The 56,225-nt window shown below is 73.9% G+C and carries 53 protein-coding genes and 1 pseudogene (1 of these 54 only partly in view); 31 read left to right on the top strand and 23 right to left on the bottom strand.

The window, feature by feature from the left end:
* The first annotated feature begins 176 nt into the window (after positions 1–176).
* From ACIQGZ_RS12520 to ACIQGZ_RS12570, 11 genes are all read left to right on the top strand, one after another.
* Positions 177–1,205 (top strand): ABC transporter ATP-binding protein, encoded by a 1,029-nt coding sequence (locus ACIQGZ_RS12520; protein ID WP_402601289.1) that lies wholly within the window; start codon positions 177–179, stop codon positions 1,203–1,205.
* A complete protein-coding gene (locus ACIQGZ_RS12525; protein WP_402601290.1) occupies positions 1,202–2,584 on the top strand; it encodes a glycoside hydrolase family 36 protein in 1,383 nt (460 codons plus the stop codon). The genes ACIQGZ_RS12520 and ACIQGZ_RS12525 overlap by 4 nt, the downstream gene beginning before the upstream one ends.
* A 157-nt stretch (positions 2,585–2,741) precedes the next feature.
* Positions 2,742–4,052 carry an ATP-binding protein gene (locus tag ACIQGZ_RS12530; RefSeq protein WP_402601291.1) on the top strand — a complete coding sequence of 437 codons (1,311 nt, stop codon included), beginning with the start codon at positions 2,742–2,744 and terminating at the stop codon, positions 4,050–4,052.
* On the top strand, positions 4,053–4,817 hold the full coding sequence (locus tag ACIQGZ_RS12535; RefSeq protein WP_402601292.1) for a hypothetical protein: 765 nt from the start codon (positions 4,053–4,055) through the stop codon (positions 4,815–4,817).
* Positions 4,818–4,969: 152 nt separating this feature from the next.
* On the top strand, positions 4,970–5,647 hold the full coding sequence (locus ACIQGZ_RS12540; protein ID WP_402601293.1) for a hypothetical protein: 678 nt from the start codon (positions 4,970–4,972) through the stop codon (positions 5,645–5,647).
* Positions 5,648–5,943: 296 nt separating this feature from the next.
* A complete protein-coding gene (locus ACIQGZ_RS12545; protein WP_402601295.1) occupies positions 5,944–6,969 on the top strand; it encodes a LacI family DNA-binding transcriptional regulator in 1,026 nt (341 codons plus the stop codon).
* 116 nt (positions 6,970–7,085) lie between these two features.
* Positions 7,086–8,390 (top strand): ABC transporter substrate-binding protein, encoded by a 1,305-nt coding sequence (locus ACIQGZ_RS12550; protein WP_402601297.1) that lies wholly within the window; start codon positions 7,086–7,088, stop codon positions 8,388–8,390.
* Positions 8,387–9,370, top strand: a complete 984-nt coding sequence (locus ACIQGZ_RS12555) for a carbohydrate ABC transporter permease (RefSeq protein ID WP_402601299.1) — start codon at positions 8,387–8,389, stop codon at positions 9,368–9,370. Before ACIQGZ_RS12550 ends, ACIQGZ_RS12555 begins: the two co-directional genes overlap by 4 nt.
* Positions 9,367–10,206 (top strand): carbohydrate ABC transporter permease, encoded by an 840-nt coding sequence (locus ACIQGZ_RS12560; protein WP_402601300.1) that lies wholly within the window; start codon positions 9,367–9,369, stop codon positions 10,204–10,206. Before ACIQGZ_RS12555 ends, ACIQGZ_RS12560 begins: the two co-directional genes overlap by 4 nt.
* Positions 10,207–10,268: 62 nt before the next feature.
* Positions 10,269–10,607 (top strand): YkvA family protein, encoded by a 339-nt coding sequence (locus ACIQGZ_RS12565; protein WP_402601302.1) that lies wholly within the window; start codon positions 10,269–10,271, stop codon positions 10,605–10,607.
* Between the two features lie 172 nt (positions 10,608–10,779).
* Positions 10,780–12,429 carry a DUF2398 family protein gene (locus tag ACIQGZ_RS12570; protein ID WP_402601304.1) on the top strand — a complete coding sequence of 550 codons (1,650 nt, stop codon included), beginning with the start codon at positions 10,780–10,782 and terminating at the stop codon, positions 12,427–12,429.
* 47 nt (positions 12,430–12,476) lie between these two features.
* Here ACIQGZ_RS12570 and ACIQGZ_RS12575 read toward each other — a convergent pair whose 3' ends face one another.
* Positions 12,477–12,707, bottom strand: coding sequence for a hypothetical protein (locus ACIQGZ_RS12575; RefSeq protein WP_402601305.1), 231 nt, complete (start codon positions 12,705–12,707; stop codon positions 12,477–12,479).
* A gap of 280 nt (positions 12,708–12,987) precedes the next feature.
* Here ACIQGZ_RS12575 and ACIQGZ_RS12580 point away from each other — a divergent pair, with 280 nt between their 5' ends.
* The 9 genes from ACIQGZ_RS12580 (at position 12,988) to ACIQGZ_RS12620 (ending at position 22,326) form a co-directional block, all read left to right on the top strand.
* Positions 12,988–13,830, top strand: a complete 843-nt coding sequence (locus tag ACIQGZ_RS12580) for a nitrilase-related carbon-nitrogen hydrolase (RefSeq protein WP_402601307.1) — start codon at positions 12,988–12,990, stop codon at positions 13,828–13,830.
* A 52-nt stretch (positions 13,831–13,882) separates the two neighbouring features.
* On the top strand, positions 13,883–15,256 hold the full coding sequence (locus ACIQGZ_RS12585) for an aspartate aminotransferase family protein (RefSeq protein WP_402601309.1): 1,374 nt from the start codon (positions 13,883–13,885) through the stop codon (positions 15,254–15,256).
* Positions 15,253–16,653, top strand: a complete 1,401-nt coding sequence (hydA, locus tag ACIQGZ_RS12590; RefSeq protein ID WP_402601310.1) for a dihydropyrimidinase — start codon at positions 15,253–15,255, stop codon at positions 16,651–16,653. Before ACIQGZ_RS12585 ends, hydA begins: the two co-directional genes overlap by 4 nt.
* 60 nt (positions 16,654–16,713) lie before the next feature.
* Positions 16,714–17,742, top strand: a complete 1,029-nt coding sequence (locus ACIQGZ_RS12595; protein ID WP_402601311.1) for a TIGR03842 family LLM class F420-dependent oxidoreductase — start codon at positions 16,714–16,716, stop codon at positions 17,740–17,742.
* Positions 17,743–17,851: 109 nt separating this feature from the next.
* Positions 17,852–18,991, top strand: coding sequence for a glycerate kinase (locus ACIQGZ_RS12600; protein ID WP_402601479.1), 1,140 nt, complete (start codon positions 17,852–17,854; stop codon positions 18,989–18,991).
* Positions 18,992–19,128: 137 nt separating this feature from the next.
* Positions 19,129–20,253 (top strand): ABC transporter substrate-binding protein, encoded by a 1,125-nt coding sequence (locus ACIQGZ_RS12605; protein ID WP_402601313.1) that lies wholly within the window; start codon positions 19,129–19,131, stop codon positions 20,251–20,253.
* A gap of 269 nt (positions 20,254–20,522) precedes the next feature.
* On the top strand, positions 20,523–20,732 hold the full coding sequence (locus tag ACIQGZ_RS12610; protein WP_402601314.1) for a hypothetical protein: 210 nt from the start codon (positions 20,523–20,525) through the stop codon (positions 20,730–20,732).
* 52 nt (positions 20,733–20,784) lie between these two features.
* Entirely contained in the window at positions 20,785–21,786 is a 1,002-nt protein-coding gene (locus ACIQGZ_RS12615; RefSeq protein ID WP_402601315.1) for a helix-turn-helix domain-containing protein, read from the top strand.
* Positions 21,787–21,834: 48 nt separating this feature from the next.
* Positions 21,835–22,326 carry a hypothetical protein gene (locus ACIQGZ_RS12620; protein WP_402601316.1) on the top strand — a complete coding sequence of 164 codons (492 nt, stop codon included), beginning with the start codon at positions 21,835–21,837 and terminating at the stop codon, positions 22,324–22,326.
* Positions 22,327–22,440: 114 nt separating this feature from the next.
* Here ACIQGZ_RS12620 and ACIQGZ_RS12625 read toward each other — a convergent pair whose 3' ends face one another.
* The 5 genes from ACIQGZ_RS12625 to ACIQGZ_RS12645 form a co-directional block, all read right to left on the bottom strand.
* Positions 22,441–23,847, bottom strand: a complete 1,407-nt coding sequence (locus tag ACIQGZ_RS12625; protein WP_402601318.1) for a DUF4190 domain-containing protein — start codon at positions 23,845–23,847, stop codon at positions 22,441–22,443.
* A 14-nt stretch (positions 23,848–23,861) separates the two neighbouring features.
* A complete protein-coding gene (locus tag ACIQGZ_RS12630; RefSeq protein WP_402601320.1) occupies positions 23,862–24,479 on the bottom strand; it encodes a TetR/AcrR family transcriptional regulator in 618 nt (205 codons plus the stop codon).
* A 126-nt stretch (positions 24,480–24,605) separates the two neighbouring features.
* Positions 24,606–25,457 carry a phospholipid scramblase-related protein gene (locus tag ACIQGZ_RS12635; RefSeq protein ID WP_402601321.1) on the bottom strand — a complete coding sequence of 284 codons (852 nt, stop codon included), beginning with the start codon at positions 25,455–25,457 and terminating at the stop codon, positions 24,606–24,608.
* 108 nt (positions 25,458–25,565) lie between these two features.
* Positions 25,566–26,471 carry an acyl-CoA thioesterase gene (locus tag ACIQGZ_RS12640; protein WP_402601481.1) on the bottom strand — a complete coding sequence of 302 codons (906 nt, stop codon included), beginning with the start codon at positions 26,469–26,471 and terminating at the stop codon, positions 25,566–25,568.
* Between the two features lie 168 nt (positions 26,472–26,639).
* Positions 26,640–28,169: a helix-turn-helix domain-containing protein gene (locus ACIQGZ_RS12645; protein ID WP_402601322.1), complete on the bottom strand. Its 1,530-nt coding sequence runs from the start codon at positions 28,167–28,169 to the stop codon at positions 26,640–26,642.
* A gap of 290 nt (positions 28,170–28,459) precedes the next feature.
* Between ACIQGZ_RS12645 and ACIQGZ_RS12650 the strand changes: the two genes are divergently transcribed.
* From ACIQGZ_RS12650 to ACIQGZ_RS12660, 3 genes are all read left to right on the top strand, one after another.
* Positions 28,460–29,887: an SWIM zinc finger family protein gene (locus ACIQGZ_RS12650; RefSeq protein WP_402601323.1), complete on the top strand. Its 1,428-nt coding sequence runs from the start codon at positions 28,460–28,462 to the stop codon at positions 29,885–29,887.
* On the top strand, positions 29,884–32,805 hold the full coding sequence (locus ACIQGZ_RS12655; protein ID WP_402601324.1) for a DUF6493 family protein: 2,922 nt from the start codon (positions 29,884–29,886) through the stop codon (positions 32,803–32,805). The genes ACIQGZ_RS12650 and ACIQGZ_RS12655 overlap by 4 nt, the downstream gene beginning before the upstream one ends.
* A 181-nt stretch (positions 32,806–32,986) precedes the next feature.
* Positions 32,987–34,444 (top strand): DUF2079 domain-containing protein, encoded by a 1,458-nt coding sequence (locus tag ACIQGZ_RS12660; protein WP_402601325.1) that lies wholly within the window; start codon positions 32,987–32,989, stop codon positions 34,442–34,444.
* 46 nt (positions 34,445–34,490) lie between these two features.
* Here the strand turns inward: ACIQGZ_RS12660 and ACIQGZ_RS12665 are convergent, their stop codons facing one another.
* A complete protein-coding gene (locus ACIQGZ_RS12665) occupies positions 34,491–35,090 on the bottom strand; it encodes a restriction endonuclease (RefSeq protein ID WP_402601326.1) in 600 nt (199 codons plus the stop codon).
* A 398-nt stretch (positions 35,091–35,488) separates the two neighbouring features.
* On the opposite strand from ACIQGZ_RS12665, the gene ACIQGZ_RS12670 reads away from it, so the two are divergent.
* Positions 35,489–35,851, top strand: coding sequence for a hypothetical protein (locus ACIQGZ_RS12670; RefSeq protein WP_402601327.1), 363 nt, complete (start codon positions 35,489–35,491; stop codon positions 35,849–35,851).
* A 107-nt stretch (positions 35,852–35,958) separates the two neighbouring features.
* On the opposite strand, the gene ACIQGZ_RS12675 is transcribed toward ACIQGZ_RS12670, so the two are convergent.
* Positions 35,959–37,998 carry a S9 family peptidase gene (locus ACIQGZ_RS12675; protein ID WP_402601328.1) on the bottom strand — a complete coding sequence of 680 codons (2,040 nt, stop codon included), beginning with the start codon at positions 37,996–37,998 and terminating at the stop codon, positions 35,959–35,961.
* Positions 37,999–38,434: 436 nt separating this feature from the next.
* Between ACIQGZ_RS12675 and ACIQGZ_RS12680 the strand changes: the two genes are divergently transcribed.
* Complete coding sequence (locus ACIQGZ_RS12680; protein WP_402601329.1) at positions 38,435–38,665, top strand: Tn3 family transposase; 231 nt, start codon at positions 38,435–38,437, stop codon at positions 38,663–38,665.
* 106 nt (positions 38,666–38,771) lie between these two features.
* Here the strand turns inward: ACIQGZ_RS12680 and ACIQGZ_RS12685 are convergent, their stop codons facing one another.
* The 9 genes from ACIQGZ_RS12685 to ACIQGZ_RS12725 all read right to left on the bottom strand — a co-directional run bounded on the left by ACIQGZ_RS12685 (position 38,772) and on the right by ACIQGZ_RS12725 (position 45,994).
* Positions 38,772–39,215 (bottom strand): low molecular weight protein-tyrosine-phosphatase, encoded by a 444-nt coding sequence (locus ACIQGZ_RS12685; protein ID WP_402601330.1) that lies wholly within the window; start codon positions 39,213–39,215, stop codon positions 38,772–38,774.
* 5 nt (positions 39,216–39,220) lie between these two features.
* Positions 39,221–40,672 carry an ASCH domain-containing protein gene (locus ACIQGZ_RS12690; protein ID WP_402601332.1) on the bottom strand — a complete coding sequence of 484 codons (1,452 nt, stop codon included), beginning with the start codon at positions 40,670–40,672 and terminating at the stop codon, positions 39,221–39,223.
* A gap of 16 nt (positions 40,673–40,688) precedes the next feature.
* Positions 40,689–41,261: an AAA family ATPase gene (locus ACIQGZ_RS12695; RefSeq protein WP_402601333.1), complete on the bottom strand. Its 573-nt coding sequence runs from the start codon at positions 41,259–41,261 to the stop codon at positions 40,689–40,691.
* Positions 41,258–42,193, bottom strand: a complete 936-nt coding sequence (locus ACIQGZ_RS12700; RefSeq protein WP_402601334.1) for a hypothetical protein — start codon at positions 42,191–42,193, stop codon at positions 41,258–41,260. The genes ACIQGZ_RS12695 and ACIQGZ_RS12700 overlap by 4 nt, the downstream gene beginning before the upstream one ends.
* A 243-nt stretch (positions 42,194–42,436) precedes the next feature.
* Positions 42,437–42,634 (bottom strand): hypothetical protein, encoded by a 198-nt coding sequence (locus ACIQGZ_RS12705; protein WP_402601336.1) that lies wholly within the window; start codon positions 42,632–42,634, stop codon positions 42,437–42,439.
* A gap of 157 nt (positions 42,635–42,791) precedes the next feature.
* Positions 42,792–42,992, bottom strand: a complete 201-nt coding sequence (locus tag ACIQGZ_RS12710; protein WP_402601338.1) for a hypothetical protein — start codon at positions 42,990–42,992, stop codon at positions 42,792–42,794.
* 53 nt (positions 42,993–43,045) lie between these two features.
* On the bottom strand, positions 43,046–44,212 hold the full coding sequence (locus tag ACIQGZ_RS12715) for a helix-turn-helix domain-containing protein (protein WP_402601339.1): 1,167 nt from the start codon (positions 44,210–44,212) through the stop codon (positions 43,046–43,048).
* A 65-nt stretch (positions 44,213–44,277) separates the two neighbouring features.
* The gene (locus ACIQGZ_RS12720) at positions 44,278–44,916 is read right to left on the bottom strand and encodes an HAD family hydrolase (RefSeq protein ID WP_402601340.1); all 639 of its coding nucleotides are present in this window, start codon (positions 44,914–44,916) and stop codon (positions 44,278–44,280) included.
* Positions 44,917–45,139: 223 nt separating this feature from the next.
* On the bottom strand, positions 45,140–45,994 hold the full coding sequence (locus ACIQGZ_RS12725) for an alpha/beta fold hydrolase (protein WP_402601342.1): 855 nt from the start codon (positions 45,992–45,994) through the stop codon (positions 45,140–45,142).
* Positions 45,995–46,073: 79 nt separating this feature from the next.
* On the opposite strand from ACIQGZ_RS12725, the gene ACIQGZ_RS12730 reads away from it, so the two are divergent.
* The gene (locus tag ACIQGZ_RS12730) at positions 46,074–46,964 is read left to right on the top strand and encodes a helix-turn-helix domain-containing protein (protein ID WP_402601343.1); all 891 of its coding nucleotides are present in this window, start codon (positions 46,074–46,076) and stop codon (positions 46,962–46,964) included.
* A 31-nt stretch (positions 46,965–46,995) separates the two neighbouring features.
* Here ACIQGZ_RS12730 and ACIQGZ_RS12735 read toward each other — a convergent pair whose 3' ends face one another.
* From ACIQGZ_RS12735 to ACIQGZ_RS12760, 6 genes and pseudogenes are all read right to left on the bottom strand, one after another.
* Positions 46,996–47,220: a DUF397 domain-containing protein gene (locus tag ACIQGZ_RS12735; RefSeq protein ID WP_402601344.1), complete on the bottom strand. Its 225-nt coding sequence runs from the start codon at positions 47,218–47,220 to the stop codon at positions 46,996–46,998.
* Entirely contained in the window at positions 47,217–48,044 is an 828-nt protein-coding gene (locus ACIQGZ_RS12740; protein WP_402601345.1) for a Scr1 family TA system antitoxin-like transcriptional regulator, read from the bottom strand. The genes ACIQGZ_RS12735 and ACIQGZ_RS12740 overlap by 4 nt, the downstream gene beginning before the upstream one ends.
* A 65-nt stretch (positions 48,045–48,109) precedes the next feature.
* The gene (locus ACIQGZ_RS12745) at positions 48,110–48,352 is read right to left on the bottom strand and encodes a DUF397 domain-containing protein (RefSeq protein ID WP_402601346.1); all 243 of its coding nucleotides are present in this window, start codon (positions 48,350–48,352) and stop codon (positions 48,110–48,112) included.
* 294 nt (positions 48,353–48,646) lie between these two features.
* Positions 48,647–49,639 carry a peptidase gene (locus ACIQGZ_RS12750; RefSeq protein ID WP_402601347.1) on the bottom strand — a complete coding sequence of 331 codons (993 nt, stop codon included), beginning with the start codon at positions 49,637–49,639 and terminating at the stop codon, positions 48,647–48,649.
* A 213-nt stretch (positions 49,640–49,852) separates the two neighbouring features.
* Positions 49,853–50,089: pseudogene (locus ACIQGZ_RS12755) on the bottom strand (SAM-dependent methyltransferase); the annotation flags it as partial.
* A 66-nt stretch (positions 50,090–50,155) separates the two neighbouring features.
* The gene (locus ACIQGZ_RS12760) at positions 50,156–51,271 is read right to left on the bottom strand and encodes an MBL fold metallo-hydrolase (RefSeq protein WP_402601483.1); all 1,116 of its coding nucleotides are present in this window, start codon (positions 51,269–51,271) and stop codon (positions 50,156–50,158) included.
* A gap of 638 nt (positions 51,272–51,909) precedes the next feature.
* Between ACIQGZ_RS12760 and ACIQGZ_RS12765 the strand changes: the two genes are divergently transcribed.
* The 5 genes from ACIQGZ_RS12765 to ACIQGZ_RS12785 all read left to right on the top strand — a co-directional run.
* Positions 51,910–52,743, top strand: coding sequence for a hypothetical protein (locus ACIQGZ_RS12765; RefSeq protein WP_402601349.1), 834 nt, complete (start codon positions 51,910–51,912; stop codon positions 52,741–52,743).
* Between the two features lie 206 nt (positions 52,744–52,949).
* Positions 52,950–53,549 carry a hypothetical protein gene (locus tag ACIQGZ_RS12770; protein ID WP_402601350.1) on the top strand — a complete coding sequence of 200 codons (600 nt, stop codon included), beginning with the start codon at positions 52,950–52,952 and terminating at the stop codon, positions 53,547–53,549.
* On the top strand, positions 53,543–54,514 hold the full coding sequence (locus tag ACIQGZ_RS12775) for a hypothetical protein (protein WP_402601351.1): 972 nt from the start codon (positions 53,543–53,545) through the stop codon (positions 54,512–54,514). Before ACIQGZ_RS12770 ends, ACIQGZ_RS12775 begins: the two co-directional genes overlap by 7 nt.
* Positions 54,515–54,648: 134 nt before the next feature.
* Positions 54,649–55,428 carry an SAF domain-containing protein gene (locus ACIQGZ_RS12780; protein WP_402601353.1) on the top strand — a complete coding sequence of 260 codons (780 nt, stop codon included), beginning with the start codon at positions 54,649–54,651 and terminating at the stop codon, positions 55,426–55,428.
* Positions 55,428–56,225 carry the 5' portion of a hypothetical protein gene (locus ACIQGZ_RS12785; protein ID WP_402601354.1) on the top strand. Its footprint extends 366 nt past the window's final position, so only the first 798 of its 1,164 coding nucleotides appear in the window; the start codon lies at positions 55,428–55,430; its stop codon lies off the right edge, out of view. The genes ACIQGZ_RS12780 and ACIQGZ_RS12785 overlap by 1 nt, the downstream gene beginning before the upstream one ends.

Consider the following 56,225-nt stretch of genomic DNA (forward strand, 5'->3'; position numbering starts at 1 on the left):
GACCCCCGGACCCCCGGCCGGGCCCTGGGCCGGTGGCTCCCTTATCGAAGGACGGCAGCCGTGACCGCTCTCGAAGTCCGTGACCTCACCGTCGAAGCTGCGATCCCCCGGGGGACGACCCCCGGACCCCCGGCCGGGCCCTGGGCCGGTGGCTCCCTTATCGAAGGACGGCAGCCGTGACCGCTCTCGAAGTCCGTGACCTCACCGTCGAATATGCCCAGGCGCACGGCAGGCCGTTCCGCGCCGTGCAGAACCTCTCCTTCGACCTGCGGGCCGGCCAGACCCTGGCCCTGGTCGGGGAGAGCGGCAGCGGCAAGTCCAGCGTGCTCAAGGCGCTCTCCCGGCTGGTCCGGCCCGCTCAGGGGCAGATCCTGCTCGGCGGCCGGGAAGGCGTCCGGGGCAAGGAGTACCGCCGGGCCGTCCAGATGGTCTTCCAGGACCCCTTCGCCTCGCTCAACCCCTCGCACACCATCGACCACCACCTGCGCCGCCCGCTGCTGGCCACCGGCCGGGCCCGGCGCGGCGCGGACGCCGACGCGGCCGTGGCCGAACTGCTGCGGCAGGTCAACCTCACCCCCGCCGCCGACGTGGCCCGCAAGCGCCCGCACGAGCTGTCCGGCGGCCAGCGGCAGCGCGTCGCCATCGCCCGCGCCCTGGCGCCCGCCCCCGATGTGCTGCTCGCCGACGAGCCGGTCTCCATGCTGGACGTCTCCATCCGGCTGGAGATCCTCAACCTGCTGGACGACCTGAAGCGCGACCGCCGGCTCGCCCTGCTGTACGTGACCCACGACCTGGCCACCGCCCGGCACTTCTCCTCCGAGATCATGGTGATGTACCGGGGCGAGGTGGTGGAACGCGGCCCCAGCGACGAGGTCATCCTCAGCCCCAAGCACCCCTACACCCAGCTGCTGGCCGCCGCCGCCCCCAGCGCCGGCGCCACCCGCGAGCAGGTGCGCGACGCCCGCGCGGTGCGGCTGGCCGCTCGGGCCAAGCGAGACGCCGAGCGGCGCGAGATCGTGGTCGGCGACGGCTGCCGCTTCCGGCCGCGCTGCCCGTTCGCCATGGACAGCTGCGCCCAGCGGCCCCCGGAGGCGCAGCTCAGCCCGGCGTCCGGCACCGGCACCGGACACCGCGCGCTGTGCTGGCTGTACGCCGACGGCGCCACCGCCGCCCCGGCCCTCCCGCAGCAGAAGGCGGCCTCATGAGCGCGGCCGTCCCCGACCGCTTCGAGCCGATCGCCGCGCTGCCGGTCGACCCCGGCCTGGCCCGGGTGCACGCCGAGGGCTGGCAGTCCTGGAGCGTCACCGACGCGCTCCCGGTCACCGCCGTCCCGTACCGCGCCACCCTGGCCAACTCGCTGGCGATGGACTGCCACTACAACCAGGTGCCGCCGGAGGGCGTCTTCCAGGGCGAGGGCGTGCTCGCCGTCGACCCCGGCGGCGGCGCCCCCGTGCATGTCTTCGGCACCGAGCGGGCCGACCGCACGGTGCCCCGGGTCCGTGCCGAGCTGCGGCCCGGCGGCGTGCTCGACGTCTCCGCCGACGCCCCGGTGCTGCACCGGGTGAGCGCCCCCGGCAGCTCGCTCCAGGAGGCGCTGGCCGGCTGGGCGGACGGCTTCGCCGCCCTGGCCGGGGTGACGCCGCAGCGGCTGCGCCCGGCGCCGACGGTCTGGTGCTCCTGGTACCAGTACTGGAACTCGGTCACCGAGCAGGACATCACCGACAACCTCGACGCGATGGACGAGCTGGAACTGCCGGTCGACGTGGTGCAGATCGACGACGGCTACCAGGCGGCGCCCGGCGACTGGCTCACCCCCTCCGGCCGGTTCAGCGACGTCCCCGGGCTGATCGGCCGCATCCGCGACCGGGGCCGCCGGGCCGGGATCTGGACCGCCCCGCTGCTGGTCGGCCTGGAGAGCCGCCTGTACGCCGAGCACCCGGACTGGGTGGTCACCGACCCGGCCACCGGCGAACCCGTCTTCGCCGGCGACGCCATCGGGGACCGCTGCGCCGCACTGGACGCGACCCACCCGGCGGCCGCCGAGTACCTGGCCGAGGTCTTCCGGACCATGCGCGGCTGGGGCGTCGACTACTTCAAGATCGACTTCATCTACGCCGGAGCGATCGAGGGCCGCCGCCACGCGGACGTCACCGGCGTGCAGGCGTACCGGGAGGCGCTGCGGGTGATCCGCGAGGCCATCGGCCCCGACTCCTACCTGCTCGGCTGCGGCGCCCCGCAATTGCCCGCGGCCGGGTTCGTGGACGCCATGCGGGTCGGCCCCGACATCGCCGCGTACTGGTTCGCCCCCAGCGGGCACCCCTCCGAGCCCAGCCAGCACAACGCCGACCGCAATGTCCGCGCCCGCGCCTGGCAGCACGGCCGGCTCTGGGTCAACGACCCGGACTGCCTGATGCTGCGCCCCGAGGTCGAGCGCCGCGAGGACTGGGCCCGGACCGTGGCGGCCTACGGCGGCCTGCGCGCCTCCAGCGACGCACTGCGCGGCCTGGACGCCTGGGGCCTGGCCCAGACCCGCGCCCTGCTGGTGCCCGCGCCGGTCACCCCCCTGGTCACCCCCCTGAGCTGACCACCGGCCTGGCCCCCGGTCTGACTCCCGGTCCGATCCTGGCCGGCCCCCCGGTGGCAGCCGCTGCCGGGGGGCCGGGCCGGAGCCGCAGCGGCCGAGGGTTTGTCGCGGTCCTGGGAGTTTGTCCGGGCGCCGGGGCAGCCGTACGCTGTCCGCCGTGAGTCGGGGGGCGGCGCGCGGGGACGAAGCCGCGCAGGCGGTGTTCGGGACGGCGCTGGGCGCCGCGTCGGTGCTCTGGTGGGCGGGCTGCTGGTTCCGCGCGGCCTGCGTCGCCGGGATGTGGGTGCTGCTGGCGGTGGCCCGGCCCGACGAGCCGCTGCGGGCCGTCGTACAGCTCGGGCTGACCAGCGCCGGAGTGGCCCTCGCCTTTCTGCACACCCGCTCCGGCGCCCTGGAACGGCTGCTGGACGTCCGGCTGCCCTCCGTGCGGCGGCTGGCCGCGCATCTGCTCGGCACCTCGGGCCGGGCCACCCTGGACGCCTCCGGAGCGGCCGAGATCGTCGGCGTCTTCCTCGCCCTCTGGCTGTTCACCGGCGTCCTGCCGCTGCCCGGCCTCACCCCGGCGCAGCGCGTCACCGGGATCGTGCTGGGCGTCCTGTACGCGCTGTCGGCGGCCTTGCAGGGGATGATCGACCCCGGCTGGTACAGCGTGGACAGCCCGCCCGCCCCGGCACTGCGGCGGCTGCGGCCGGTGCTGCCCCTGGTCTTCGCGGGCATGCTCGCCGGCTACCTCTACCCCTACAACGACAGCGCCGCCCAGCTCACCGTCCCCGGCTATCTGGCGCTCTGCGCGACGCCGCTCGGCTACTACCCGCTGTGGGGCGCCTTCGACGCCACGCTGCGGGCCGCCGCCGGCCACGCCGTCGCGAGCCACCGCCTGTGGCGGCGGGGGACGGCGGTCGACATGCACAGCATCGCGCGCAACGCCGTCAGCCTGCTCCAGCAGTACGCGGACGAGCCGGACCCGCAGCTGAGGGAGGTCCGCCGCCTGGTGCGCGAGGCGATGATGCAGGTGGAGGAGGCCAGGCAGGACGTGCTCAGCGGCGAGCACCGCCGCGGCCCCCGGGCCTTCGGCGAGCTGTGGGACCTGGTCATGCGCACCCTCCCGGCCACCCGGCGCGAGCGCTGCGCCAGCGACGAGGACTCCGCCCGCACCCGGCTGTCGCCGGTGGACTACCAGATCGCCCGCCGGGTGCTGCCCGACCTGCTCACCAATGCGCTCAACGCCGGGGCCGACCGGGTCGAGGTGCGCTGCTCGACGCACCGGCCGGGGCGGGTCCTGCTGACCGCCACCGACGACGGCCCGGGGGTCGACGGCGAACCGGCCGCCGACGGCTCGCCGTACGGCAGCTCCCGGGTCCTGCGGCACTGGCTCGCCACCCACGGCGGTGACATCCGCTGGCGCAGCCACCATCCCGGCACCACCGTCGAGGTGTGCTGGCAGGCCCAGTCGGCGGAAGGAGACTGAGTGCGCATCGTCGTGGTCGACAATGTGATGCAGGCGGGCGAGGCCGTGGCTCGGGCGTTGGACGGCACCGGGCACGAGGTCGCCTGGGCGCTCACCCCCGAGGTGCTGGCCGGGATGCTGGACGGGCAGCGGTTCGACCTCGCCTTCGTCGACCTGGACTTCGGCCGGATGTCCGAGCAGAGCGGGCTGGCCGCGCTGCGGCAGTTGGCGGCCCGCTCGGTGCGGTCGGTGGTCTACTCGGCCGACAGCGAGGACAGCCGGCTGCTGTTCCTGCTCGCGGCCTTTCAGTTCCACCGGCCGCTCGGGCTGCTCACCAAGGAGGCGCCCGGGGCCGAGATCCGCGAGCTGGTCCGGGCCGCCGAGGCCGGTGAGCGGCTGCGCGGCGCGCTGTCCGGCGACCGCTACCGGCCGCCCGCGCACGGCACGGCCTGGCTGGACCGGCTGATCCCGTCCACCACCGACCTGGCCGTCTGGGAGCAGCTGCCCTACTACTCCAGCCGCTGGGAACTGGCCCGTACCGCCCATGTCTCCGAGCGGACGGTCGACAAGTTCCTGCTCCGGCACGCCGAGGCGGTACGGGAGCTGGAGCGGGTCTTCCGGCGCCGCCCCGAGCCGCCCTTCCCGGCGGCGCCGGGCGACCGCCGGGCCCGCAGCCCGCTGCTGGCCCCGCTGCACGCCTTCGCGGTCACCCACTTCCGCTTCTTCCGCGATCCGGAGGTCCGCCCGCTCATCGAGGCGCGCCGCAGGCCCGGCCGAGGAGTGTGAAGTTTCCCCTGTCCGGCGGGCGTTCGGCGGCCCGACCATGGAGCGGGGCCATGGAACGGGGGCCATGGACGGGGGCTCCGGTCCGCTGTTCGGCCGGAGCCCACCGGGGGCCGTGCGCACCCGGTCACATCGCAAGCCATTCGGGAGGACTGATGAAGGCAAAGGGCCTCAGGCCCGCGGCCGTCGCCGCGATCGGCGTCGTGGCGGTCGTGGCGGGGGCGGTGAGCGCGCCGCCGGCCGTCGCGGCGGCGAAGCCGAAGGCCAAGGTGTACAAGGGCACCGCGGCCATGACGGTGAAGCAGTACGACTACTGCGGCGGCCCCTGGGGCGCCGAGCGCCGCTACCTGGGGCAGGCCACGTACAAGCTGCCCGCCACCCTGACCGTCTCGCCGACGCAGAAGGCCGGCCGGCAGAGCGAGAAGAACCCGTTCCACTTCAGCCTCACGGCGGGCGCGGCCAGGACCAACGGCTCCGTCATGCTGTACAGCTCGGTGGTCCTCCCGGTCTCCCCGGTCGATCTGGCCGGCCACCCGCGCGATCCCCGGCTGCTGCTGCGGTACTGGAAGTACACCCGGAAGAAGTCCGGCGCCTTCTCCGGGAAGCTGGCGGACACCCACAAGAGCCAGGCGGCGGTGCTCAACACCTTCAACGCCGCCACGCTGGCGTTCGCCTGCCGCCCCTCGATGGGCTACGGCCTGGTCACCCCGCGCACCATCAACGCGGGCGCCAAGATCTCCGGCAAGATCACCGCCGGCAAGGCCCAGGTGACGGTCACCGGTGGCACCTACGACGGGTTCTTCAGCTTCCGGCTGGACTTCAAGAAGAAGTAGCAGGCCCGGACCCTCGGGGAGCTGACGTACCATCGGCGGCGCGCATCCGCACGGGGGCGGATGCGCGTCGCGCCTCCACGACGCGGCGGCCAGGCGGGGTCGAGCGGGCGGCCCGGCGGCGGGCCCGGCGGCGGGCTCCGAGGGGCGCCGCGCGGCCGTACCCGGTCGGTCCGGCGGGTGGCGGTGGCGGGGCCCGGCCGGCGCGCCCGGGTGCCTAGACTGGTGGGCAGACGACGGGCTGTACCGGCGCGAGCCGTCCGGCGGAGCGGGGCCGGCCGGGCCGGAAGGAGCAGCAGGTGAAGCGTCCGACGATGGCGGACATCGCACGTCGGGCCGGGGTGACCAAGGGGGCGGTGTCCTTCGCCCTCAACGGCAAGCCCGGCGTGTCCGAGGCGACCCGCCGCCGGGTGCTGGCCATCGCCCAGGAGCTGGGCTGGCAGCCCAACAGCGCCGCGCGGGCCCTCTCCGACGGCCGGGCGGGCGTGCTGGGCCTGGTCATCGACCGGCCGGCCCCCGCGCTCGGCGTGGAGCCCTTCTTCATGCAGCTGATCTCCGGCATCCAGGCCGAGCTGTCCACGGTCGGCGTCGCCCTGCTGTTCACGCTGGCGGAGGACGTCCAGGCACAGGTCACGGTCTACCGGGAGTGGTGGGCCAGCCGCCGGGTGGACGGCGTCTTCCTGGTCGACGTCCATATCGGAGACCCCCGGATCGAGGCGCTGGAGGAGTTGCAGCTGCCCGCCGTGGTGATCGGCTCGCCCGTGGCGTCCGGCAGTCTCCCGGCGGTGTGGAACGACGAGACGGACGGCGCGCGGCTGGTCGTACGGCACCTGGCCGAGCTGGGCCACCGGTCGATCGTCCGGGTGAGCGGCCCCACCGAGCTGCTGCACACCCGGCAGCGCTCGGCGGCCTTCGACGCCGCCGTCGCCGAACTGGGTCTGCGCAGCACCACGGTGGAGGCCGACTACACCGGTGAGCAGGGCGCGACCGCCACCGCCGCGCTGCTGGAGGGTGCGGACCGGCCCACCGCCATCGTGTACGACAACGATCTGATGGCGGTCTCCGGCCTGAGCACCGCCCAGCAGCGCGGCATCCGGGTGCCGGCCGAGGTCTCCATGATCGCCTGGGACGACTCGCCGCTGTGCGAGCTGATCCGCCCCGGGCTGACCGCGCTGCGCCGGGACATCGCCGCGTACGGCGCCCAGGCCGCCCACCAGCTGCGGGCGCTGGTCGCCGGGGAGGCGGTCGGTGACCTCCAGGTCAGCGGCCCGGAGCTGGTCCGGCGCGGCAGCACGGCGGCGCTGGACCCGGCCGCCGCCCGCTGAGCCCGACATATCGGGCAGGACTCGCATCTCTGGACAGTTGACCGCAATCCCCGCCAATGGTTGCATCGAGCTGCTGCCACCCCCTCCGGCAGCGCCCGTGCCCCGGAGGCGCCCGCGTGAGAACCCGTACCGCCGCAGCCGCGACCGCCGCCGCGTTGGTCGCCGCCGTGCTCGGCGGCTGCGGAACCCCGGGACGGGACGGCAGCCGCACCCTGACCTACTGGGCCAGCAACCAGGGGGCCGACCTCGGGGCCGACCGCCGCATCCTGCGACCGGAGCTGGCCGAGTTCCAGCGGCGGACCGGCATCAAGGTCAAGCTGGAGGTGGTCCCCTGGTCCGACCTGCTCTCCCGCATCCTCACCGCCGCCGCCTCCGGCCGAGGCCCGGACGTGGTGAACATCGGCAACACCTGGTCCGCCTCGCTCCAGGCCACCGGCGCCTTCATCCCGTTCGACAGCGCGGCGCTGGCCAAGGTCGGCGGCCGGTCCCACTTCCTCGCCGCCGCGATGGCCTCCACCGGCGCCCCGGGCCGCGACCCGGTCGCGGTACCGCTCTACGGGCTGGCCTACGGCCTCTACTACAACAAGCACCTCTTCGCCGCCGCCGGACTGCGGCCCCCCGCCGACTGGGCCGAGCTGATCAGCGCGGGCAAGCGGCTCACCGACCCCGCCCACGGCCGCTGGGGCCTGTCCGTGGAGGGCGCCAGCTACACCGAGAACGCCCACTTCGCCTTCATCTTCGGCAAGCAGCACGGCGCGGAGCTGTTCCGGGGCTCCACCCCGCTGCTGGACAGCCCGCAGCTGGTCGCCGGGGTCAAGCAGTACGTGGACCTGGTCGGCCGCTACCGGATCGCCAACCCCTCCAGCGTCGAGTACGCCAATGACACCCCGTTCATCCGCGACTTCGCCACCGGCCGGGCCGCCATGGTCATGCTCCAGTCGAACGGCAGCTCCGCGATCGAGGCCGACGGGATGAAGCCCGCCGACTACGGCGTGGTGCCCATCCCGCTGCCCGACCCGCTGCCACCCGGCGGGCAGCGGGTCACCAGCCTGGTCGCGGGCATCAACATCGCCGCCTTCACCGACTCCCGCGACCACGACGGCGCGCTGCGCCTCATCCGCTTCCTGACCAGCACCGAGGAGCAGCAGATCCTCAACAAGGCCTTCGGCTCACTGCCCGTCACCCCGGCCGCCTACGACGACCCGGTCTTCCGGACCCCGACGGTGCGCGTCTTCCGGCAGGTGCTCGCCACCACCGCCGCGCCGCTGCCGATGATCCCCGAGGAGGCGCAGTTCGAGACCCTGGTCGGCAACGCCGTCCGCGAGCTGCTGGCCGCCGCCGCCTCCGGCGCCACGGTGGACGACACCGTCATCAGGGCGCGGCTCGCCGAGGCCAACAGCCAGATGCAGACCGGCCCATGAGCGCCCCCCAGCCGCAGCCACGCCCGCGCCCCCGCCGGCGCCCGGCTCCGCGTGCGCCCCGGGCCGGCCGCGCGCTGCCGTACCTCTTCCTGCTGCCCGCGCTCGCCGCCGAACTGCTGGTCCACCTCGTCCCGATGGCGGTGGGCGTGGTGATGAGCCTCTTCCGGGTCACCGTCTACGAGATCCGCAACTGGACCTCCGCCCCCGGCCCCACCCTGGCCAACTACCGCGTCGCGGTGGACTTCCAGGGACCGATCGGCTCCGCGCTGCTCTCCTCCTTCGCCGTCACCCTCGCCTTCACCGCCCTGGTGGTGGCCGGCTCCTGGCTGATCGGCTTCACCGCCGCCGTCCTGCTGCACGGCTCCTTCCGGGGCAGCGGCCTGCTGCGCACGCTCTTCCTGGTGCCGTACGCGCTGCCGGTCTACGCCTCGGTGATCACCTGGAGCTTCATGCTGCAACGCGACACCGGCATGGTGAACGCCCTGCTGGTCGACGAACTGCACCTCACCGGCGAGCGGCCGTTCTGGCTGATCGGCGGCCATGCCTTCTGGTCGCTGGTGGCGGTCGACCTCTGGCGCAGCTGGCCGTTCGCGCTGCTCACCCTGACCGCCGGGCTACAGACCGTACCGGACGACCTCTACGAGGCCGCCGCCCTGGACGGCGCCGGGCTGCTGCGGCAACTGCGCACCATCACGCTGCCGGCGCTCGCCCCGGTCAACCGGGTGCTGGTGATCGTCCTCTTCCTGTGGACCTTCAACGACTTCACCACCCCGTACACCCTCTTCGGCCGCTCCGCGCCGCCCGCCGCCGACCTGATCTCCATCCACATCTACCAGGCGTCCTTCATCACCTGGAACTTCGGCCTCGGCTCCGCCATGTCGGTCCTGCTGCTGGTCTTCCTGCTGGTCGCGGTCGGGCTGCTGCTGCTCGCCGGACGACTGCTGCGGCGGCGGCCGGCGACGGGAGCGGCGGCCCCGTGATCCTGTCCCGCTGGTTCCGCCCGCTGCGCTGGGCCGTGCTCGGCCTGCTCGCCGCCGTCACCCTGCTGCCGCTCTATGTGATGGCGGTCTCCTCCCTCAAACCGCTGCGGGACGTGCAGGGGCGCTTCACCTGGTGGCCCAGCGGGCTCACCGTCCAGCCGTACGCCGACATGTGGCACACCGTCCCGCTGGCCCGCTACTTCGCCAACAGCGCCGTCGTCGCCTGCGCGGCCACCGCCGCCTCGGTGCTGCTCGCGCTGCTGGCCGCCTATGCGCTCAGCCGCTACCGCTTCCGGGGCCGGAGCACCTTCCTCGGCGTCGTCCTCGCCACCCAGATGCTGCCCGGCATCCTCTTCCTGCTGCCGCTGTTCCTGCTCTTCGTCAACCTCGACCGGCACCTCGGCCTCCAGCTCTACGCCACCCGCACCGGCCTGGTCATCACCTACCTCACCTTCTCGCTGCCGTTCTCGATCTGGCTGCTCACCGGCTACTTCGACTCCATCCCCCGCGAGCTGGACGAGGCCGCCCGGGTCGACGGCGCCGCCCCGCCGGCCATCCTGCTGCGCGTCATCGTCCCGTCCGCCGCGCCGGGCATCGCCGCCGTCGCCGTGTACTCCTTCATGACCGCCTGGGGCGAGGTGCTGTTCGCCTCGGTCCTCACCGACGAGGCCACCCGCACCCTGGCCGTCGGACTCCAGTCCTACGCCACCCAGTCCAATGTCTACTGGAACCAGGTGATGGCCGCCTCACTCGTCGTCAGCGCCCCCGTGGTGGTGGGGTTCCTGCTGCTCCAGCGGTTCCTGGTGCGCGGCATCTCGGCCGGAGCCGTCAAATGAGGTGGCGCGGCGCCCGGCGGGGAAGGGATGCCACCGGGGACGCGGCGGGAAGGAGTGGGCCGATGGCCACGGGCAGGAGCGGGCGGCGCGGCGGGCGCCGGGCATGGGAGCTGTACGCGGAGACCCGGCGCCCGGGTGCGCCCCGGCTGGCGGCCAGGATCGGCGCGGCGCCCCGGCTGCTGCGTACGGCGCTGCGCGGCGAGTACCCGTACCTGTCGCGCGGCAAGGCGCTGGCGGGGGCGCTGCTGCTGGCCGCGTACCTGGCCTCGCCGCTGGACGCCGTGCCGGACGTCATCCCGGTGATCGGCTGGGTGGACGACGCGGGGGTGCTGATGTGGGCGCTGCGGGCGCTGGTCCGCGAGTCCGGCCGCTTTGTGCAGTGGGAGCGGGCGGCGCCCTGACGGCGCCGGTGGCCGCGCCGGGCCGCTGAGCGGGCGTCACCCGGGCAGGCGGCGGGTGCGGTGGGGCGGATGTGCCGGGTGGGGCGCGGTGGCCACCGGGTGGTGACGGTCCGCTGGGTCGGGCGGGTGTGTGCGGCAGTGCGGCCGCGTGGCGTCGCCTAGGCTGGGAGCGATGGACGAGTACGGGCGCCCGGGGGCCGTGATGCAGCTGACCGGGCCGGGGGGCGGGGCGGCGCCGGAGGACCTGCGGCGACTCGCGGGGTGGTTCCAGCAGGCGGAGCCCCCACACGCCCACGACCTGTTCACGGCCGCCTTCGGCCTCTACGGCGCCCGGCACCTGGGCGGCGGCCCGCACCCCGGCACCCCGCTGCCCGCCCACACCAGCTGGTGGCACGGCCCGGCCGCCCCCGCGCCCGTCCCCGCCGCGCTCCGCGACGGCGCCGCCCGCAGCCCGCGCGGCCGCGCCCCGCAGCGCGAGGCGGACGCGCCCGCCGAGACCCGCACGCCGCGCCACGCCCGGCCGCTGCGACCGGCGGCCGGCGGCGAGGACGCCGCGCTGAGCGCGGAGCGGCGGGCGGCGGCCCGGCTGCTGCTGGCCCACCCGCTGGTCACCGCCGCCGGGCCGTGGGCGGCGGGGCTGCCGGCGATACAGCGGCATGCGGACGCGCTGGCCCAGCGGTTCGAGCGGTTCCTCGGCTACCGGCTGCTGGTGGACGGCACCGCCGCCCGGCTGTTCAAGGCGGGCCTGGGCGGCGGCTGCGGCCGACCGCTGCGCCGCCCCGGCGGGGCGCCCTTCCCTCCCGGCTCGTACGCCTGCCTGGCCCTGGCGCTGTCCGTACTGCCGGAGCTGCCGGGCCCGCCCGAGCCGCTGCCGGCGGACCGGCTGCGCGCCGCCGTCCGGGCCGCCGCAGCGGACGCCGGGCTGGCAGCGGCGGCGGCCGAACCCCAGCTGGCCGACGCGCTGCGGGCGCTGGCGGACTGCCAGGTCCTCACCGGTGGCGGCACCGCGGACGGCCCGGTCGCGGTGGACGGCCTGGTTGCGGTGGACGGCCTGGTTGTGGTCGACCAGGGGCTGGCCCGGCTGCTGGTGGCGGGCCCGCTGGCGGCCAGCGAGGACGGCGCCGACCTGGTACGCCGCGCCGCCGACCCCGGGCCGGACGGGGAGCGCCTGTCGGTGCGGCGGCGGCTCGCCGAGACCCCGGTGGTGCTGCTGGACGAGCTGACCGGCCGGGAGCGCGGCTGGCTGCGCACCCGCCAGCGCCGGGAGGCGGAGACCTTCGCGGACTTCCTCGGCCTGGAGGCGGAGATCCGCGCCGAGGGTGTGGCGCTGCTCGACCCCGCCGACGAGCTGACCGACCTGGACCTCCCCGGCGCCGGTTCGCTGGCCCGGTCCGCGCTGCTGCTGGCGGAGCGGCTGGTGGAGCAGTTGCGGCCGGTCCCGGCGGCGGCCTCCGCCGGGCCGGTGACCGGGGTGCCGGTGCCGGACGCGGCCATCGACGGGGTGCTCGGTGACATCGCTGACGAGTACGGCGGCCGGGCGGACTGGCGGCCCGGCTACCTCGCGGACCGCGCGGCCCTGCGCCGGGATGTGCTGGACCTGCTGCACCGGATGCGGCTGATGGCCCCGGCCGACCCGGCGCGGACCGCCACAGGGGGGCGTACGGCCACCGACGTACGCGGGGCGCGCACCACGCCCACCGGCGGCTGGACCCTCCTCGCGCCCGCCGCCCGCTACGCCCCGCGCCCCGCCGAGCCCCCGCCACGCCCCGGCCGCCACGCCCGGCTGACCGCCCCGGGGCTGCTCCTGGCCGAGCTGCACTGACCGGCTGCGACCTCGGCCCGCTCGCGCGGCCCGGCCGCAGGGCGGCCTCAGCGGGCGGCGGGTGCGGCCGCCGAGGCGTCGGCGGTGCCGTGCAGGGCCTGTACGGCCGTCCCGGTGGAGAGGCCGCAGAGCAGCAGCGCGGCCGCGATCCCGGCCGCCGCGAGCTGGCGCCGGTGGCGGCGGGGGAGTGGCAGGCCGAAGCCGGTCAGTCGGCCGGGGTGGACGCCGGCCGACCCGACCAGGGTCAGGTGCGGAGCGCGGTTCCGGGTGTCTTCCATGCGGCAAGCCTTCCAGAGCGGTGTTAAACGGCCTTTACATACCCGTGAAGTCCGGGTGCTGCACGGACGGCCGGTGGTGGGCGCCGCCCCGGCGCGCGGTGGGGGCGCGCGCCGGAATCACCCGATAGGAGGCTGGTCGTACTGCCACTCTCCGTGATCGGCTTCTCCGTGTTGGCTGCGGGCGCACCGCCACCGGTGGTCGCCCGCTCTCGTCTGCCCTGGCCGTACGCCGCGACGGAGCGCGGCCGCGCCGCTACGGGCGCCGGAGTTGAGGAGCCGCATGCCCAGGATCGTCCGCGCCGCCCTCGTCCAGACCAAGTGGACGGGCGACCAGGAGTCCATGGTCGAGCTGCATGAGCGGTACGCCCGGGAGGCGGCCGAGCAGGGCGCCGGGGTGCTGGGCTTCCAGGAGGTCTTCAACGCGCCGTACTTCTGCCAGGTGCAGGCCGAGGAGCACCACCGCTGGGCCGAGCCGGTGCCGGACGGCCCCACCGTGCGGCGGATGCAGGCGCTGGCCAAGGAGCTGGGCCTGGTGCTGGTGGTGCCGGTGTACGAGGTCGAGCGGCCGGGCTTCGCCTACAACACCGCCGCCGTCATCGACGCCGACGGCTCCTACCTGGGCAAGTACCGCAAGCACCACATCCCCCAGGTCGAGGGCTTCTGGGAGAAGTACTACTTCCGGCCCGGCAATCTCGGCTGGCCGGTGTTCGACACCGCCGTCGGCCGGATCGGCGTCTACATCTGCTACGACCGCCACTTCCCGGAGGGCTGGCGGGCCCTCGGGCTGGCCGGGGCGGAGATCGTCTACAACCCGTCCGCCACCAGCCGCAGCCTCTCCGAGTACCTGTGGCGGCTGGAGCAGCCCGCCGCCGCCGTGGCCAATGAGTACTTCATCGCCGCGATCAACCGGGTCGGCGTGGAGGAGTACGGCGACAACGACTTCTACGGCTGCTCGTACTTCGTGGACCCGCGCGGCCGGTTCGTCGGCGAGGTGGCCTCCGACCGGGACGAGGAGCTGGTCGTCCGGGATCTCGACCTCGACCTGGTGCAGCAGGTCCGCCGTCGCTGGGCGTTCTACCGCGACCGCCGGCCGGACGCGTACGGACCGCTCACCGACGCCTGAACGGCTGAGCGCACCGACGCCCGAGAACACCCCCGCCTGACGAAGGGCAGCCATGACCACCACCCCGGCGCACCCCGCCCACGCCACCGCCCACGCCACCGCCCCCACCGGCGCGCACGCCGCCCTGCACGCCCGGCACCGGGCGGTCACCCCCGCCTGGCTCGCCACCTACTACCGCGAGCCGATCGAGCTGACCCACGGCGAGGGCCGCCATGTCTGGGACGCCGAGGGCCGCCGCTACCTGGACTTCTTCGGCGGCATCCTCACCACCATGACCGCCCATGCGCTGCCCGAGGTGACCAGGGCCGTCGCCGCGCAGGCCGAGCGCATCCTGCACACCTCCACCCTCTACCTCTCCACCCCGATGGTGGAGCTGGCCGAGCAGATCGCCGGGCTGTCCGGCATCCCCGACGCCAAGGTCTTCTTCACCACCTCCGGTACGGAGGCCAATGACGCCGCCCTGCTGCTGGCCACCACCCACCGCCGCTCCAACCAGGTGCTGGCGCTGCGCAACAGCTACCACGGCCGGTCCTTCGGCACGATCGGCGTCACCGGCAACACCTCCTGGTCGCCCACCAGCCTCTCCCCGTTGCAGACCCTCTATGTGCACGGCGGGGTCCGCACCCGGGGCCCCTTCGCCCACCTCTCCGACGCCGACTTCACCGCCGCCTGCGTCGCGGACCTGGAGGACGTCCTGGGCCAGGCCGAGGGCACCGTGGCCGCGCTGATCGCGGAGCCGATCCAGGGCGTCGGCGGCTTCACCTCGGGCCCCGACGGCCTGTACGCGGCCTTCAAACGGGTGCTGGACCGGCACGGCATCCTCTGGATCAGCGACGAGGTGCAGACCGGCTGGGGCCGCACCGGCGACCACTTCTGGGGCTGGCAGGCGCACGCCGCCGCCGGACCGCCCGACGTCCTCACCTTCGCCAAGGGCGTCGGCAACGGCCTGTCGATGGGGGGTGTGGTGGCCCGCGCCGAGGTGATGGACTGCCTGGGCGCCAACTCCATCTCCACCTTCGGCGGCAGCCCGATCACCGCCGCCGGAGCCCTCGCCAACCTGCGCCATCTGCTGGACCACGACCTGCCGGGCAACGCCCGCGCCACCGGCGCCGTGCTGGCCGCCCGGCTGCGCGCGGCGGCGGCCGAGCTGCCCGCCGTCCGCGAGGTGCGCGGGCGCGGTCTGATGATCGGTGTGGAGCTGGTGGACGCGGCGGGCGACCCCGCCCCGCAGACCGCCGCCGCCGCGCTGGAGCACGCCCGGGAGCTGGGGCTGCTGGTCGGCAAGGGCGGCCGACAGGGCAACGCACTGCGGATCGCACCGCCGCTCTCCCTCACCACCGCCGAGGCCGAGGAGGGCGCCGGGCTGCTGATCGAGGCCCTGCACCGGGCCGGCCGCGAGCCCGCCGGCAGTGAGCGGCCCCGGTGACCCGCACCGTCGTCCGGGGCGGCCTGGTCATCACCGCCGCCGAGGAGGTCCGGGCCGATGTGCTGATCGAGGGTGAACAGGTCGTCGCCCTCGCCGCCACCGGCAGCGCGGTGGCCGACGGCTGGACCGCCGGTACGGTGATCGACGCCACCGGGCACTATGTGATCCCCGGCGGCGTGGACGCGCACACCCACCTGGAGATGCCGTTCGGCGGCACCCTCTCCTCCGACACCTTCGAGACCGGCACCCGGGCCGCCGCCTGGGGCGGCACCACCACCATCGTCGACTTCGCCATCCAGCCGGTCGGCGGCTCGCTGCGCGCGGGCCTGGACGCCTGGCACGCCAAGGCGGCGGGCAACTGCGCCATCGACTACGGCTTCCACGTGATCCTCTCCGATGTGACCGCCGAGAGCCTGCGGGAGATGGACACCCTGGTGGCGGAGGGGGTGACCTCCTTCAAGATGTTCATGGCGTACCCCGGCGTCTTCTACAGCGACGACGGCCGCATCCTGCGGGCCATGCAGCAGGGCGCCGCCAACGGCGCGCTGCTGATGATGCACGCCGAGAACGGCATCGCCATCGACGTCCTGGTGGAACAGGCCCTCGCCGCCGGGCGCACCGACCCGCGCACCCACGGCGAGGTACGCCGCGAACTGCTGGAGGCCGAGGCCACCCACCGCGCGATCACCCTCGCCCGGGTGGCCGGCGCCCCGCTGTACGTGGTCCATGTCTCCGCCGCCTCGGCGGTCGCGGAGCTGGCCGCCGCCCGCCGCGCGGGCGCCGACGTCTTCGGCGAGACCTGCCCGCAGTACCTCTTCCTGTCCACCGACAACCTCGCGGAGCCCGGCTTCGAGGGCGCCAAGTACGTCTGCTCCACGCCGCTGCGCCCCCGGGAGCACCAGGCCGCGCTGTGGCGGGGGCTGCGCACCGGCGACCTCCAGGTGGTCTCCACCGACCACTGCCCGTTCTGCTTCGCCGGGCAGAAGGAGCTGGGCCGGGGCGACTTCTCCAAGATCCCCAACGGGCTGCCCGGCATCGAGCACCGGATGGACCTGCTGCACCAGGCCGTACTGGACGGCCACCTCACCCGCCGCCGCTGGATCGAGCTCGCCTGCGCCGCCCCGGCCCGGATGTTCGGGCTCTACCCGCGCAAGGGCACCATCGCCCCCGGCTCCGACGCCGACCTGGTCGTCTACGACCCGGCCGCCCCGCAGACCATCTCGGCCGCCACCCACCACATGAACGTCGACTACTCGGCGTACGAGGGCAGGCAGCTCACCGGCCGGGCCCGCACCGTGCTCTCCCGGGGCACCGTCGTCATCGACGGCGGCGGCTACCTCGGCCGGGCCGGGCACGGCCGCTATCTGCCGCGTACCACCTGCCAGTACCTCGGTTGAGCCAGTACCTCGGTTGAGCCAGTACCTCGGTTGAGCCGCCCGCACCCCCCAGGAGGACCCGTGGACATCGGCCTCGTGCTCCAGACCGACCCGCCCGCGCGGCTGCTGGTCGAGCGGATGAAGCGCGCCGAGCGCGCGGGCTTCACCCATGGGTGGACGTTCGACTCCTGCGTGCTGTGGCAGGAGCCCTTCGTCATCCACAGCCGGGTGCTGGCCGAGACCGAGCGGCTGACCGTCGGCCCGATGGTCACCAACCCCGCCACCCGCGCCTGGGAGGTGACCGCCGCCACCTTCGCCACCCTCAACGACATGTACGGCAACCGCACCGTCTGCGGCATCGGGCGCGGTGACTCCGCGATGCGGGTGGCCGGCCGCAGCCCCGCCACCCTGGACCGGCTCGGCCAGGCGATGCGGGCCATCAAGGAGCTGGCCGAGGGCCGCGAGGCGGAGGTGGACGGCACCGCCATGCGGCTGCCCTGGGTGCGGCCCGGCGCGTCGCTGCCGGTCTGGATGGGCGCGTACGGGCCCCGGGCGCTGGCCCTGGCCGGGCGGCAGGCGGACGGCTTCATCCTGCAACTGGCCGACCCGTACCTCACCGAATGGATGGTCAGGGCAGTGCGCGACGCCGCCGCCGAGGCCGGCCGCGACCCCGGGGACGTCACGGTCTGCGTCGCCGCGCCCGCGTACGTCACCGCCGACGACTCGCCGGCCGCCCTCGCGCACGCCCGCGAGCAGTGCCGCTGGTTCGGCGGCATGGTCGGCAACCACGTCGCGGACCTGGTCGCCCGGTACGGCGCGCACTCCGGGCTGGTGCCGGAGGCGCTGACCGCCTACATCAGCGGGCGGCAGGGCTACGACTACCGCCACCACGGCCGGGCCGGGAACCCCGACACGGCCTTCGTGCCCGACGAGATCGTGGACCGCTTCTGCCTGATCGGCCCGCCGGACGCGCAGCTCGCCGGGTTGGAGCGGCTGCGCGCGCTGGGGGTGGACCAGTTCGCGGTCTACGCCATGCACGACGCGGTGGAGGCGACCATCGACGCGTACGGCGCCTCGGTGATCCCGGCCCTGGCCCCGGCCGCCGCCTGACGGGGCCCGTGCGCTGGGCCCCGTGCGCTGGGCCCCGTGCACTGGGGCGCGGCGACCTGGCAGGGTGGGCCTGGCCGCCGCCGAGGGAAGGACGCCGTTGACCGCCGCCATGCCGCACCTCCTGCTCGCACCCGACAAGTTCAAGGGCTCGCTCACCGCCGTCGAGGTGGCCGCACACCTCGCCGCCGGCCTCAGGCGCGCCGACCCGGGCCTCGCGATGACCCCGCTGCCGGTCGCGGACGGCGGCGACGGCACGGTAGACGCGGCGGTCGCGGCCGGGTTCGAGCGCCGGGCGGTGACCGTCGCCGGGCCGCTGGGCGACCCGGTGGCGGCCGGGTTCGCGGTGCACGGCGACACGGCGGTGGTCGAGCTGGCCGAGGCGTCCGGACTGCGCCGGCTCCCCGGCGGGCGCCCGGCACCGCTGCGCACCGGGACGTACGGCACCGGCGAGCTGATCCGGGCGGCGCTGGACGCCGGGGCGCGCCGGATCGTGCTGGGCGTCGGCGGCAGCGCCTCCACGGACGGCGGCACCGGGATGCTCGCGGCGCTGGGCGCCCGCTTCCTGGACGGCGCGGGAGCGCCGCTGCCGCCGGGCGGCGGAGCGCTGGGGCGGCTGGACCGGGTGGAGCTGGGCGGTCTAGACCGGCGGCTGGGCGGGGTGCAGGTGGTCCTCGCCTCCGATGTCGACAATCCGTTGCTGGGTGCCCTGGGCGCGGCGGCCGTGTACGGGCCGCAGAAGGGCGCCGACCCGGACGCGGTGGCCCGACTGGACGCCGGGCTGGCCCGGCTGGCGGCCGTGCTGGACCGGGCCGCCGGTCCGGGCGCCGGGACCGCCGGGGCCGCCGAGTGGCCCGGGGCGGGGGCGGCGGGCGGGGCGGGGTACGGCGCGCTGGCGGTGCTCGGGGCGGTCCGCCGGCCCGGTATCGAGGTGCTGCTTGAGGTGCTCGGCTTCGAGCGGGCCCTGCGGCGGGCCACCCTGGTCGTCACCGGGGAGGGGTCGCTGGACGCCCAGACCCTGCACGGCAAGGCTCCGCTGGGGGTGGCCGCCGCAGCCGCCCGCCGGGGCGTACCGGCGGTCGCCGTCTGCGGGCGGCTCGGGCTCACCGCCGCGCAGCTGGAGCGGGCGGGCTTCCGGCGCGCGTACGCCCTGACCGCGCTGCAACCCGACCCGGACCGCTGCCTGACCGAGGCCGGGCCGCTGCTGGAGCGGATCGGCGCCCGCCTGGCCCGCGACCTGCCCGCACACTGAGCCCGGCCGGCGCGTACGGGTGCGGTGTGAGTGGGTCGCGGTACGGAGAGTGCGGCTGAGACGGACGCGTACTGCCGGGCCTTGCCACGCTGCGATCCGGGTAGGCAACCACATCGTCACAGGGGAGATGCTCACGCATGAATACGTCACCGTCGCCGGCTGGAGCGGAGCGGACTGACGGGTCGTCCGTCCGGATCGGCGCTCTCGTTCCGCTGACTCGGCCCGGCTGGGTCGAGGCGGGCCGGCACTTGCTGGCCGGGCTCGACCTGGGCGTCCGTGAAGTCAATGACGCTGGCGGGATCGTCGGAAGACCACTGGAGCTGGTGGTCCGAGACACCGCGGCTGATCCGCAGCGGGCCGTGGCGGCCGTGGATGAACTGGCTCGCCTGGGCGTGGCCGCCTTGGCGGGGGAGTACCACAGCGTCGTCGCTCGCGCCGCTGCCGCCAGGGCCGACGCCCTCGGGCTGCCGTTTCTCTGTTCGTCAGCGGTTCTCGACGCGCTTACCGAACAGCCGACGCAGTGGGTCGCGCGCCTCGCCCCGACGCAGTCCCACGGCTGGCGGATCTTCGCGGACTTCCTCCTCGGCGCGGGCCACAGTCGCATCGCCGTGGCAGCCGAGCCGAGTGTCTACTGGGCATCCGGGGTCCGCATTCTGCGGGACTGCCTCGCGCCACACGGCGGCACCGTCATCGAACTCGGCGTGCGCGCGCTCGGCCCCACGGCCGTATGCGATGAACTCGTCGGCAATCGCGCGACGGCCCTCCTTCTGCTGGTCGGCCACCCGGAGCCGGCAGTGTCGATCGTCAAGTCCGTCCGCCGCGACCAGCGCCTCGCCGGGATCACGATCGGTGCTCCGGCCGGGCAACCGGAGTTCGCCGAATGGGCGACGTTGCTGGGTGACGACAGCGCCGCGATCCCGTTCCTGCGCTACCTGCCCGAGCGCCTCAGCCCACTCGGTACACGAGTCGAGGCGGTCCTCCGCGAGCGGCTGGCCGAAGCGCCCTCCTTCGTCGCCTTCGAGGGCTATGACACGGTCGCCGTGCTCGCGGAGGTGCTGCGTTCTCACGGCGGCTCTCATCGCGCGGACCGGGCGCGCACCGCCGAATCCTGGCCGCGCGTCGCAGTCGAAGGCACCCGGGGGCAGATCCGGTTCTCCCGTGCGCCGGGCATCAGCGTCTGGCAGTGGGATTGGCCGCCGATCCAGGTCGCTGATCGAGATCCGGCGCAACCCGATCGCTTGCGGACCCTTCACGTCGGCTGAGAGCCGGGCGATATCCGCGTCCCCGATCCCGTGGCCTTCGGCGCGGGGCCGGGCGACGGCGGCTCCGGGGGCGCGTCGGGCGCGGTCGGGGCGTGCGTGCCCGCCGCACTCCCGGCCTGTGGCGCTTTGCGCCCGCGCGGTCCGCCCCGCCTGCGCTCTCCAGTACCTCACGGCGTGTCAGGATCGGTTGCACACCGCGCGGGAGCGGTGCTAGCAATTGTTGGCAGCCGGCAATTGTTGTACGGGCCACCGCCAAGGGACCGCCATCCATGCAGCTCACCTTCCTCGGGACCACCTCCGCCGACGGCAACTGCCCCACCCTGTACGCCACCGACCGCGGCACCCTGGTGGTCCAGGGCTACCGGATCACCGATCCGGGTGCGGTCGCCCAGCTTCAGGACCTGCTGCCGGGGGAGACCGCCGTGGAGATCCCCCGGGAGCTGCTGGCGTTCGCACCCGGCGGGGCGGGGCGCGGGTAGCGCCCGCGTGCCGGGCCGGCACACCGGTCGGCCGGCAGTGAGGAGCGTCGCCATGACGGACTTCCAACGGGAGCGCGAAGCGCTCGGCGGCTGGCTGCACCAGCTGCGCCGCGACGCCGGGCTCAACGGCAAGGAACTGGCCGAGCGGCTCGGCTGGGCCGCCTCCAAGGTGTCCCGGATCGAACACGGCCGGCAGACGCCGACCGAGGCCGACATCGCCGCCTGGGCGGCGGCGGTCGGTGACCCGGCGGTCGCGGCCGACCTCGCCGCCCGGCTACAGGCGCTGGACAGCCACTATGTGTCCTGGCGGCGCTCGCTGCGCGCCGGGCACGCCCCCCGGCAGCGGGTGGCGGTCGAGCTGGACTCCGGCACCCAGCGGCTGCGCGCCTTCGAGCCGGGGATGGTGCCCGGCCTGCTCCAGACCGCCGAGTATGCCCGGCACATGTTCGCCCGGCTGCGGGCCCTGCGCGGCACCCCGGACGACGGGGGCGCGGCGGTACGGGTCCGGATGGAGCGTCAGCGGGTGCTGTACGAGCCGGGGCGCGAGTTCCACTTCGTGGTGACGGCGGCGGCGCTGCGCACCCGGATCTGCCCGCCCGAGGTGCACCGGGGGCAGCTGGACCGGCTGCTGGCGGTCGGCTCGCTCGCCAATCTGCGGCTCGGCGTGGTCCCGGACGGCGCGCCGGTGCCGCTGATGCCGCTGCACCCGTTCTGGATCTTCGACGACCGGCTGGTGCAGGTGGAGACCTGGAGCGCCGAACTCAACCTCACCGATCGGCACGAGGTGGCGCTATACGAGCAGGTCTTCGACCGCCACGCGGGCTCGGCGGTCTACGGCACCGCCGCCCGCCGGGTGGTGGCCTCGGTGCTGGCCGAGCTGTCCGGGCCGCCCGCCCTGCCGCAGCAGTTGCCGCGCTCGGCGGCGGCCGGGCCCGACGCGGCGGCCGGCCCCGACATGGTGACCGGCCCCGACATGGTGACCGGCCCCGACGCGGCTGCGCCGGAGGTCGGCGGGGCGGCGGCGGTCGCAGTCGTGGCAGAGGATTCGCAATAGTCAGCAATCGCTGACGACGTCTCGGCGCAACGGTCCTACCCTTCGAGCATGGCGGGACGGACATCGGGAGCCGGCAGCAGCGTCGGCTGGCTGCTCCGCGCCGCACCGGTACCGGGGCTGGCCCTCACCCAGTGGGACGGCAGCCCGGACGGCGCGGCCGAACTGGCGGTCGGCCTGGCCTGGGACGTGGTGCACACCCGGATCATGCTGGGCCTGGAGGCGCTGGACATCCTCCGCTACGGCGGCGCGGTCGGCCCGGCGCTGGTCTGCGTACCGGAGGCCCTGGTCAGCGTGCTGGTGCCGGTGGGCTCCGCCGAGCGCTGGCCCGGCTTCGGCCCGGCGCCGCTCGGCGTGTCGGCCCTCGGCCCCGGCGGCCGGCTGCGGGTGCCGCTGCCCCGCCAGTCGTACGGGCCGCTGCACTGGCTGATCCCACCGGACGGCAGCGGGCTGCTCACCGACCCCCGGCGGCTGTACCTGGCGCTGCGCAAGGCACGGGTCACCACCATCGGCGCCCGGGTCGGCACCGGCCCGGCCGCCTGACCGGACCGCTGCCGACCGGCCGACGGATCGGACCGTACGGCCAGGCCGAACGTGGCGACGAATCCTGGCCCGTGCTTGCCGAACCGGTTCCGGTCCCGGCCGCGAAGCGGCTGATCAGGCGCCGCCCGTGGCCGTCGGGCGCCCCTGCTCCGAGGCGAGGCCCAGCGCCGCCCGTGCCTGCATCGCCTGCCGGTGGCCCGTGTGCTCATCCGCGAGCGCAAGCTCCTGCTGAAGAGTCCGGTTGTCCCTGGACTGCCGGGCCGCCGTCAGGTGGGGGACGGCGGACCTGAGCTCGGAGACCAGTGCGGTGACCGCCGGTCGTGCGGCGTCGGGCCAGCCGGGCTCGTCCAGCAGTTCGATCTCCGCCTCGATCCCCTTCGCCAGGGTGCCTGCCCACTCACGGTTGATGGCGGGGTTCTCAGCGGCGGTCAGCTCGGGCTGGGCGTCCCACGCGTCGTCGGCCGGCTTCGCCGCTTTCAGATAGCGCAGCTGGGCGGCCGTCAGATTGGTCGCGTCCCGGCGCAGGGTGCCCGTCCAACCGGCGCCCCCGTCGCGGAAGAAGCAGGTCGCGTTCCGGTGCTTGACGTTGGCCAGGGAATGACCCCGTGGGTAGAAGTAGCCGAGGCTCACCGAGTCCGGGATCGCCCAACTGTCCATCGCATAGCCCTCGATGAGCGAGGTACAGACCTTGTCGGCCCGCTCCGTGACGTCCGACTCGTTGCCGAAGAAGGCAGCACCCAGGTCCGCGGAGGCGAACACCTCGCCCTGGTGCGGCTGGGAGCACGGCACCACCGCCACCTCGCTGACCGTCCGGATCTGCTGCGGCAGTCGAGCCATGCAGTCACCGGCCTTGAGGTCGAAGACCCCGACGGTCCCGGCGCCCTTACTGTCCGACTTCCCGGCGAAGGGCCCGAGCACCGACGTCCCGCCGACGGCCCAGACCAGGCACATCACCAGGCCCGCGACAGCGAGCCAGCGGCCCTTCCGCCCCGTCCGCCTGATCCGCACCAGAGCCACGATGCCCAGCAGCACACCCGCCGGCCACAGGAATCCCGTGACCCCGGGTATCAGCGAGGCAATGGCCAGTCGGCTCCACCGAGGAGGGTCGAACGAGTCGTCGTCGACCGGCCCCCGGAGAAAGGACTTGAAGGCCGCCGAATGTTCCCGGTCTGACGCCGCCCCAGGCGCGGAGCCTTCCCCTGTCGCCCCACCCGAGGCCTCCGCCGAGACGGGGACCGCCTCACCGCCCCCACTACTCCGACCTGCGACAGCAGACATGGCTCCCCTACGGTGCGTTCGGCTTCCGCCCGGAAACCTATCGGCCCGACGACGGATGATCCACCGCAAGTGCGCCCGCCTGTTCGAACCACCTCGGCAACTCGAACTCCGGAAGGGTGCTGCGGAGTTCCCGTTGCTGGTGGACGGGCTGGTGTGCGCCAGGACGACGACGCCCGACGGGGAGCCGACGGCGGCGAGGCCCGGGTGGCTGCGGTCGTCCGCCGTCACGGCGCGGAGCAGCATCGTGGGCAGTGGGCTCAGGCAGCGTGGTACGGAGTCAGCACCAGCCGGACCACGTCCTCCAGGCGGCGCCGGGCGTCCCGCAGGGTGGTCCGCCCGGTGACCCAGGCGGTGAGTTCGCCCTGCCAGACGTTGCCCACGATGTGCGGCACCACGTCCTGCACCGAGGGCGGCACATCCGGCATCACCGCCAGCAGCGCCTCCCGGTCGGCGCGCGCCATGCTGTGCAGGGCCTCGCTGGCGAACGGGTCGGTGGAGGCGGAGACCGAGACCAGCAGATGGGCGAGCTGCGGTTGCCGCTGGTACGCCCGCATCCCGTGGTTCACGAAGCGGACCACCCGGTCGGCGACGGCCGCCGGCGCGCGCGGTCCGCGCAGTTCGGCCACGATGTCAGCGAGCAGCAGCCGGTGCCAGTCGGTGATGGCGGCGGCGAGCAGGTGGTCCTTGGAGGAGAAGTAGCGGTACGCCGTCCCCAGAGCCACTCCGGAGCGCTCGCTGACCTGTTTCATCTGCAGTCTCTCGACGCCGATCTCGTTCACCAGTGAGAGGGCGGCCGCGATGAGGTTCCGACGTCGTTCCAGCTGGCGGGGGGACATCGCCTCGACCGGCCGCGGCGACAGGTCAACCTTGGACACAGGGCTCATGATATGCGGGAACGATGCCCCCGCAGTATGCCGCCTGATCAGGCATTTTGGTCGGAGGTGCCGGTGGGCGGCCCGGAGTGGCGCAATCCGGCCGTCGCGGGCCGCCCGGTGCGGACCTCAGCCCAGGCCGCGGCTGTCCTGCTTGAGGGCGGTGTCCACGGTCAGCGCCGAGGCCACGACCATGCTCAGCAGCGGCTCGGGCAGCTGGCGGTGGATCTGCACCACGTAGTTGTCGGCGGTGGTGAACAGCGTCCGGGCCAGGCCCTCGAAGGTCTTGGTGATGCGGGCGACCTCGGTGCCGGTGTGGTCGGTGATGGCGAAGTTCCAGGCGCGCCAGTTCTCGGCCTTGATGGCGCCGATCTGCTGGTCGCCCACCATCAGCGCGAAGTTGATCTTCCCGATCGCGTTCTGCTGGACGATCTCGCCCAGCTGCACGCCGTCGGGCCGGGTGACGATCACCCGAGACTTGATGAACTTCGCGGGCCGGGTGAGCAGCATCACCGGCTGGCCGAGGGTGTCGCGCACCTCCAGCCGGTGGCTCAGGTACTGGTCCCAGCTGGTCAGGAAGCGGATGACCTTGCGCAGCGGGCCCTGGCCGATTTCGGCCACCGAGCCGACCGGGGTCCCGTTCTGGTCGAAGACCGAGTACTCGGCGGCCAGCTCGATCAGCTTGGTCTTCTGGTTCACCACCAGGACCGGCTCGGAGAACAGCGTGCCACCGCCGCCGGCGACCGGGCCCACGCCCGCCTTCTGCTGCACCTGGCGGCGGATGCGGTCCGCGTCGTGGGCGCCGTCGACCGACACCTCCCAGGGCGAGGAGACGTCCTGCGGGGGCTTCTGCGGCGGGACGCCGCCGCCGGCCGGCCCGGCGTGGGTGTGGTCGGTCCACTGGGAGCCGTCCCACCAGCGGAGTCCTGCCGCGCCATGGGGGTCTGGGTACCAGCCGGGGGGAGTGGTTGCCGTCGTCACGCCTGGAGGGTATCCCGAACCTCCGGTGGCTGGGAACGTATGTCCGGCGGCCGGATCGGTGACTGTCCGGTGGTGGGTGCCCGTGCCGTCGGCCTCCGCGCCGCCGGTTCAGCCCCCGGTGCGTCCGGGGCGTTCGCGGATCAGCGCCTCCTGCACGGCGGAGGCGACCAGCGCCCCTTCGCGGTCGTAGAACTCGCCGATGGCCAGCCCGCGCCCGTCCGAGGAGGACGGGCTCCGCTGGGCGAACAGCAGCCACTCGTCGGCCCGGAACGGCCGGTGGAACCACATCGCGTGGTCCAGGGAGGCCAGGGTCAGCCGGGGCGGCTCGGTGCGCCGGAAGCGCGGCGGCTGGAGGTGCATGGCGGTGGTGGAGGCGAGGGTGAGGTCGGAGAGGTACGTCAGGGCGCAGACGTGCAGCAGCGGATCGTCCGCCGGGAGCGGTGCGGCGGCCCGCAGCCAGACGAACTGCTGCGGCATCCCCGGGGCCTCGGCGGGCAGCCCGGGGGAGCCGTCCGGTACGAAGCGCATCTGGAGGGTCCGTACCGCAGCCGACTGCGCATAGCCCTCCGGGTCGTGCTCCGCCCAGGCGAGGTAGGGGTCGGGCAGCTCCTCGGGGGCGGGCACGGTCGGCATGGCGCACTGGCGCTCGGCCGCCTTCTCCGGCTCCTTGAAGGACGCCGACAGGGCGAAGATGACCTCCCCGCGCTGTACGGCGCTCACCCGGCGAGTGGTGTACGAGCGGCCGTCGCGCACCCGCTCCACCTGGTAGACGATGGGCCGCCCCGGGTCGCCGGGCCGGACGAAGTAGCCGTGCAGCGAGTGCACCGCCCGGGTGGCGCCGACCGTCCGCCCGGCGGCGGTGAGGGACTGCGCGGCCACCTGGCCGCCGAAGGCCCGCAGCGGCGCACCGGCATGGCAGCGGCCCCGGAACAGGTTCTCGTCTATCTCGTCCAGCCGCAGCAGCTCCGGGAAGGTGCCGCCGACGGCGCCGGCCTCGGCCGGCTCCTCGGTCAGGTCTCTCACCTCGTCATAGTGGCAGACGCGGTGGTCCGCCCGGTGTGACCCGGGTAACTCCGGCGGGCGGCCGGTCCGGACTGCAACCTGTTATCGGTCAGGCGCCGGGCCCGGGGACGACAGCGCCGCGCCGCCGGAGTCCGGCGGCGCGGCGGGTCGGGGCGCCGGTCAGATGTCGCGGAAGATCTCGATCTGCGCGCCGATCGAGTTCAGCCGCTCCGCCAGCTCCTCGTAGCCACGGTTGATCACATAGACGTTGCGCAGCACCGAGGTGCCCTCGGCCGCCATCATCGCCAGCAGCACCACCACCGCCGGCCGCAGCGCGGGCGGGCACATCATCTCCGCCGAGCGCCACCGCGTCGGGCCCTCGACCAGCACCCGGTGCGGGTCCAGCAGCTTGACGGCCGCGCCGAGCCGGGTCAGCTCGGTGAGGTAGATGGCCCGGTTGTCGTACACCCAGTCGTGGATCAGCGTGGAGCCCTGCGCGGTCGCGGCGATGGCGGCGAAGAACGGCACGTTGTCGATGTTCAGGCCGGGGAACGGCATCGGGTGGATCTTGTCGATGGGGGAGCGCAGCTTGGACGGGAGCACCGTCAGGTCCACCAGCCGGGTACGGCCGTTGTCGGCCATGTACTCGCTGCCCCGCTCGTGGTCCAGCCCCATCTCCTCCAGCACCGCGAGCTCGATCTCCAGGAACTCGATCGGCACCCGGCGGATCGTCAGCTCGGAGGAGGTGACCACGGCGGCGGCCAGCAGGCTCATCGCCTCGACCGGGTCCTCGGACGGCCAGTAGTCCACGTCGCGGTCGATCTCCGGCACGCCGTGCACGGTCAGCGTGGTGCTGCCGATGCCCTCGACCCGGACGCCGAGCTGCTCCAGGAAGAAGCAGAGGTCCTGCACCATGTAGTTGGAGCTGGCGTTGCGGATCACCGTCACCCCGTCGTGGCGGGCGGCCGCCAGCAGGGCGTTCTCGGTGACCGTGTCCCCGCGCTCGGTCAGCACGATGGGGCGGTCCGGGGACACCGAGCGGTCGACCTCGGCGTGGTAGACGCCGCCGGTGGCGGTGATCTCCAGGCCGAAGTGGCGCAGCGCGCTCATGTGCGGCTGCACGGTGCGGGTGCCCAGGTCGCAGCCGCCCGCGTACGGGAGGCGGAACCGGTCGGCGCGGTGCATCAGCGGGCCGAGGAACATGATGACGCTGCGCGTCCGGCGGGCCGCCTCGCCGTCCATCTCGCCCAGCCGCAGCCGGTCCGGCGGGTCGATCTCCAGGTCGCGGCCGTCGTTGATCCAGCGGGTGCGCACGCCGATGCTGGCCAGCACCTCGAGGATGCGGTAGACCTCCTCGATTCGGGCAACCCGGCGCAGGGTGGTGCGCCCGGAGTTGAGGAGCGAGGCGCAGAGCAGGGCCACGCAGGCGTTCTTGCTGGTCTTGACGTCGATACTGCCCGAGAGGCGTCGGCCGCCGACCACCCGCAGGTGCATCGGACCGGCGTAACCCAGTGAGACGATCTCGCTGTCCAGGGCCTCGCCGATGCGGGCGATCATATCAAGGCTGATGTTCTGTCCGCCGCGCTCGATGCGGTTGACGGCGCTCTGGCTGGTGGCCAGCGCCTCCGCAAGTTGCAGCTGCGTCCAGCCCCGGTGCTTGCGGGCGTCCCGGATGAGCCTGCCGATACGCGCGAGGTAGTCATCTGTCACAGGGGTACCGTATCTCACATCTGAGATGACCGACTCGGCGGCGTCCGGGTCGGAACAGATGGCGAAAAGCGGTGTCCTCACCCGAGCGCATACCCAGGTTCACCGGCATATGCCCGCCGATCGGTGGAAGGCTCCTCTGCGGCCGCGGTTCCCCCGAGCGCGGCCGACGCGGTCCCGGTGCGAGCGGGGCGAGCCCCCTGACCGTCGGGACCGCGTTCGGAGGGGCGGGGTCCGCGCCGCTCCACCGCACGTCAGCGGCGTTGTCAGTGGGGGCCCCTACGGTCATCGACATGACGCAAGCCGTTCAGGCGTACGCCTACCTCCGCCCGTCCGCAGTCCGCCGCGATGCCACCGGCAGCAGCCTCGCCCTGGAGACCTCCGGCGGCACCACGCCTGCGGGCGCAGCCGCCCATCCGAGCTTCTTCAGCGGCTTCCTGACCAGGCCCGAGGCGGCCGCCGCCGCCCTGCTCGCGGTGGCGGACGTGGCCGCCGCCCGGTACTACCAGCGGCTGCTGGCGGCCTCGCTCGACCCGGTGGTGACCGGCAACGGCGACCGGCTGCGCTTCGAGTCCTTCTCCGGCTGCTGCGGCGTCTACGCTCGGCTGGACGTGCTCGCCGACGGCCTGGACGGCGACGACATCGGCCACGGCACCACCAACGTGGACGTCAACAACCCGCTGCGCGAGGCGCTGGCCCGGATCGGCTCCACCGACCCGCTGCACCTCCAGGTCGGACCGGACGAGCTGACCGTGACCACCTTCGACGGGCCGGTGGTCGAGAAGAAGGTGCCGCTGCCCGACCGCTGGCTGCGCGGCTTCGCCGAGACCCAGGTCATCGCCGCCGCCTTCGACCTGCGGGCCGAGCTGAGCGCCGCCGAGGCGGTGCGCTTCCTGCGCTCGCTGCCGCGCGGCGGTGGCGGCGCCGCGCGTGCCGCCCAGTGGGTGGTGCCGTCGGGCCGCACCTTGCGGCCCACCACCCGGCCGGTGCCCGGCGCGGTCTGCCTGCCCGGCCCGGAGCGGCTGGCCGCCCTGCACCGGGTGCTGCGGCACGCCGTGGCCCTGCGGGTGTACGGGCCACCGGTCACCGCCGGGAGCGCGCCGACGGCCGCGGCCTGGGAGGTGGAGCTGCCCGGCATGCGGCTCACCCTCACCCTCTCCCCGGAAGCCTCGCGCGGCTTCTCCGGCGAGGGCGCGGTGCTGGACGCGCTGGCCACCGACGAAGCGGCCGAGGACGCCGAGCTGGTCTCGGTGCTGCTGGCCTGGGAGCCCAGGGTCGACCTGGCCGACCTGGCCGCGCAGGCCGGGCTGAGCCCCGAGCGGGTACGGGCCGCGCTGACCCTGCTCGGCACGGCCGGGCGGATCGGCTACGACACCGCCGAGGCCGGGTACTTCCACCGCGAGCTGCCGTACGACGCCGGGCGGGCCGAGCGCCACAACCCCCGGCTGCGCGGGGCCCGCGCCCTGCTGGCGGCCGGCGCGGTCCGGCTGGACGACGGCACGCTGGCCACCGTCACCGTCGACGACCACACACACCGGGTCCGCTCCGAGGGCGGTCGGCTCAGCTGCACCTGCCTGTGGTGGGCCAAGTACCGGGGCGGTCGCGGGCCCTGCAAGCACGCCCTCGCCGTCCGCATCCTGCGCCGCACCGCCGTCGCCGCTACGGCCGCCACCACCACGGCCGCCACCACCACGGCCGCCGCCCGAGGAGGGGTCCGATGACCACGCCGCTCACCCAGTCCCCGGCCCTCTCGTCCCGGGCGCCCCTGCCGCCGACCGTCCAGCCCCCGGCCGAACCGCCGGCCGGCGGTTCCGGCGGTGCCCTCGGCCGGGTGCGGGCGGTGGTCGCCGGAGCCGTCGCGCGCCTCGCCGGCCGGGACGGGGACGCGGAGCAGGGCGCTGCCCCGCAGGCTGCCGAGACCCCGCAGGAGCGTCTGATCGCCGCCGTCCGGGCGGGCCGCAGGGCCGCAGTGGTCGCAGTGCTTCCGAAGCTGGGGCCGACCGAGCGCCGTGCCTGCCTGCCGCTGCTCAAGGAGGAGCGCCGGGAGCTGCGCGCCGACTGGAGCCGGGACGGCGGCCGCCGCTCCGCCCTGCTGATCGCCGGGGCGGGCTGCAACACCGGGGCCGCCGCTGCCGCCCAGTGGATCGCCGGCAGCATCCGGGACGGCTGGTCGGACTCGGACGCCCCCGCCCTGCTCGCGGTCCTCGCCACCCGCGAGCCCGAGTGGCAGGCGACCGTCGCCCAGCGGCTCGCCGCCCGCCGCGAAGCCGCCTGGGGCTGGGGTGAGTATCCGTTCGTGGAACACCTGCTGCGGCTCACCGACAGTCCCGTCCCCACCGATGACGCCTTCGTCATCCGCTGGGTCCGCCAGCGGGCCTGGCAGCCCGGCCGCCAAGGCCGCCCGGCGCCCTGGACCCCGCAGCTGCCCGGCGGCCGTTCCCTCCTCGACCGGCTGCGGGCCGACAGCTATCTGCCGGTGCTGGTCCCCCGGCTCTTCGAGATCCCCGACATCGGCATCGAGCTGGACTCCGCCGGGCGGCCCGGCGACGCGCCGTACGGCTGGAGCGGCGCCCTCGCGCTGCTCGCCGCCGAAGGGGTGCTCGACCGGGAGCAGCTCATCGACAGTTGCCTCTCCCGGCTGCTGCGCGGCGGCCGCCCCGCCGATCTGCGCGGCTTCCTCGGCATCCTGGCGGCCCTCGACCCCACGCCGGAGGAGCGGGCCGCCCGTGCCCAGACCTACGTCCGGCTGCTGCCCGACGCTCACTCCACGGTGGCCGGCCACGCGCAGCAGGTCCTGATCGAGCTGGACGACTCCGGCCGCCTCAGCGCCGAGCAGTTGGCCGAGGCATCCCGGGCCGCCCTCTTCCGCAGTGAGAAGAAGCTGGTCCGGGCCCAGCTCTCCTGGCTCGACCAGGCAGCCCGCCGCGACCAGGACCGGGCGGCCGTCGCGGTGCTCGCCGCCGCCGATGTCTTCGGCCACGAGGACACCGCCGTGCAGGAGCGCGCCCTCAACCTGGTCGCCCGCCATCTGAAGCGGGCCGGTGACGGCGTGCTGCCCGAGCTGCGCGCCGCCGCCGAGGCACTCGCCCCGGTGCACCACACCCGCGCCGCCGAACTGCTCGGCGCCGCCCCCGCCCCCGCCGACGAGCCCGCCGACCTGCTGCCGCCCGCGCCCGAGCCGCAGCCGCTGGCAGCGCCGCTGCGCACCCCGGCCGAGGTGGCCGAGGAGGTCAGCGCGATCCTCGCCGCCGAGGCCGGGGTGGCCGACTTCGAACGTGCCCTGGACGGCCTGGTCCGCCACGCCCACCAGGACCGGGGGGCGCTGGCCGACGCGCTGGAGCCCGTGTTGCGGGACCGGCAGTGGCTGGCCTGGAACCAGTGGGACGAGTGCACACCGCGGACCATCGGCTATGTCGCGGACGTGGTGACGGGCCGGACCAGCGCCGCCGAGATCCGCGCCGACCGCAACAGCAAGGAGTCGCCGCTCGGCGGTCCGTACCGCACCGTCTTCGGGCGGGTGCTGGCCGCCCGGCTGCTGGAGGCCGCCTGGCAGGTGGTCACCGCACCGCCGCCGTTTCTGCTGGCCACCCCGACCGACAGCACCGGCGGGCTCGACCCGGCCGAGCTGGTCCGGCGGCTCCGTGAGTACGGGCGGCTGGGTGTCACCCCCGGTGACCACGACCTCGCCCAGGCCCTGCTGCGGGTGGGCCGTACCGCCGCGCCGGAGACCGTGGCCGCCGCCGACGCCCTCGGCACCCGCGCCGGGCAGCGGCTCGCCGCCTGGCTGCGGGCCGGCGGCGCCGCCGACCCGGCCGCCGTCCGGCTGCCGCCGCTGGCGGCCGACCCCGTCGACCCCGCCGACCCTGCCCACTCCGCCGGCCGTTCGGCCAAGCGGCTCTCTGCCTATGAGATCGAGGTCCGCCGACTCGCGGCCCGCCGCGTCCAGTTGGGGCTGGCGGAGACCAGCACGCCGGTCCGGCTGGGTGCGCCGTTCGACGCCCTGCTCGCCGGGGTCGACCCGCTGGGCACCGAGCGCGGCGGCTGGGGCTGGTCCAGCGCACCCGCGCACTGGGCGGCCATGCTGCCGCACCACCGCGAGCTGGTGGCGGCCCGCTGTCAGCGCCGCCTGGCCGCCGTCGCGGTCGAGGACGACCGTGGCATCCCCGGCCTGCTGCCGCTGCTGGCCGAGTCGGGTGGCCCGGCCGGTGAACAGCTGCACCTGGGCGTGGCCTACGGGCTGGGCGCCCGCCATGCGGAGGACCGCGCGGCGGCGGTGGACGCGCTGCTGGTGCTGGCGGCGCGCGGCGACCTGCGGAGCGAACTGCTGGGCGGGTGGCTGGCCGAGCTGGTCCGGCTCGGCGGGGTGAAGCCCAACCGGCTGGCCGAGTCGGTCCGCGACGCGGCCCGCACCGGCGCGTACGGGACCGTCTGGTCGGTGCTCGCCGCAGCGCTGCCCGGCCTGCTCACCGGCGAGCCGATACGCGGCACCGCCGACCTGCTGGCCGTCGCCGGGGACTGCGTCCGCCGCAGCGGAGCCCGTGGCGTGGTGCCGGAGGTGTCGGCCGCCGCCGCCCGCCCCGGCTCCGGCCGCCTGCCGAAGGAGGCCCGGCTGCTACGCGACGCCCTCGGCGGCCACTGACCCGGCCGACCGTTCCGACAGAGCGTCAGCCGTCCGACAGGGCGTCAGCGCAGCTCACCGTGCCCGTGAGGCCGAGCGAGGCATGGCCGCGACAAAAGATCCACGGGACGGACCGTAGCTGACAGTCACCCAAACGAGGTAACGTGCCGCGACCGCATTGACGTCCCCGAGGGGAATCGAAATGGCTGCCGCCATGCCCAAGCGTGACAGCGCTCTGCCGCTCCGGGACCGCCCCGGAACGGACGCCGAAGCGGCGGAGCGCAGTTCCTGGACCGCCTGGGCATGGTGGCCGCACCTGGCACTCGCCGCCGCGATCATGGTGCCGTTCACGATCCTCACCCTCGCCCGCTACCAGCGCTTCGCGGACCCCTCCTGGGACCTCGGCATCTTCGTCCAGGTCGCCCGGGGCTGGGCGGGCTGGCACCCGCCCGTGGTCGACATCAAGGGCGACGGCTACCAGATACTCGGTGACCACTGGTCACCGATCCTCGCCGTCACCGGACCGCTGTGGCGGCTGTGGCCGTCGCCCGCGATGCTGCTGGTGCTCCAGGCCGGGCTGCTCTCCTGGTCGGTCGGCATCGTCTCCGAGACCGCCGCCCGCTTCCTCGGGCGCACCCGGGGCCTGCTGGTCGGTGCCGCGTACGGCCTCTCCTGGGGCATCCAGCGGGCGCTGGACGTGGAGTTCCACGAGATCAGCTTCGCAGTGCCGTTCATGGCCCTGGTCGCCCGTCAGCTGCTGCTGCGCCGCTGGGAGAGCGCGGTCTGGTGGGCGCTGCCCGTACTGCTGGTCAAGGAGGACCTGGGCCTGACGGTGGCGGCGGTCGGCGTCGTACTACTGATCAAGCGCAGATGGGGCTTCGGCCCGCTGCTGATCGTGGTCGGCCTGGCCTGGACGGCCTGTGCGCTGTGGTGGTGGATTCCGCACTTCAACACGGGCGGCGCCTTCGACTACTGGACGAAGCTGCCGGGCCATCGCGGCAGCCCGCCCGACTGGAAGGACTACGCCTTCTCGCTGGTGACCCGGCACACGGTCTGGACCACCGTCGGCTGGCTGCTGGGCATGACGGCCTTCCTGGCGCTGCGCTCTCCGCTGATCGTGCTGGTGATACCCACCCTGGGCTGGCGGTTCGTCTCCGACAACGCCATGTACTGGGGCCGCGAGTGGCACTACTCCGCCGTCCTGATGCCGGTGCTGTTCCTCGCCGCCGTCGACGGCCTGAGCCGCTGCGACCTCTCCGCGCGGCCGTGGATGCGGGCGGCGGCCCGCAACGGCGTCACCGCCATGGTCGCGATAGCCGCCGCCTGCACCGTCGCTGCACCACTGCCCGTCGCGGACCTGGTGGACCCGGCGACCTACCGGGGCGGCCCGCACGCGGCGGCGCTGCGAGGCGCACTGCGGGTGATCCCGGACGGCGCGACGGTGGAGGCGGCCAGCGCGCCGCTGGCCCGCCTCGCCGCCCGCTGCCACGTCTACTGGGTCGGCGGCAGCACCCGCACCCCACCGCAGTACATCGTCATCGAAGCCGGCGACGGCAACCCCGTCGACGGCCCCGCCTACGGCGCCGCCTGGCACCCGACGGCCACCTACCGGACCATCTTCCAGCAGGAGCTGGTCACCGTCATCCAGCTGGTGCAGTAGCCCTGACGGCAGTGTCCGGGGGCGGAGTCGCTGCCGGTGCCGGGTGTCAGTGCCACGGCGCCGGCCCGGTCCGCGATGCCCAACGGGCCAGCGCATCATGGTCGAACAGGCCGATTCCCACCTGCCGGGCGTAGTCCGCAGCCGGCCGCGTGAACCGCGACGTGGTCACCGCCGCGACCAGCTGCGCCCCGTGGATCTGCCGCGCCGTGCCACCGACCTTCTGCAATTCCGGTGACCCCACCTTGTTGGCGGGCCCGTACCGCTTCGCCTGGATCACCATCCGCTGACCGCTCGGCGTCACCGCGATGACGTCCGCGCCGAGGTCGCCGGCACCGCCGACGACTCGGACATCGGTGCAGCCGTCCCGCCGGCACAGGTACGCGAGGGCGTGCTCGAACTCTCGCGGCGTCATGGTCACATAGTGGGCGATGCTCGCCCGCGCGGCCAGCAGCCGACCGTGCTGCCGCCGGGCCTGGACCTTCCGCCGGACCACCAGGGCGACCGCCGCCGCCGCGACGAGTACCGCGACGACGACCAGCACCGGGTGGTCAGCGAGGAACTTGAAAACGGCAAGGACGACCACCAGCGCGAGGAACCCGAGAACCAGCGTGTCGGGCCCGTGATGGCGACGGCGGCGTGCGGCCATGGTTCCCCCCAAGGTCGGTGTGCGGCAACGGCATTGTCGCGCGCTGCGGAGGAACCCGCCGGGAGAGCTGTCGACTCGTTACCTACCGTGGCCGGGGGGCCGGGCCGCCCACCCGGACCGGTGGCCCCGCCGGTTTCCCGGGAAGGCCGAGGTTATTCGGCGCTTTCCCCTCCGTTTGGGGAATTGTGGAACCGGCCCTCCTACTAGGATGTGGGCACTTCTATTTGCGGGTGAATTTTCAGGAATTCCGGCCGCCGTGGCGGCGTTTGGCCAGGTCAGTCGGCTGATGGCTGAGGAGTCACCCTGAAATATCTGACGATGGCTGGATTATGCCTTCGGCATGGTCCGGTGTACGTAATCTAATGTTCGCACAGCCGTAATCCACGGAAAGGAATGCCATGAGGAAAGCCAGGGTACTCGGGGCAGGATTACTGACGCTCGCCGCCACCGGCGCGCTCGTCACGGGCACCTCCACGGCAGCGAGCGCTGCCGACACGTGCCCGTACCCGTACGTCTGCATCATGATCAACGGCACCATCAAGGGCCAGTTCAAGGAGGTGACGACCGGCTACCAGGACCTGCCGTCCAGGCCGACCGGAACGTCCTCCTCGCCCGTGGTCGTCGTCAACACCCGGAACGACGACACGGCGACGATCCACTTCACGAGCGGCAGTACGACGTGTATCGCGCCTAACAAGAGCTTCAGCGTCACGGGGGGCACGCTGGACGGGATACGTATCTCCAGCTCGTCCACCTGCTGATCCGGCCTGCCCCCACCGCCGTCGCGGCGGGGGCATTCCCGGATTGCGGGACCAGCACGCCCGGCGGCCCGGTTCGTATGAACCGGGCCGCCGGGGTGGGGTGGGCGTCAGACCAGGTCGGGGCGCTGCCAGTCCGCACCGAGCACATGGTGCGCCAGGAAGCTCAGCACCGTGGCGTACCAGATCCGGCTGTTGGCCGGCTTCATGATCCAATGGCCTTCATCTGCGAAATACAAAAAGCGGGCCGGGACATCGAAGCGCTTGAGGTCGTACCAGAGCGACAGCGCCTCCCCGATCGGCACCCGGTAGTCCTTGTCGCCGTGGATCACCAGCATCGGCGTGCTGATCCGGGCGGCGTGCAGGTGCGGCGAGTACGTGTCCAGCCGCTCGGTGCGCTCCAGCGGGTCGCCCTGATGGCGCATCCAGTAGGCCGGGAAGTCGGTGGTCCCGCCGAAGGCCGGCAGGTTCCACAGGCCGGCGTGGGTGACGATGGCCTTGAACCGGTCGGTCCGGGTGGCGGCCCAGTTCGCCAGGTAGCCGCCGAAGGAGCCGCCCATCATCGCGGTGCGCTCGGCGTCCAGGTCGGCGCGGTCCAGCGCGGCGTCGGTCAGCGCCAGCACGTCCCGGTACGGGCTGCCGCCCCAGTCGCCCCAGCCGCGTTGGTGCATCCGCTGGCCGTAGCCGGTGGACAGCGCCGGGTCCGGCAGCAGCACCGCGTACCCGGCGGCTGCGGCCACCCATGGGTTCCACCGCCAGGTCCAGGCGTTCCAACTGCTCTGCGGGCCGCCGTGCGCCCAGAGCAGCAGCGGCGCGGGCGAGTCCGCCGAGGCACCGTCGGGCAGCACCAGCCAGGAGCGCAGCGCGGTGCCGTCCTCGGCGGTGGCGTGGACCTCGGTCAGGGTGCCGGGCAGCTCACCGACCGCCCCGGGGCAGGGCAGCGGGACGGGCTGCTGGTCCGGGGTGGTGCCGTCCAGCCGTATCGGCGCCGGCGCGGCGTCGATCGCGGACCGCAGGGCGTACAGCGCAGTGCCGTCGGGCGCCACGACCAGGTCGGAGTAGGCGCCGGACGCGGTCAGCCGCACCACCTCGCCGCTGCCGGCCGCGACCCGGAACACCGGCGCCCGGCCCTCCTCGTCGGCGGCGAAGAAGACCACCGGGGCGCCGCCCGGACCCGGCACCGGGGAGACCACCGGCGCGCCCGGCCACAGGTCGAAGCCGGGCAGCAGATCGCGCCCGGCGTCCCCGGCGTCGGTGGCGTCCACCAGCCACAGGGTCCTGTCGCCGGGCTGCTCCCAGGTGATCCGCCGCTCACGGAGGCAGACCACACCCCGGCCGTCCGGGGTGAACGCGGGCGCGGAGAACTCCGCGTCCGGTGACTCGACCGTACGCAGCCGCTTGCCGGTGGCCGCGTCCGCCACCACGACCATGGTGCGGAGCTCGTCCGGCAGTTCGCCGGTCTGCACCCCGTACGCGACCAGCGAGCCGTCCGGGGAGAGCGCGCAGCCGTCGAAGCCACCCGGGCCGCCCGCCCCGCAGTCCACGGCGGTGGACGGCTCCCCGGCCGGGTCGGCCACGGTGAACACATGCGGCACGCCAGGACCCAGGTCGCGGTCCCAGAGGCGGACCGGCGGCGTGTCATGCAGGATCGCCGTGACCTTGGCCTTCTTACGGGCCTTGCGCAACTCGGCGTCCTGCTCGGCGTCGGCGGCGCCGGGCAGCAGCGAGGCGGTGACCGCGATCCGCGCGGCGGCGGCCGCCGTCTGGAACCCGTCCACACCACCGGGCCGGGTCAGCAGCCGCGCGGCCTCGCCGCCGTCGGCGGGCAGCGCCCAGAGCGCGCTCTCCCCGTCCTCCCCGTCCTGCCCGTCCTCGCCGGGGTCGTCGGTCGGGCGGCCGGAGAGGAAGAGCAGTGTGCCGTCGGGCAGGAAGCCGGGCGCCGCCTCGCCGCGCGCGGACCGGGTCAGCCGCCGGGCGGCGCGCTCCCCGGCGGGGTCGATCTCCCACAGCGACCCGTTGTAGCGGGTGCCGTCGGCGGACAGTTCCTGAACCCGGGTCACCAGACGGGTCCCGTCGGGGGACAGGGCCAGCGAGGAGATCCGCGGCAGCGCGATGAACGCGCCCAGGTCGTGGAAGGGAGTGGTTTCCATACTGACCATCCTGCGGTCCGGCCGGGCCACGGCACCAGGATTTACGCTGATCGCTGATCACCGCCCCGCCGGGAACTCCCAGCCGGCCGGGCCACCGCCGGGGCGCCGACGTCCCGGTGCCGGCCGCGCTGGGGAAGTCGAGCGCCCCGCCCCCGGTGACCGGGGAAGCCGGGGCATCGGTGCCGCCATCGCACTACGGCCGGCCGAGGATTCACCGCCTGACGCGGAAACCGGTGCCGCCCGGGCACAGCCGACCCAGCCGGGTCCGAGAACGGCCACCGCGCGATCACCAAGGGTTACGTGGACTCCCGACGATCACGCGGCGGCCGCACGAGACCGATCGGGCGGCCTCCGCGACCGAGCCGCCCCGCACCGAGCGCCGGATCACCGAGATCCGGGTCCTGACCGCTGGAAGTCCGTCCTGCCGGCCAACCTGGTGATCTTCCACAACACCCTGGACATCGCCGACGTCGTGCGTCGGCTGCAGGCCGAGGGACGTGTGGTCGACCCGCTTGATCTCGCGCAGATGTCTCCGTACGTGACCGAACAGATTAAGCGGTTCGGCGAGTACTGCACCCATGAACTCGGCATCACCCCCGACGACGACGCCCACCTGGATGTCGACTTCAGCGTGCTCGGCGACGACGAGAAGGCGGCAGCCGCGTGAGCGGCAGGAAGCCGGGACGGCCGTACGCCGGGTAGGCACGGGCCGAGCACGTCGAAGGGCGGCTCCGACCTGGCCGGTCGGGCCGCCCTTCGACGTGCTCGGTGTTCTACGCGCTGGTCAGGTGCGTCTCGGCGCCGACCTCCACGACCGTGACGCAGGCGGTGAACGCCTCCTCGGGCTGCTTCCACGGGTCGGGGACGTCCTGGCCGTCGAGGTACAGCCGCAGCTTCGCCGCGCTGGCGGTGCCGGCGAGTTCGCGCAGGGCGGCCAGGACGGCGGCGTCCATGGCGAGGACGACATCGGCCCACTCCAGCAGCTCCGGGCTGACCTGGATGCCGCGGTGGCCGCTGAGGTCGTAGCCGCACCGGGCCGCGACCTGGGCCATGGTCGGGTGGGCGCCTTCGCCGATATGCCAGTTGCGGATGGCGGCGGCCCGGGTCTCGACCGCCGGGCCGCCCTGGCGGGCCAGGACGGCGGCGGCGAGCGGGGCACGGCAGTGGCCGCCCTTGCAGACCGTCAGGATGCGGCGGGGCCTGGCCGCTTCGGACACGGCGCTCACACCTTCTCGATCTCGATGGCGAGCACGCCGAGGGCTTCCTTCTCGGGCGGGAAGATTTCGCGGATCGCCCGCAGCTGCTCGGTGCGGCCGGTGGTCGGGTTGATGGCGCCGGCCGACTCGTGGTCGAACATCTCGTCGAAGGAGTTGTAGCGGGCCACGCGCTTGACCTGGGTGAGGGTGGCTTCGTCGCGGCAGGTGAAGCGGATCTGGTCGCCGGCTTTGATGCGAAGCATGGAGGTGTAGGCGACGCGGACCTCGATCGTCTTGGTGCCGTTGGCGATCAGGTCGTAGTACCGCTTGTAGATCGGCATGTCGCGGGCGCGCTTGGCGGTGGCGAGGTTGGCGGGTCGAGCGGCCATGAGTCGTCCTAACTCGCGTGCGGTGAAGGATCGGAAGAAGTGCTTGGGGTCAGTCAGCAGCACGCCGATCAGCCACATGAGGGCGTCGACGTACTGGTCGGTGGTGCCGGGCCAGTCGGTGGTGGCGAGCATCCACGGCTCGACGCCGGGCCCGCCGCCGGCGGTGCCGGCGGCGCGTATCAGGGACTTGGAGAGCTTGCCGCCGGTGGCGGAGAGCACCTGCGGGGTGAAGATCCGCACCGGCATCGCGCCGGCCGGGGTACCGAGTGCGGCGAGCGCGCCGTCGACCAGCTGGCAGCCGAACGCCCAGTCGCCGCCCTTGAGCATCACGTGCAGCGTGCCGGTGTCGCGCGTGAAGGAACGCTCCTTGACCACGTTCCGGTACAGGGTGGCCAGGTCGAGGTAGCCGCCGTCGACCGGGTCGATGCACAGCTCGTAGTCGCCGTGGTCGTGGCAGACCGCGGTGAACACCGCGCCGTCGTCGTCCAGGCGGACCAGGCGGGTGCGCTCGGCCCGCTTCTCCGCCCACCCGCACGCGGGGCAGGGCAGCCGGGTGTGGACGACCCCGGTGGACGGGTTCAGCCACCACCGCAGGTCGTCCAGCACCTCCAGGGTGCGCAGGAACTCCGCCCGGAACCCGGGGGTGGCCTGCTGGTCGGTGTAGGTCTCGGTCAGGTAGTCCACGTCCGTGGCGTCCGACAGCGAGTCGAAGAACGGCCGGTAGTAGCCGGTCACCAGGTCGGTGACGCCGTCCTTGCCCAGGGCGTGGAAGTAGGTCTGCTGGTAGGCGTGGTGGGTCTCGGGGTCGAGCGTGATGTCGTACGGGGCGTTGTCCAGCGCCGAGAAGCGCACCGCCGTGTCCACGCGGAAGGTGCGGCGGGCCTGCTGGGCGAGGAGGAACGCGGAGGTCTGGACGAGGTTCGTGCCGAGGTGCGGTGCGCCGTTGATCTGCGTGCCGACGACGAACTCGATCCGGCCCGGGCGCATGGCCTTGACCCGGGGACGGATCATGTCGACGGTCCGCAGCAGAGCGTTCGCCAGGACGCTGTTCGGGGAGATCAGGGTCGGTGCTGTGGCTTGCTCGGGCATCGCGGTGGTTCTCCTTCTACATGGGCAGGCGGAGGTTGGCGCGGATGAAGTCCAGGCGGGCTTCGGCGTCGTCGGCGGGGACGAACACCGGCTCGTACCCGGCGTCGTAGTAGCCCTGGACGATCAGCTCGTGGACGCGGCGGATCTCGCGGTCCTTGGCGAAGACCACGTCCGACTCGTCCTCGAACGTGGACAGCGGGTCCAGCACGAACACGGTGTCGTACCGGTAGATCCGGGTGGCCTCCTCCAGCTCCGGGTACGGCGAGAGGCCGAAGAAGGCGTCCCAGCCGTAGCCGTCGGGGATGCCGCGGTTGTAGAACCGCACCCCGGCCTTGTGCGCGCTGTACTCGTCCACGAACGCCCGCAGCACCTCGCGGGAGTAATCCCGGCGGTCGCCGACCTCCAGGTGGCGGCCCAGGCGCTCGCGGTGGCGCCGGTAGATTTCCCGGGCGGGCTCGCCGTCGGTGGCGGGCAGGGCCACTGCGGTGATGGCCTCGAAGACCGCCTCCTTGCCGGCGCTGGGGCCGCCGGTGATGACGTGGCGGCGGGCCGGGCCGGCGGTGGCGGTGCTGTCGTGCGGGATGCTCATGGCGTCGGCTCCTCGGTCGCTTCGGTCGCTTCGGTGCTGGTGAGCGCGGTCCGCCAGGTGGTCAGCAGTTCGCTGCCGCCGGTGGCCGCGTGGATGGAGAGCATGAACAGCTGGGTGGTGCCGGCGGTGGAGGCGTCGGCCAGCAAGGCGGTCTCGATCGGCGAGAGGCGCGGTGTCCAGCCGGCGAGCGCCACCAGGTCGTGCGGGGCCGCCTCGCCGTCGGGCAGCAGCGCGCCGCCGTACGCGGAGCGGTAGCGGCGGGCCTCCGCCTGCAGCTGCCCGTAGCGCCACAGCGCGGTGTCCGCCGCGGCGGTGGACTCCCCGGCATCCCCCATGGACACCTGCCGCTCGACGGCCAGGAGTTCGGCCCGCAGCGCGTACACCGCGGCCCACAGTCGGGTCAGGGCCTCCTCGTGCTCGACGGCCTCCCAGGCGAACACGTCGCTGGGCAGCAGCCGGCGCCGCTGGCCCGGGCGGACGGGCGGCGGGCTCGCCCAGGGCTTGGCCTGCACGGCGGCGTCCCGTTCCAGCGCGTGCGCGAGAGCGGCGAGGATCTGCGGCTCGATGCGCTTGCGGAAGTGGTGCGCCTCCTTGCCCGCCAACTGGGCCGCCGCAGCCCGGCGGTCGGTCAGGTTCGCCCCGGCCGGCGCGGGCGGCAGGCCGAACAGGGCCTTCGCCGCATCGCGCAGGCTCTCGGGTTCCAGCCGGGCCAGCACCCGCCGCAGCACCCAGTCCAGGGCCTCCGCCCGGGCGCCCGGGCCGGCGCCGTCCCCGGCCCGGGCCGCGACGCTCGCCAGCGCGGTCAGCCGGGGCACCTTGATGCCCACTTCCAGGGGCAGCCCCTTGCGGGCCACCACTCTCAGTTCCTCGGTCAGTCCGGCGACTTCACGTGCCGCCAGGAGTGCGGATCGTTGTTCCACAACCGTCGTCATGATCGGTGACCACTCCGTTCCTCGGTGTGAGGAACCCAGTGAAGCACCGATGCCCAGAACCTGCCCAGTCCCATGCCCAGAAAATGCCCAGCCGTGCGCCGGGGGTTGACGAACGCTCAGTTCGAACCGTTGACGATCTTCAAGAAGCCAACGTGTGCTGAAGATTGCCGGATCAAGATTGAAAAGACCCCCAGAGCCTTCAAAAACTCCTTCAAGAACGCCGAGTAGGCCGAAGACCGAGACTTAGCCCTTCAAGATCATCCCATGGCGGCTTTTGGGCTCACCTTGGCTGGACCCCGGGTAGCGGACGGGTAGCGCGTTGCGGTCGGCCAGTTCGGGTTCGCCTCGGCGGACCTCGGCTGCGGCCAACTCCTCGATGCCGCCCTCGGCGGTGCGCCGCCAGGCCCGTACGGTCATCACCACCGGGCTGTCGGCGCTCACCGGCCACCGCCCCGGACGTGGGCGAGGGCGGCGGAGACGGCTCGGCCGAGCCAGGCGGTGTAGCAGGCGGCCACGGCCCCGCGCCCGCCGTCCCGGCAGCCGGCGCACCTCCCGCACCGCTTGTAATGGCCCGGCGCCGGGGCAGAGCTGACGGCCCTCACCGCGCCTCCCGGTGCCGGGGGCAGGCAACGACGGCCCAGCCGAGCCGGCCGCCGTCGCGGCCCTCCGTGTACACGTGCCCGGCCGGTACCAGCGGCGGCCCGGCAGCACCGCAGGTGATGCACGCTTCGCCGTGGAGCCGCGAGACGGGGACACCCTCCACGAGGGCCGGCTGCTCGGTGTGGTGAGTCTTCGCCATGCCCTGATGGTTGCCACCGGGGAAGGCCCCAAGTGCTACAACCTGTAGCACCCTCAGGTGACCCCGGCCCAAGCCGCGTACGCCACCAGCGGCCCCGGCGGTCTCCGGTACGCCCGGAGGAGGGCCCGTAGTGCCTCCTGGACCTGCGGATGCTGCCGGACGTGCTGCGGCGCGACCCGCCGGGCCACCTGGAGTGATTCCAACGCTTCTTCCCGCAGCCCTTGCCACACCTGGGCCCGGCCGATGTCGATGTAGTAGTGCGACCGGCGCTCGGCCGGCAGGTCCCGGGGTGGTGCCCACTCCCGTGCGGCCGCCAGTGCCGCTGGTCCGTCGCGCAGTTCGACCGCCACCGCGACGGTGTGCACCCGCAGACTCGCCGGTCCCATCGCCGTTCCGTGGTACACGCCCTCCGGCACCCGGTCGGTGATGGCCTGGGCCTCCGCCAAGTGCTGCCGTACGGCGTCGACCCGGCCGAGGCGCCCGGCGACGACCGCAGCCCGCATATGCAGGGCACCGACCGCAGCCGCAGCCCCGACGGCATCCGGCGCCGGGGCCCGGTCGATCGCGGCCTCCAGTGCGTGGAGCCCAGGAGCCAGGCGCCCGGAGCCGAAGAAGACTTCGGTGCGGCCATACGCGACACCGGCGTCGAGCAGCGGGTCTTCGGCCATCCCGGCTGCCCACCGCATCAGCTCGATCAACCGGGCGCTCAGGTCCCGGTAGCCGTATTTGTAGGCCACACTGTCGGCCGCCCGATACGCTGCGGTCAGTAGCCCGGCGGCTACCCGGCGGTCTGCCCCCCTGGTGGCGTGCACCGCCCGAGTCAGCTCGCCGATCAGCGCGGGGACGGCAGCGGCGAGCCCGGCATACTGCGAGGCGAGACGCTGCTCGACTGCGGCGTCCACGTCGGCGGCCAGCTGCCACAGGGGGCGCACCGGCCCGTCATCGGGCAGGTCGTAGGCGTCGATGGCGTGCCGGATCGTCGGCACCGCTGCGTGGACCCGCCCGTCCGTCACCTCGGGGGAGCCGGTCAGCCGGGTCGGGTCGACACGCAGTGCCCGCGCGAGTGCGGCGAGCACCTCCTCGCCCGGTCGCCGGGTGCCCTGCTCGACAGCGCGGACCATGGCGAGCGAGACCTGAGCGGCGGTGGCGAGCTGGCGCTGGGTGAGGCCGCGGGCCGTCCGGGCGGCGGCGACGCGGTCGCTGATCGGGCTGGGAGACATGAGGGGACCGTAGCGGCGGACGGCGCCAGGGGCGGCCGGTTCGGACCCGTCGGCACCCGGCCGGGTCAGCAGGTGAGCGCAGCCGCCAGCTCGGTGAGAGAGTCGACCCGCCAGTCTGCCGCTGCGACCTCCGGGCTGTCCGCCCAGAGGTGTCCGTACGGGCCCCGGCGTAGATGCGCGGTGCGCAGGCCGGCCGCCGCTGCGGGGGCGAGGTCGTTGGCCGGGTGGTCGCCCACGTACACGATGTCGCTCGGCGGACCGGGAGCCCAGCGGGCGACCCGTTCGAAGAACGCCGGGTGGGGCTTGGCCACGCCCCACTCCCCAGAAGTGGCGAGAGCGTCGCACGGTAGGTCCAGGGCACGCAGCAGCTCGGCCGCCCGTACGGTCTGGTTGCCCGCGATGCCTACCCACAGCCCGGCCGCCCGGAGGGCGGCGAGCGCGGGGCGGACGTCGTCGTACAGGTCCGGCTCCGCCAGTACCTCGCCCCGGCCGGCGGCCTCCCGGGCGGCCCATTCGGCGGCGACATCGGTGCCGGGCTTGGCCAGGCGGATGGCGTTGGCGTTGTCCCGGCCCTGGGCGACCACGGCGCCGACCAGAGCGGACATGGTGTGCGCGGGGATGTCGAGCCAGTCGGCCCAGCCGGCCCAGTAACGGTCGTCTCGAACGAGTGTCTCGCCAATGTCGAAGATTACTGAGCGCGGCATTCAGGCAGCGTACCGGCGGCCGGTGCCGCGCCGACCCTGGGCTCGCGTCAGGCCGCCGTTGCCATGGGCGCCGGCGCCTCGCCGTCCGCCATCGAGGCGGCTTTCTCCGGTGCGGTGAGGCGCTGCCGAACGGTGGGGGTGCGGCGGTCGGTGCCGGGGGTGGGCGGATGCGGGAGAGCTGCCGGGGTGCGCCTCGCTCCTGGGGTGGGGGCGGGAGGGCTGGTCAGGGGTGGGGTGTCCGTTTCGGGTTGGGGGCGTGGGGTTCGAGGAAGGGGAGGAGGTGGGCCAGGGTCTGCTGTGGGTCCTCGAGCATGGGGGAGTGGCCGAGGCCGGGCAGCAGCTTGACCGTTGCGCCTGGGACGGCGGTGTAGTCGGTGGCGGAGGAGGGGCGCCACCGGTGGTCCTCCTCGCCGAAGAGGACGAGCAGTGGCTTCCCGAGGGCCGCCAGTCTCGCCGGGACCGGGCGCTGTTTCAGGTAGTCGACGGCGCCTTGCGAGGTCGCGACGGAGCCGTGGAATGTCATGGCCCGTACGTCGTCCACGATCTGCTGCGGGACCTGGTAGCCGGGGCGGCTGAAGCCGGTGCTCAGCGCCTTGCGGATCAGGCCGTCGGTGCGGAGCCGCCACAGTAGGGGCCCGATGCCCGGAGCGAGCACGAGCCGCCCGGCGAACCCGTTCGAGATGAATGCGTCCAGGCGAGGCCCGGTGTCGACGAGGGCCAACGCCGTCACCAGGGCGGGCCGTTGCTCGGTGAGCGCGGTGGCGACCAGGCCGCCGGTGGAGTGGCCGATCGCGACGGTCTGCCGCACACCGAGCCGATCCAGGGCCGCGCCGACCCGGCGGGCATGCTCGGGGAGCTGGTAGCCGGGGCCTTCCGGTTTGGCCGACCGGCCGTGTCCGAGCAGGTCGATCCGGACGACTCGATAGGTGCCGGCCAGTTCCGGCACGATCGCGTCCCACCAGTGCGTCGACCCGGCCAGCCCGTGGATGAGGGTGAGAGCCGGGGCGTTGCGGGGGCCGTCCTGTTGTACGTGAATGTCCCCTCCGTCACAGGGGAGGAGCAGGTTCTCAGTGGTCATGGGCCGACTGTGGCGCCCATGCGCCTCCAGCGTATTGGACGAATGTTCCACCTGGCCGGGGATGCGTAGCATCAGGAACATGCGATCCAGCGCGTACGAAGGTGCGTCTGTTTGGGACGTGGTGAGCCCGGCGCGGCCCAGCCGGCTGGCGGGGGTCAGCATGGCCGGGTTCCGGGACGGCGGCAGTGCCTCGGTCGGCCAGCGGGTGATTCCGCATCCGTCGGTGATGTTGGCGGTGGAGTTCGGCGCGGGTGCGCCGGTCGTGGCCGATGCGGCCGGGCGACAGCAGCGGGGAAGCGTGGTCGCCGGGCTTGGGCAGGGGTTCGGCGGGGCGGTGTGGGTGCGGGGGGCGGACGTCGAGTGCCTCCAGGTTCGGCTGTCTCCGCTGGTCGTACGCACGGTGTTGGGCGTGTCCCCGGCCGACCTGGACGGCTTTGTGGCCCTTGACGATGTGTGGGGCAGGGCGGCGGCACGGATTCGCGAGCAGTTGAGCGAGGCCGCGACCTGGGAGGAGCGCTTCGCCTTGGCCGAGGCGCTGCTTGAACGCAGTCGCGGGGCAAGGGCGTCGGTCGACCCCGAGGTGGCGTGGGCGTGGCGGCAGATCGTCGGCGGACGAGGGACGATCCGCGTCGAGAGGCTGGCGAGCGAGGTGGGATGGAGCCGTAAGCGCCTGTGGTCCCGGTTCCGCTCACAGGTAGGGCTGCCGCCGAAGCGCGCCGCGCGGCTCGTCCGCTTCGACAGAGCGGTACACCGCCTGGTCGCGGGCGATGACGCGGCCCGCGTCGCGGCGGAGGGCGGCTACGCCGACCAGCCCCACCTGAACCGTGACGTGCTGGCCTTCGCCGGAGTCACCCCGTCGGCCGTGGCCCATGAGTCGTGGTTGGCGGTCGATGACGTCGCATGGCCCGACCACCGGCACGGCGACGCATCGGCGGACCGGCCGTGCACGGGCCGTTCCAGGCACAGGTAGACCCCCTCCCGGGGGAGGGGGTCGGGGCCGGTCAGAGGAGAGTGGGGAACTCTCCGGCGGTGACGGCTCGTACGAAGTCGCTGAAGGCCGTCGCGGAGAAGACCAGGGCGGGGCCTTCGGGGTCCTTGCTGTCGCGGACGGGTACGGTGCCGGGGTACTGCTCCGCGATCTCGATGCAGTTGCCGCCTCCGCCGTTGCTGTAGCTGGACTTTCGCCACTGGGCGCGGGGCAGGGCAGATGCGAGGATGGTGGTCATGCGGGTAGTGCCTCCATTGCCTCTCTGATGAGAGCTGCTGACAAACGGGGGGACAAGGCGCAGGCTCTTACCTCATCGTATTTGAGCCGACGCTCTGTCACATCCTCATGGCTCTCCAAGAGCGTGCCCGTGTCGATGCTCTCCTCGTACGCGGCCCCGGAGCCGTTGTCCAAGGTGTAGAGGGTCAGGGAGCCACCGAGGAGTGCATGGTCCCCGGCGCTGAAGGGGAGTACCTGCACCATAGCGGAGGGGTGGTCCACCAGGGCCAGCAAGCCGCTGAGCTGTTCCCGCATGACCGTTGGTCCGCCGACGGACCGCCGAAGTACGGCCTCGTCGAGGATTACGGACAGGTGGGGCGGTCGCGGACCGCGTAGCAGCCCTTGCCGATCCATGCGAGCGGACAGCAGCCGCGCCAACTCGTCCGTCGTTGCCCTGCGGTTGCTCCTCCGGAAGAGGGCGCGGGCATAGTCCTTGGTCTGCACCAGCCCCGGCACCATGTGCCCCGCGTATTCCTCGATCCGAAGCGCCTTGGCTTCGAACTGCATCTGGCGGCGGTACTTGTCCGGATGCTGCTCGGTCCGGGCGACGTCGTACAGCTTCCCGAACACCGTGGTACCGAACAGCTCGTCAAGTCGACCCGGCAGCCACGGCGGCGGCATGGCCTCGGCGTTCTCGATCCGGGAGACATGGCTTCTGCTCATGAGGACCCGCAGCCCGAGTTCCTCTTGGGACCAGCCCTGCGATTCCCGGCACTCCTGCATCTCCGCGCCGAACAGGTGACGGGTCGATTTACTGGGCGTGAGCGGATTCGGCGGTCTTGACATGAGCCTGCATTCCCCCTTCGCGTTCCGAAACAGAAGGGAACGTTACCAACTCCAAGTCCGCTGCGTCACCGGCGATGTGCGGACGGTGACGCGCCAACCAGCTCTCCGGTGATGACGGCTCGTACGAAGTCGGTGAAGGCCGCCGCCGAGAACACCAGCGCGGGCCCCTCTGGGTCCTTGCTGTCGCGGACCGGAACCGTGCCCGGGTACTGCTCCGCGATCTCGACGCAGTTGCCGCCGTCGCCGTTGCTGTAGCTGGACTTTCGCCACTTTGCGCAGGTCAGGGCGGGTGCGGGGATGCTGGTCATGGGGGTGGTGCCTCCCTGGTCTCATGGTTGAGAGCGTGACGCGCGGGGGCAGGTACGGGTCTTCACTTCATCGTATTCGGGCTGACGCATCGTGGGTCATCCGGCGTTGTTCTTGGCATATGCCTTTATTCCCCTGGCGAGATCCGGGACCGGCTCCGTTGAATCCGCCGTCATTCTCGGGCCCGGCAGTAGCCTCCCCGGTATGGGAATTACCCGGCTGACGGGCGTTGGGCTCCGCGCGAAGGACCCGCACCCCCCTTCGGGTGCGGGTCCTTCGCGGTGTCGCGAGGGCGCTTACGCCTGGTCGCTCAGGTTGCGGCGGCGCACGGAGTAGACGACACCGGCGCCGGCGAGGGCGGCGACACCGCCGACGACCCCCACGATCGGCAGCGCGGAGCTGGAACCGGTGTCGGCGAGCGAGCCGGTCGGCGGGGTGCTGCTGGGCTGCGGGGCCGGGGTGTTGCTCGGCTGCGCCGTGGGCTTCGGCTGCGCCGTGGTCGGCGGGACCTTGCCCGGCTTGGTGGCCGCGGGCAGGATCTGGAAGCTGTACTCCTGGTCCTCGGGGACGCTGGACCCGCAGATGCCGTCGGTGTCGACGCTGGCGGCGAAGGCCATCGAGCCGCCGAGCCCGGCCGGGGCCTGGGCGTCGACCTTGATGCGCAGCTTGATGTCGGCGTGAGCGCGCGGCGCGAGGGAGCCGCCGTTGCCGAACTCCTCGTGCTTCGACTTGACGCGGGTGTCGAGGTCCTTCCAGGCCGCGCCGTCGTACCACTGCACGTGCAGGTACTGGCTCGTGTCGGCGTTCGTCCCGTCCGCGTACGAGAACGCGTTCATGTCGGCGGAGTACGACGTGAAGGCCGTGCCGGTGTAGTTCGAGATGCGGAATGTGAAGCCGTGCCAGCCGGAGCCCGCCACGATCTTCGAGGGCAGGTCGCGCAGATCGGCGAGGGTGCCGGGGCTGCCCACGTGGTCGGTGCACCCGTCGTCGCCGGGCTTGCCGGTCTCCTTGCCGGGCTCCGTCGGCTCGTCCTCCGCCTTCGCCGGGGGCGTCGTGGTGGGCGCGACTTCGGCCGGCGTGGTGTCCTCGGTGACCGGCGTGGTGTCCTCGGCGCCTTGAGCGGCCTCCTCGGTCGACGGCGTCGACTCGGTCTGCTCCGAAGCCGGGCTGGACGCGGTGGCTCCGGCGCCCGGCGCGTCGACGGCGAAGGCGGACGAGGCGGACAGGAGGGCGATCGGGGCTATGGCCGCTGTCGCGGCTGCGGTCACCAGTGTGCGGCGAAGCTTCATCTGGACCTCGATGGTTCTGAAGTGGGGGGCCTCCGCGGCAGCGGTCGCCGGTGTGGCCGTGCGTGCGGTCTGTGCGACCTGCGCGGCCGGTGAATGGTTGTACGAACCTCACAGAATCTTTACAAGAAGTGGATCACAGGCGAGGGGGCGGTCCAGTCGGTGAGCCGCATGTCATGTCCGCGGTCGTACAGCACGGGTCAGGGCGGGGTCGGGTCAGGGGCAGCCGGGTGTCCGGCGCAGGACCAGGGGGACGAAGCCCCAGCTGTCCCGGTAGCCGCGCAGCCATTCGGCGCGACGGGTGGTGGCTGTGGTGAGCGCAGGTGAACTGTCGGGATCGGCAGGGTGGTCCAGGGCTCACGCGGCCAAGGTCCCCCAGCAGGCCCATTCGTGGTCGTCCAGCTCACGGCGGGTGCTGACGTGCCCGGCGACAGGCGTCCACCCGTCGGAAATCCGGGTGCCGGAGGCGGTACGCCCTCTTACCCTCGCCTCTGACCGGAGGGGCGCGCCGGTGCCGGATCAGCCCTCGCCCACCAGGTCCTCGTCAGCCGAGCGGGTGGTCGGGATGGCCCGCCAGCCGTCGACGGGCGGGACGGCGACCTCGCGCCACCAGGGGTCGAGGGGGAGCCCGACGGCCGGTTCGAAGGACTCGCCCGGTCGGGGGGCGGCGAGCCGGGCGCCGGCCTGCCGGGCGGCGTACATGGTGCGCTCCACCGGTGCCTCCCACGGGTGCGGCGCCAGGTCGAAGGTGCCCCAGTGGATCGGCAGCATCACCGCGCCGCGCAGCTCCAGGTGCGCCCGTACGCCCTCCTCGGGCGTCATGTGCACCTGCGGCCAGAACTCGCTGTACGCGCCGACCTGCACCATCGTCGCGTCGAACGGGCCCAGCCGCTCCCCGATCTCCGCGAAGCCCGGGAAGTGGCCGGTGTCCCCGCTGTGGAACACCCGGTGCTCCGGACCGGCGACCACCCAGGACGCCCAGAGCAGGTGCGGGCTGGTGCGCGGCCCCCGGCTACAGTAGTGGCGGGCCGGGGTCGCGGTGAGGGTCAGACCCGCCACCTCCGCCGACTCCCACCAGTCCAGCTCCACGATGCGGTGCTCCGGCACACCCCAGTGCGCCAGGTGGGCGCCGACGCCCAGCGGCGCCGCGAACACCGCTTCGGTGCCCAGCAGCGCCCGTATGGTCGCCATGTCCAGGTGGTCGTAGTGGTCGTGCGAGATCACCACCACGTCGACCGGCCCCAGCGCCCGCAGCGGCAGCGGCACCGGGTGCAGCCGCCGGGGACCGGTGCCGGAGAACGGCGAGCAGCGCTCGCTCCACACCGGGTCGATCAGCACCCGGCGGCCGTCGATCTCCACGAAAACGCCGGCATGCCCGATCCAGGTGGTCCGCAGCCCCGACGCGGGCGGCTCGGCTGTCTCCGGCCGGCGCAGCGGCACCGCGCCCACCGGGACCCGCCGGGAGCGGTCGGTGAACTGCGCGCGCAGCACCGGCAGCGGGGAGCCGGCCATCAGCCGCCGGGTGGGCACCGGATTGCGGAAGGCGCCGTCGATGAAGTGCGGCGACCGCAGGATGCGCTCCAGGCGGGCACCGGTGGGCTCCGCGCCGAAGGAGTCCGGCCGCAGCCGCCGCAGCGCGGAACCGGGGACACGGGAAAGCTCGGTGAGCCGGGGGAACCACGGGGTGGGGCCGGGCACGGCACCTCCTCGGTCGGGGCTGGGACGCGGGCCGACAGGGACGTACGGTCGTGCGCTGCCTGCCTGCGGCCGTGCGGCCGTACGCCGACCATCTCCCCGCAGACTACCCGGGGACCGGGCCCAGGTCGCGGCCGATCGGAGCGGCACCCCCCGCCGCCGACCCCGGCCGCCCCGTGCGACCGGGGGCGCGGGGCGGAGATCCGGGCACGGCTGCGGCGGACCGCCCGGGTGGAGATCCGCACCCACCGTGACGTCGGGCCGGCGGTGGCGCGGCGGAGGGTGCCGTCCTCGGCTGGTCGGGGGCGAGGACGGCGCTGCTCGCTGCCGGGCTGCGGGTGTTCCACCCGTACGAGGCGGTGTACGGGTGGCGGCGGCCGGTCGCGGTGGGCGGCGGCGCCGCCCGGCCGTGACGGGCCCGGTGCCGGTGGGGTGATCCGGGCGGGGCGGTTACGTACGGGTCCGGCGGGCGCGGTGGCGGGATCGGCCCCACGGGGGCGCGTGGTGCGCCAGAGTGGGGTGGGCAGCGGGGTGTGCGTTGTGCGGTGTGGTGGGGTGTCGTGGGGACGGGAGGGGCCGTGGGCGGGAGCCTGGCAGCGGATCTGGTGGTCATCGGTGCGGAGTGCCCGGGTGAGCGCGCCTTCGCGGCCTCCGCCGCCGCCGGGCGCGGGGCCCGGCTGCTGGCCGGGGCGCTGCCCGGGGCCTGGTACGACGGGGCGTTGCCGCCCGGCCGGGTGGCCCTGGTGCCGCCGGACGCGGAGGCCAACACCATGCTGACGGCCGTCCAGGAGGCGGCCGCGCGGGACGGGCGGTTCCTGCTGGTCTGCCTGCTGGGCCGGCTGGTGGCCGACCCCCGGATGCGGCGGCTGGCGCTGGTCACCGCAGGCAGCAGCCGGGACAACGCCTACCGGCGGGGCCTGGCCTGGGACTGGGTGGTGAGCGCCATGGTCCACGGCGGCCACGCCGAGACGCTGCTGCTGGTGGACGCGGTGGTGGACCGGGAGGTGTGGGAGTCGCTGGGCCACGAGGGCGGTCCCGGGGAGCTGCTGGAGCACTCCCGGGTGCCGCTCTGGGGCTGTGTGGCGCCGTGGACCCCCGGCAGGCGGGGGCGGGACGCGGCGCAGCCCGGCGCCGAGGGGTCGTTCAGCGACGCGGTGGCGGGGCTGCTGGCGGGCGGCGTGGAGGGGTATCCGGCGGCGGTCTCCCCGGCCGACCTGCACCCGGCGGTCTGCGAGCGGCTGGGCGTACGGGAGCGCACGGGGGCGCGTTTGGTCGCCCCCGCTCAGGGAGGGCGGCTTCTGCTGCGCAACCCGGCCGCGTTGCGCGGCAAGTTGCGAGGAATGCCCGTTTCCGAGGAACTCTTGGCCGTTCTGGGACGGAAAGACTCCCCAATCCGCCCACCGTCTGCGTAGTCTCGGTGACCGCTGGTGTTGCCGGGAGCTGTCGGGACAGCGAAGAATCTGGCTCGCCACGGGACATGACGGTCCGACAGGCATATTCTGCTGACCACTGCCACAGGTGGGTCGGAATGCGGCGAGGGGGGCCCATGCGACGACGTACGCAGATGTCACGCCCTCCAGCGTCCGGTATCCGGCGCGGAGGGCGGCGGAGCGGAGCGGTGGCCGGGGCTTCCCTGGCGGCGGTCACCACCGTGACGGCGCTGCTGCTCGCGGGCTGCGGGGGCGGCGCGCACGGCGCCGCCGTGGACCGGCTCGGCAGCCGCCCCGCGAAGACCGCCGCCCCGACCGGCTCCGCGAGCGCGTACGGCGGCCCCCCGTCGGCGGTCTCCGACGACGGCCCGACCGCCACGGCGGCCCGCCAGCTGCTGGCACGGTACACGGGCTGGTGGCAGGCGCAGGCCACGGCCTTCGCGGACAGCTCCCGACCGGGGGACAGCCTGGGCCTGTTCTCCACCGGGCAGGCGCTCAGCGCCTCCCTGGCCAATCTTCACCGCCTCCAGGAGGCCGGCATGGTGATGCAGGGACAGCCACGCAACAACGCGCGGGTGACGGCCCTCGACCTGGGCGCCACGCCGCAGACCGCAGCGATCGAGGACTGCCTCGACGTCAGCGGCTGGCACCAGGCGGACGCCAAGACCAAGCAGATACGCGATCCGAAGCGGCGGCTCAGCCGGTACATCGTGACCGCCACCGCCGACAACACCAAGACCGGCTGGCTGATCACCTCCCTCACCCCCGAGCCGGGGCAGACATGCTGAAGTCGAACACGGCGCGGGCGGCGCTGACCGCGGTGAGCTGCGTCTTAGTCCTGCTGGGCATGGTGGCGGCCGGTACGGCCGATGCGGCGGCCCGCTCCCGGCCGCCGGGGGGCTCGGTCTGGGAGTGCCACACCGACGTCATCTGTGTGGGGGTGAAGCACCCCGGCTCGCCCGGCAGCTCGACCACCGGCGGCAGCAGCGGCGGGGGGAGCACCGGCGGCGGCGGGACGCAGACCTGCCACTGGTACGGCCAGGAGGTGCCCTGCTACCTCTCCGACGCCGGCTGGTTCAGCAGCGCCGACGGCTGCTACTACAAGCTGGAGTCCCCGCAGCCGGACAGCCTGGACGGCCAGGCCGTGCCCGCCGGCAGCGCCGTGTACGACCGGATGTGCCGCGCCGCCGACACCAACACCCTCACCGGCGCCCCGCCGGTCGTGCTGGCGAACGCACCGGTCCCGCCACCGCCGCCGCCCACCCCCGAGGAGGTGATGGCCGAGGCGGTGAAGGAGATGCCGTTCACCGAGCCGAAGTTGCACAGCGCGCCCGGTCCGGACGGCAAGCCGCTGGTCGGCCTGGCGCTGTGGCTCTGGTACGACAAGGTGCCCGGCGCGGAGGACACGATCAGCAAGACGGTCTCCATCCGAGGGGTCACCGTCACCGCCACGGCCAGGCTCAGGAGGGTCGTGTGGGACATGGGTGACGGCTCCACGGTGAACTGCCCCGGCGCCGGTACCCCGTACCGGGCGGCGGACGGCAGCGCCGAGTCCCCGAACTGCGGCTACCGCTACCAGAAGTCCTCCGCCGGGCGGCAGCACGACAGCTACACCGTCAGCGCCGTCCTGCACTGGCGGATCACGGGCGCCGCCACCGGGCCCGGGGCGCACGCGATCAACCCGATTGCGGACTACACCACCGGCAGCCAGGGCCTGGAGCTCCCCGTCGGTGAGGTCCAGGTCCTCAACTGACCACCGCAGCACCGCACCACGTACCGCAGTCACATAACGCAGCACACCGCACCGCACCGCATCGCACCGCACCCACGCACGTCGCGCGCACCGGCCGAGCAGGCCGGGGCGCCACGCAAGGAAGGCACAGTCGGGTGGAGAACAGGGCATTCCCGTCGCCGCTGGCATCCCCGCCGCAGGGCGCCGGGCCGGCGGGCGGCGACAGCGGCAGGCCGCCCGAGCGCAACGGGGCAGCGCGCAACGGGGTCGACCGGGGCGCGCCGGACCGCCCCGGCGCCGTCGTACCGCCCCGGGCGCTGCGCGGCCGCCGCCGACGCCCGGCCGTGCTGGCGCTCTCGGTGGCGCTGATCGCCGCCGGCGGCCTCGGCGGAGCGGCGCTCTACAACGCCACCGGCGAGCGGATCGCCGTGCTGGCGCTGGCCCGTGACGTACCGGCCGGCCAGACCATCACCTCCGCCGACCTGGCCATTGCCCGGATCGCGGGCGACCCGGCGCTGCACCCGCTGGACGGGGCGGACCTCGACCGGGCCGTCGGCATGCGGGCCACCAACGACCTCAAGCGCGGCTCCCTGCTCACCAAGGACGACGTCACCGACCAGCCGGTGGTCCAGCCCGGACAGCAGATCGTCGGCATCGCCGCCAAGCACTCCCAGCTTCCGGCCACCGCGCTGCTCCCCGGCCGGCAGGTGATCGTCGTCGCCACCGGCGGCAGCGGCGACGGCGACGCGGGCACCCCCGTCCGGCCCGAGACGCTCACCGCCACCGTGGTCACCATCGGCAGCGCCGACAGCGACGGCAGCACCGTCGTGGACGTCGCGGTCGACGCGGCCACCGGCCCCCGGCTGGCCGAGATCGTCGCCGGCGGCAAGTTCCTGGTCATCCTCGCCCCCGCCGCGCAGCGGAGCAGCGGCTGATGGCGGTCGTCGCGGTCGCAGGCGCCCCGGGCGCGCCGGGCGCGACCACCGCCGCGCTGGCGCTGCTGTTCGCCTGGCCGCTCCCGCCGGGCCGCCGGGTGCTGCTCGCGGAGTGCGACCCGGACGGTGGCGCCGTGCTGGCGGGCGCACTGGAGGGCCGCATCGACGCGGTGTACGGGCTGCGCAACCTGGCCGTCGCCGACCGGCGCGGCCGACTCACCGAAGACCTCTGGGGCCAGCTGGTCGACCTCTCGCCGGACGGCACCGGCGATCGGCTGCTGCTCCCCGGGCTCACCGACCCGGCGCAGGCGGTCGGGCTCGCCTACACCTGGGAGCCGCTGGTCGAGGCGTTCCACGCCCTGGAGGCGCACGGATACGACGTCATCGTCGACCTCGGCCGCTCCGGCGCGTACGGGCCCAGCGCGGTGCTCGCCCGGCGGGCGGACGCGGTGCTGCTCACCCTGCGCAGCACCCTGCGCGGGCTGAGCGCGGCCCGCCCCCGGCTGGCGGCGCTGCGCGAGGACCTGGACACCGCCGGTGCCGGGTCCGACGCGCTGGGCCTGCTGCTGGTCCAGGAGGGGCCGTACCCGGCGGCGGACGTCTCACGGGAGCTGGGCGTGCCGGTGCTCGGCCTGCTGCCGTACGCGCCGCGCACCGCCCGGGTGCTGTCCGACGGCGGGGAGAGCACCGACCGGCGGTTCGTGCGCTCGCAGCTGATGCGGGCGGCGCGCTCGGCGGCCGACGAGGTACGGGTGCTGATCGGCCGCCGCCGGGTCCGGCTGACCCCGGCCGCGCCC

It is taken from the genome of Streptomyces sp. NPDC092296 (assembly GCF_044755465.1).
Classification (GTDB): Bacteria; Actinomycetota; Actinomycetes; order Streptomycetales; family Streptomycetaceae; genus Peterkaempfera.

Excerpts from the sequence above, each read along its gene's own strand:
- ACIQGZ_RS12525 (WP_402601290.1), top strand. The coding sequence starts at position 1,202 with ATGAGCGCGGCCGTCCCCGACCGCTTCGAGCCGATCGCCGCGCTGCCG.
- ACIQGZ_RS12540 (WP_402601293.1), top strand. The coding sequence starts at position 4,970 with ATGAAGGCAAAGGGCCTCAGGCCCGCGGCCGTCGCCGCGATCGGCGTC.
- ACIQGZ_RS12555 (WP_402601299.1), top strand. The coding sequence starts at position 8,387 with ATGAGCGCCCCCCAGCCGCAGCCACGCCCGCGCCCCCGCCGGCGCCCG.
- ACIQGZ_RS12565 (WP_402601302.1), top strand. The coding sequence starts at position 10,269 with ATGGCCACGGGCAGGAGCGGGCGGCGCGGCGGGCGCCGGGCATGGGAG.
- ACIQGZ_RS12570 (WP_402601304.1), top strand. The coding sequence starts at position 10,780 with ATGGACGAGTACGGGCGCCCGGGGGCCGTGATGCAGCTGACCGGGCCG.
- ACIQGZ_RS12575 (WP_402601305.1), bottom strand. The coding sequence starts at position 12,707 with ATGGAAGACACCCGGAACCGCGCTCCGCACCTGACCCTGGTCGGGTCG.
- ACIQGZ_RS12580 (WP_402601307.1), top strand. The coding sequence starts at position 12,988 with ATGCCCAGGATCGTCCGCGCCGCCCTCGTCCAGACCAAGTGGACGGGC.
- ACIQGZ_RS12585 (WP_402601309.1), top strand. The coding sequence starts at position 13,883 with ATGACCACCACCCCGGCGCACCCCGCCCACGCCACCGCCCACGCCACC.
- ACIQGZ_RS12600 (WP_402601479.1), top strand. The coding sequence starts at position 17,852 with ATGCCGCACCTCCTGCTCGCACCCGACAAGTTCAAGGGCTCGCTCACC.
- ACIQGZ_RS12605 (WP_402601313.1), top strand. The coding sequence starts at position 19,129 with ATGAATACGTCACCGTCGCCGGCTGGAGCGGAGCGGACTGACGGGTCG.
- ACIQGZ_RS12610 (WP_402601314.1), top strand. The coding sequence starts at position 20,523 with ATGCAGCTCACCTTCCTCGGGACCACCTCCGCCGACGGCAACTGCCCC.
- ACIQGZ_RS12615 (WP_402601315.1), top strand. The coding sequence starts at position 20,785 with ATGACGGACTTCCAACGGGAGCGCGAAGCGCTCGGCGGCTGGCTGCAC.
- ACIQGZ_RS12620 (WP_402601316.1), top strand. The coding sequence starts at position 21,835 with ATGGCGGGACGGACATCGGGAGCCGGCAGCAGCGTCGGCTGGCTGCTC.
- ACIQGZ_RS12625 (WP_402601318.1), bottom strand. The coding sequence starts at position 23,847 with ATGCTGCTCCGCGCCGTGACGGCGGACGACCGCAGCCACCCGGGCCTC.
- ACIQGZ_RS12650 (WP_402601323.1), top strand. The coding sequence starts at position 28,460 with ATGACGCAAGCCGTTCAGGCGTACGCCTACCTCCGCCCGTCCGCAGTC.
- ACIQGZ_RS12655 (WP_402601324.1), top strand. The coding sequence starts at position 29,884 with ATGACCACGCCGCTCACCCAGTCCCCGGCCCTCTCGTCCCGGGCGCCC.
- ACIQGZ_RS12660 (WP_402601325.1), top strand. The coding sequence starts at position 32,987 with ATGGCTGCCGCCATGCCCAAGCGTGACAGCGCTCTGCCGCTCCGGGAC.
- ACIQGZ_RS12665 (WP_402601326.1), bottom strand. The coding sequence starts at position 35,090 with ATGGCCGCACGCCGCCGTCGCCATCACGGGCCCGACACGCTGGTTCTC.
- ACIQGZ_RS12670 (WP_402601327.1), top strand. The coding sequence starts at position 35,489 with ATGAGGAAAGCCAGGGTACTCGGGGCAGGATTACTGACGCTCGCCGCC.
- ACIQGZ_RS12675 (WP_402601328.1), bottom strand. The coding sequence starts at position 37,998 with ATGGAAACCACTCCCTTCCACGACCTGGGCGCGTTCATCGCGCTGCCG.
- ACIQGZ_RS12690 (WP_402601332.1), bottom strand. The coding sequence starts at position 40,672 with ATGCCCGAGCAAGCCACAGCACCGACCCTGATCTCCCCGAACAGCGTC.
- ACIQGZ_RS12695 (WP_402601333.1), bottom strand. The coding sequence starts at position 41,261 with ATGAGCATCCCGCACGACAGCACCGCCACCGCCGGCCCGGCCCGCCGC.
- ACIQGZ_RS12700 (WP_402601334.1), bottom strand. The coding sequence starts at position 42,193 with ATGACGACGGTTGTGGAACAACGATCCGCACTCCTGGCGGCACGTGAA.
- ACIQGZ_RS12710 (WP_402601338.1), bottom strand. The coding sequence starts at position 42,992 with ATGGCGAAGACTCACCACACCGAGCAGCCGGCCCTCGTGGAGGGTGTC.
- ACIQGZ_RS12715 (WP_402601339.1), bottom strand. The coding sequence starts at position 44,212 with ATGTCTCCCAGCCCGATCAGCGACCGCGTCGCCGCCGCCCGGACGGCC.
- ACIQGZ_RS12720 (WP_402601340.1), bottom strand. The coding sequence starts at position 44,916 with ATGCCGCGCTCAGTAATCTTCGACATTGGCGAGACACTCGTTCGAGAC.
- ACIQGZ_RS12725 (WP_402601342.1), bottom strand. The coding sequence starts at position 45,994 with ATGACCACTGAGAACCTGCTCCTCCCCTGTGACGGAGGGGACATTCAC.
- ACIQGZ_RS12730 (WP_402601343.1), top strand. The coding sequence starts at position 46,074 with ATGCGATCCAGCGCGTACGAAGGTGCGTCTGTTTGGGACGTGGTGAGC.
- ACIQGZ_RS12735 (WP_402601344.1), bottom strand. The coding sequence starts at position 47,220 with ATGACCACCATCCTCGCATCTGCCCTGCCCCGCGCCCAGTGGCGAAAG.
- ACIQGZ_RS12740 (WP_402601345.1), bottom strand. The coding sequence starts at position 48,044 with ATGTCAAGACCGCCGAATCCGCTCACGCCCAGTAAATCGACCCGTCAC.
- ACIQGZ_RS12745 (WP_402601346.1), bottom strand. The coding sequence starts at position 48,352 with ATGACCAGCATCCCCGCACCCGCCCTGACCTGCGCAAAGTGGCGAAAG.
- ACIQGZ_RS12750 (WP_402601347.1), bottom strand. The coding sequence starts at position 49,639 with ATGAAGCTTCGCCGCACACTGGTGACCGCAGCCGCGACAGCGGCCATA.
- ACIQGZ_RS12775 (WP_402601351.1), top strand. The coding sequence starts at position 53,543 with ATGCTGAAGTCGAACACGGCGCGGGCGGCGCTGACCGCGGTGAGCTGC.